The 56,438-nt window shown below is 71.5% G+C and carries 53 protein-coding genes (2 of these 53 cut by a window edge); 24 read left to right on the forward strand and 29 right to left on the reverse strand.

Features of this window, described 5'->3' with window-relative positions; translation table 11 throughout:
• Positions 1-780: the 5' portion of a substrate-binding domain-containing protein gene (locus ACK99Q_RS01340; RefSeq protein WP_410184456.1), read on the reverse strand. The gene continues 267 nt to the left of window position 1, outside the view; the window shows 780 of its 1,047 coding nt (coding positions 1-780); its start codon is at positions 778-780; the stop codon falls past the left edge of the window.
• A gap of 164 nt (positions 781-944) precedes the next feature.
• Between ACK99Q_RS01340 and ACK99Q_RS01345 the strand changes: the two genes are divergently transcribed.
• The 7 genes from ACK99Q_RS01345 (at position 945) to ACK99Q_RS01375 (ending at position 9,427) form a co-directional block, all read left to right on the forward strand.
• The gene (locus ACK99Q_RS01345) at positions 945-2,135 is read left to right on the forward strand and encodes an ROK family protein (protein ID WP_410184457.1); all 1,191 of its coding nucleotides are present in this window, start codon (positions 945-947) and stop codon (positions 2,133-2,135) included.
• A gap of 50 nt (positions 2,136-2,185) precedes the next feature.
• Positions 2,186-3,337, forward strand: coding sequence for an ROK family protein (locus ACK99Q_RS01350; RefSeq protein WP_410184458.1), 1,152 nt, complete (start codon positions 2,186-2,188; stop codon positions 3,335-3,337).
• Positions 3,338-3,405: 68 nt separating this feature from the next.
• Positions 3,406-5,514 (forward strand): transketolase, encoded by a 2,109-nt coding sequence (gene tkt / locus ACK99Q_RS01355; RefSeq protein WP_410184459.1) that lies wholly within the window; start codon positions 3,406-3,408, stop codon positions 5,512-5,514.
• Complete coding sequence (deoC, locus tag ACK99Q_RS01360; protein ID WP_179426252.1) at positions 5,511-6,416, forward strand: deoxyribose-phosphate aldolase; 906 nt, start codon at positions 5,511-5,513, stop codon at positions 6,414-6,416. The genes tkt and deoC overlap by 4 nt, the downstream gene beginning before the upstream one ends.
• 6 nt (positions 6,417-6,422) lie before the next feature.
• Positions 6,423-7,862 carry an aldehyde dehydrogenase family protein gene (locus ACK99Q_RS01365; protein ID WP_410184460.1) on the forward strand — a complete coding sequence of 480 codons (1,440 nt, stop codon included), beginning with the start codon at positions 6,423-6,425 and terminating at the stop codon, positions 7,860-7,862.
• Positions 7,859-8,713, forward strand: coding sequence for an aldehyde dehydrogenase family protein (locus tag ACK99Q_RS01370; protein WP_410184461.1), 855 nt, complete (start codon positions 7,859-7,861; stop codon positions 8,711-8,713). Before ACK99Q_RS01365 ends, ACK99Q_RS01370 begins: the two co-directional genes overlap by 4 nt.
• Before the next feature lie 138 nt (positions 8,714-8,851).
• A complete protein-coding gene (locus ACK99Q_RS01375; protein ID WP_410184462.1) occupies positions 8,852-9,427 on the forward strand; it encodes a uridine kinase in 576 nt (191 codons plus the stop codon).
• Between the two features lie 73 nt (positions 9,428-9,500).
• Here the strand turns inward: ACK99Q_RS01375 and ACK99Q_RS01380 are convergent, their stop codons facing one another.
• The 9 genes from ACK99Q_RS01380 to ACK99Q_RS01420 form a co-directional block, all read right to left on the reverse strand.
• On the reverse strand, positions 9,501-10,586 hold the full coding sequence (locus tag ACK99Q_RS01380; RefSeq protein WP_410184463.1) for an adenosine deaminase: 1,086 nt from the start codon (positions 10,584-10,586) through the stop codon (positions 9,501-9,503).
• 1 nt (position 10,587) lies between these two features.
• Complete coding sequence (locus tag ACK99Q_RS01385; RefSeq protein ID WP_410184464.1) at positions 10,588-11,043, reverse strand: MaoC family dehydratase; 456 nt, start codon at positions 11,041-11,043, stop codon at positions 10,588-10,590.
• A gap of 65 nt (positions 11,044-11,108) precedes the next feature.
• Positions 11,109-12,395: a thymidine phosphorylase gene (locus tag ACK99Q_RS01390; protein ID WP_410184465.1), complete on the reverse strand. Its 1,287-nt coding sequence runs from the start codon at positions 12,393-12,395 to the stop codon at positions 11,109-11,111.
• On the reverse strand, positions 12,392-13,570 hold the full coding sequence (locus ACK99Q_RS01395) for a cytochrome P450 (protein ID WP_410184466.1): 1,179 nt from the start codon (positions 13,568-13,570) through the stop codon (positions 12,392-12,394). Before ACK99Q_RS01395 ends, ACK99Q_RS01390 begins: the two co-directional genes overlap by 4 nt.
• Complete coding sequence (locus tag ACK99Q_RS01400) at positions 13,567-13,989, reverse strand: cytidine deaminase (protein ID WP_410184467.1); 423 nt, start codon at positions 13,987-13,989, stop codon at positions 13,567-13,569. The genes ACK99Q_RS01395 and ACK99Q_RS01400 overlap by 4 nt, the downstream gene beginning before the upstream one ends.
• Positions 13,986-15,248: an ABC transporter permease gene (locus tag ACK99Q_RS01405; protein ID WP_410184468.1), complete on the reverse strand. Its 1,263-nt coding sequence runs from the start codon at positions 15,246-15,248 to the stop codon at positions 13,986-13,988. The genes ACK99Q_RS01400 and ACK99Q_RS01405 overlap by 4 nt, the downstream gene beginning before the upstream one ends.
• The gene (locus ACK99Q_RS01410; RefSeq protein WP_410184469.1) at positions 15,245-16,345 is read right to left on the reverse strand and encodes an ABC transporter permease; all 1,101 of its coding nucleotides are present in this window, start codon (positions 16,343-16,345) and stop codon (positions 15,245-15,247) included. Before ACK99Q_RS01410 ends, ACK99Q_RS01405 begins: the two co-directional genes overlap by 4 nt.
• A complete protein-coding gene (locus tag ACK99Q_RS01415; protein WP_410184470.1) occupies positions 16,342-17,904 on the reverse strand; it encodes an ABC transporter ATP-binding protein in 1,563 nt (520 codons plus the stop codon). Before ACK99Q_RS01415 ends, ACK99Q_RS01410 begins: the two co-directional genes overlap by 4 nt.
• Positions 17,905-18,002: 98 nt before the next feature.
• Positions 18,003-19,049, reverse strand: a complete 1,047-nt coding sequence (locus tag ACK99Q_RS01420) for a BMP family protein (protein WP_410184471.1) — start codon at positions 19,047-19,049, stop codon at positions 18,003-18,005.
• Between the two features lie 161 nt (positions 19,050-19,210).
• Here ACK99Q_RS01420 and ACK99Q_RS01425 point away from each other — a divergent pair, with 161 nt between their 5' ends.
• Positions 19,211-19,684: a universal stress protein gene (locus ACK99Q_RS01425; RefSeq protein ID WP_410184472.1), complete on the forward strand. Its 474-nt coding sequence runs from the start codon at positions 19,211-19,213 to the stop codon at positions 19,682-19,684.
• A 19-nt stretch (positions 19,685-19,703) separates the two neighbouring features.
• Here the strand turns inward: ACK99Q_RS01425 and ACK99Q_RS01430 are convergent, their stop codons facing one another.
• A complete protein-coding gene (locus ACK99Q_RS01430; protein WP_410184473.1) occupies positions 19,704-20,870 on the reverse strand; it encodes an amidohydrolase in 1,167 nt (388 codons plus the stop codon).
• 145 nt (positions 20,871-21,015) lie between these two features.
• Entirely contained in the window at positions 21,016-21,546 is a 531-nt protein-coding gene (locus ACK99Q_RS01435; protein WP_410184474.1) for a CGNR zinc finger domain-containing protein, read from the reverse strand.
• A 38-nt stretch (positions 21,547-21,584) separates the two neighbouring features.
• On the opposite strand from ACK99Q_RS01435, the gene ACK99Q_RS01440 reads away from it, so the two are divergent.
• Positions 21,585-22,589 carry an EamA family transporter gene (locus ACK99Q_RS01440; protein ID WP_410184475.1) on the forward strand — a complete coding sequence of 335 codons (1,005 nt, stop codon included), beginning with the start codon at positions 21,585-21,587 and terminating at the stop codon, positions 22,587-22,589.
• On the opposite strand, the gene ACK99Q_RS01445 is transcribed toward ACK99Q_RS01440, so the two are convergent.
• The 10 genes from ACK99Q_RS01445 to ACK99Q_RS01490 all read right to left on the reverse strand — a co-directional run bounded on the left by ACK99Q_RS01445 (position 22,521) and on the right by ACK99Q_RS01490 (position 33,909).
• Positions 22,521-23,819, reverse strand: a complete 1,299-nt coding sequence (locus ACK99Q_RS01445; RefSeq protein ID WP_410184476.1) for an MFS transporter — start codon at positions 23,817-23,819, stop codon at positions 22,521-22,523. The genes ACK99Q_RS01440 and ACK99Q_RS01445 overlap by 69 nt on opposite strands.
• Complete coding sequence (locus tag ACK99Q_RS01450) at positions 23,816-24,232, reverse strand: MarR family transcriptional regulator (RefSeq protein ID WP_179426284.1); 417 nt, start codon at positions 24,230-24,232, stop codon at positions 23,816-23,818. Before ACK99Q_RS01450 ends, ACK99Q_RS01445 begins: the two co-directional genes overlap by 4 nt.
• A gap of 101 nt (positions 24,233-24,333) precedes the next feature.
• Complete coding sequence (locus ACK99Q_RS01455; RefSeq protein ID WP_410184477.1) at positions 24,334-25,677, reverse strand: hypothetical protein; 1,344 nt, start codon at positions 25,675-25,677, stop codon at positions 24,334-24,336.
• Positions 25,678-25,695: 18 nt separating this feature from the next.
• On the reverse strand, positions 25,696-26,757 hold the full coding sequence (locus tag ACK99Q_RS01460) for a hypothetical protein (RefSeq protein WP_410184478.1): 1,062 nt from the start codon (positions 26,755-26,757) through the stop codon (positions 25,696-25,698).
• A 15-nt stretch (positions 26,758-26,772) separates the two neighbouring features.
• Complete coding sequence (locus ACK99Q_RS01465) at positions 26,773-27,837, reverse strand: hypothetical protein (RefSeq protein ID WP_410184479.1); 1,065 nt, start codon at positions 27,835-27,837, stop codon at positions 26,773-26,775.
• 73 nt (positions 27,838-27,910) lie between these two features.
• A complete protein-coding gene (locus ACK99Q_RS01470) occupies positions 27,911-29,254 on the reverse strand; it encodes a hypothetical protein (protein ID WP_410184480.1) in 1,344 nt (447 codons plus the stop codon).
• Positions 29,255-29,270: 16 nt separating this feature from the next.
• Complete coding sequence (locus ACK99Q_RS01475; RefSeq protein ID WP_410184481.1) at positions 29,271-30,362, reverse strand: hypothetical protein; 1,092 nt, start codon at positions 30,360-30,362, stop codon at positions 29,271-29,273.
• 127 nt (positions 30,363-30,489) lie between these two features.
• On the reverse strand, positions 30,490-31,230 hold the full coding sequence (locus ACK99Q_RS01480) for a succinate dehydrogenase/fumarate reductase iron-sulfur subunit (RefSeq protein ID WP_410184482.1): 741 nt from the start codon (positions 31,228-31,230) through the stop codon (positions 30,490-30,492).
• Positions 31,227-33,185, reverse strand: a complete 1,959-nt coding sequence (locus ACK99Q_RS01485; RefSeq protein WP_410184483.1) for a fumarate reductase/succinate dehydrogenase flavoprotein subunit — start codon at positions 33,183-33,185, stop codon at positions 31,227-31,229. The genes ACK99Q_RS01480 and ACK99Q_RS01485 overlap by 4 nt, the downstream gene beginning before the upstream one ends.
• 7 nt (positions 33,186-33,192) lie before the next feature.
• Positions 33,193-33,909, reverse strand: a complete 717-nt coding sequence (locus tag ACK99Q_RS01490; protein ID WP_410184484.1) for a succinate dehydrogenase cytochrome b subunit — start codon at positions 33,907-33,909, stop codon at positions 33,193-33,195.
• 81 nt (positions 33,910-33,990) lie between these two features.
• On the opposite strand from ACK99Q_RS01490, the gene ACK99Q_RS01495 reads away from it, so the two are divergent.
• The gene (locus ACK99Q_RS01495; protein WP_410184485.1) at positions 33,991-34,869 is read left to right on the forward strand and encodes a LysR family transcriptional regulator; all 879 of its coding nucleotides are present in this window, start codon (positions 33,991-33,993) and stop codon (positions 34,867-34,869) included.
• 1 nt (position 34,870) lies between these two features.
• On the opposite strand, the gene ACK99Q_RS01500 is transcribed toward ACK99Q_RS01495, so the two are convergent.
• Together ACK99Q_RS01500 and trpS are read right to left on the reverse strand one after the other, a co-directional pair.
• Entirely contained in the window at positions 34,871-35,383 is a 513-nt protein-coding gene (locus tag ACK99Q_RS01500) for a 2'-5' RNA ligase family protein (RefSeq protein WP_410184486.1), read from the reverse strand.
• Positions 35,380-36,399 (reverse strand): tryptophan--tRNA ligase, encoded by a 1,020-nt coding sequence (gene trpS, locus ACK99Q_RS01505; RefSeq protein WP_410184487.1) that lies wholly within the window; start codon positions 36,397-36,399, stop codon positions 35,380-35,382. Before trpS ends, ACK99Q_RS01500 begins: the two co-directional genes overlap by 4 nt.
• A 42-nt stretch (positions 36,400-36,441) precedes the next feature.
• On the opposite strand from trpS, the gene galK reads away from it, so the two are divergent.
• From galK to ACK99Q_RS01530, 5 genes are all read left to right on the forward strand, one after another.
• Positions 36,442-37,536 carry a galactokinase gene (gene galK / locus ACK99Q_RS01510; protein ID WP_410184488.1) on the forward strand — a complete coding sequence of 365 codons (1,095 nt, stop codon included), beginning with the start codon at positions 36,442-36,444 and terminating at the stop codon, positions 37,534-37,536.
• A 132-nt stretch (positions 37,537-37,668) separates the two neighbouring features.
• A complete protein-coding gene (locus tag ACK99Q_RS01515) occupies positions 37,669-38,523 on the forward strand; it encodes a DUF559 domain-containing protein (RefSeq protein ID WP_410184489.1) in 855 nt (284 codons plus the stop codon).
• 125 nt (positions 38,524-38,648) lie between these two features.
• Complete coding sequence (locus ACK99Q_RS01520) at positions 38,649-39,479, forward strand: prephenate dehydratase (RefSeq protein WP_410186049.1); 831 nt, start codon at positions 38,649-38,651, stop codon at positions 39,477-39,479.
• A complete protein-coding gene (locus ACK99Q_RS01525) occupies positions 39,476-40,585 on the forward strand; it encodes a GNAT family N-acetyltransferase (protein ID WP_410184490.1) in 1,110 nt (369 codons plus the stop codon). Before ACK99Q_RS01520 ends, ACK99Q_RS01525 begins: the two co-directional genes overlap by 4 nt.
• A gap of 26 nt (positions 40,586-40,611) precedes the next feature.
• On the forward strand, positions 40,612-42,084 hold the full coding sequence (locus ACK99Q_RS01530; protein WP_410184491.1) for a DHA2 family efflux MFS transporter permease subunit: 1,473 nt from the start codon (positions 40,612-40,614) through the stop codon (positions 42,082-42,084).
• A gap of 54 nt (positions 42,085-42,138) precedes the next feature.
• Here the strand turns inward: ACK99Q_RS01530 and ACK99Q_RS01535 are convergent, their stop codons facing one another.
• The gene (locus ACK99Q_RS01535) at positions 42,139-44,355 is read right to left on the reverse strand and encodes an NADP-dependent isocitrate dehydrogenase (protein WP_410184492.1); all 2,217 of its coding nucleotides are present in this window, start codon (positions 44,353-44,355) and stop codon (positions 42,139-42,141) included.
• A 176-nt stretch (positions 44,356-44,531) separates the two neighbouring features.
• Here ACK99Q_RS01535 and ACK99Q_RS01540 point away from each other — a divergent pair, with 176 nt between their 5' ends.
• From ACK99Q_RS01540 to ACK99Q_RS01555, 4 genes are read left to right on the forward strand one after another with little or no spacing between them, the layout of a single operon-like run.
• The gene (locus ACK99Q_RS01540; protein WP_410184493.1) at positions 44,532-45,608 is read left to right on the forward strand and encodes a sulfate ABC transporter substrate-binding protein; all 1,077 of its coding nucleotides are present in this window, start codon (positions 44,532-44,534) and stop codon (positions 45,606-45,608) included.
• A complete protein-coding gene (gene cysT, locus ACK99Q_RS01545; protein WP_410184494.1) occupies positions 45,605-46,450 on the forward strand; it encodes a sulfate ABC transporter permease subunit CysT in 846 nt (281 codons plus the stop codon). The genes ACK99Q_RS01540 and cysT overlap by 4 nt, the downstream gene beginning before the upstream one ends.
• Positions 46,443-47,273 carry a sulfate ABC transporter permease gene (locus ACK99Q_RS01550; RefSeq protein WP_410184495.1) on the forward strand — a complete coding sequence of 277 codons (831 nt, stop codon included), beginning with the start codon at positions 46,443-46,445 and terminating at the stop codon, positions 47,271-47,273. The genes cysT and ACK99Q_RS01550 overlap by 8 nt, the downstream gene beginning before the upstream one ends.
• Positions 47,274-47,287: 14 nt before the next feature.
• Entirely contained in the window at positions 47,288-48,322 is a 1,035-nt protein-coding gene (locus ACK99Q_RS01555; RefSeq protein WP_410184496.1) for a sulfate/molybdate ABC transporter ATP-binding protein, read from the forward strand.
• A 74-nt stretch (positions 48,323-48,396) separates the two neighbouring features.
• On the opposite strand, the gene ACK99Q_RS01560 is transcribed toward ACK99Q_RS01555, so the two are convergent.
• A complete protein-coding gene (locus tag ACK99Q_RS01560) occupies positions 48,397-49,596 on the reverse strand; it encodes an MFS transporter (protein WP_410184497.1) in 1,200 nt (399 codons plus the stop codon).
• A 98-nt stretch (positions 49,597-49,694) separates the two neighbouring features.
• On the opposite strand from ACK99Q_RS01560, the gene ACK99Q_RS01565 reads away from it, so the two are divergent.
• The 3 genes from ACK99Q_RS01565 to ACK99Q_RS01575 all read left to right on the forward strand — a co-directional run bounded on the left by ACK99Q_RS01565 (position 49,695) and on the right by ACK99Q_RS01575 (position 52,936).
• Complete coding sequence (locus tag ACK99Q_RS01565) at positions 49,695-50,270, forward strand: dihydrofolate reductase family protein (RefSeq protein ID WP_410184498.1); 576 nt, start codon at positions 49,695-49,697, stop codon at positions 50,268-50,270.
• Positions 50,271-50,375: 105 nt separating this feature from the next.
• Positions 50,376-51,842, forward strand: coding sequence for a gamma-glutamyltransferase (locus ACK99Q_RS01570; RefSeq protein ID WP_410184499.1), 1,467 nt, complete (start codon positions 50,376-50,378; stop codon positions 51,840-51,842).
• 26 nt (positions 51,843-51,868) lie between these two features.
• Positions 51,869-52,936, forward strand: coding sequence for a glycerophosphodiester phosphodiesterase (locus ACK99Q_RS01575; protein WP_410184500.1), 1,068 nt, complete (start codon positions 51,869-51,871; stop codon positions 52,934-52,936).
• Here ACK99Q_RS01575 and ACK99Q_RS01580 read toward each other — a convergent pair.
• From ACK99Q_RS01580 to ACK99Q_RS01590, 3 genes are read right to left on the reverse strand one after another with little or no spacing between them, the layout of a single operon-like run.
• Complete coding sequence (locus ACK99Q_RS01580) at positions 52,854-53,120, reverse strand: PspC domain-containing protein (protein ID WP_179426328.1); 267 nt, start codon at positions 53,118-53,120, stop codon at positions 52,854-52,856. The genes ACK99Q_RS01575 and ACK99Q_RS01580 overlap by 83 nt on opposite strands.
• Positions 53,117-53,302: a hypothetical protein gene (locus tag ACK99Q_RS01585; RefSeq protein WP_410184501.1), complete on the reverse strand. Its 186-nt coding sequence runs from the start codon at positions 53,300-53,302 to the stop codon at positions 53,117-53,119. Before ACK99Q_RS01585 ends, ACK99Q_RS01580 begins: the two co-directional genes overlap by 4 nt.
• The gene (locus ACK99Q_RS01590; RefSeq protein WP_410184502.1) at positions 53,299-54,558 is read right to left on the reverse strand and encodes a PspC domain-containing protein; all 1,260 of its coding nucleotides are present in this window, start codon (positions 54,556-54,558) and stop codon (positions 53,299-53,301) included. The genes ACK99Q_RS01585 and ACK99Q_RS01590 overlap by 4 nt, the downstream gene beginning before the upstream one ends.
• A 132-nt stretch (positions 54,559-54,690) precedes the next feature.
• Here ACK99Q_RS01590 and ACK99Q_RS01595 point away from each other — a divergent pair, with 132 nt between their 5' ends.
• Both ACK99Q_RS01595 and ACK99Q_RS01600 read left to right on the forward strand, forming a co-directional pair.
• On the forward strand, positions 54,691-55,971 hold the full coding sequence (locus tag ACK99Q_RS01595) for a PspC domain-containing protein (RefSeq protein ID WP_410184503.1): 1,281 nt from the start codon (positions 54,691-54,693) through the stop codon (positions 55,969-55,971).
• Positions 55,968-56,438, forward strand: partial view of a LuxR C-terminal-related transcriptional regulator gene (locus ACK99Q_RS01600; RefSeq protein WP_179426336.1) — the 5' portion only. Its footprint extends 174 nt past the window's final position; the window shows 471 of its 645 coding nt (coding positions 1-471); the start codon lies at positions 55,968-55,970; its stop codon lies beyond the right edge, outside the window. Before ACK99Q_RS01595 ends, ACK99Q_RS01600 begins: the two co-directional genes overlap by 4 nt.

Below are 56,438 nucleotides of genomic sequence, written 5' to 3' on the forward strand. Positions count from 1 at the left end.
CTTGTCCGCGGCGGCCACGGCCCGGGCGACGCCCATCGCCATGTCGTCGTTGGCGACGAAGAAGGCGGCGAGGTCGGGGTTGGCCTGCAGGATCGTCTCGGCCTGCGTCTGGGCCTCCTGGCGGTCCCAGTTCGCGGCGACCTCCTGGACGACCTCGAAGTTGTCCGCGAGGCCCTCCTTGAAGCCGTCGATGCGCTGGGCGCTGGTGACGTCGCCCGCGATGCCGCCCACGGTGGCGACGTCGCCGCCGTCGGAGTCGAGCTTCGCGAGCTGGTCGGCGACCATCTTTCCGGCGGCGACGTTGTCGGTGCCGATGTACGTGGCGATCTCGGCGCCCGCGGCGTCAGCGGCCTTGGCCTCGACCGGGTTGTCGATGTTGACGATCGGCGTGCCCTTGGACGCGATCTGCGCGATGCCCTGGATCAGGTTCGTGCCGCTGATCGGGTTGACCAGGTAGCAGTCGAACTCCTGGTTCGCGAGGTTCGTCAGCTTGTCGGCCTGGCCGGAGGTGTCGGTGATCGAGGCGGCAGCCTGGATCTCGATGTCCGCGCCGGACTCCTTCTGCTCGGCGTTGATGCCGTCCTCCATGTGCTGGAAGAACGGGTTGTCGAGGCCCTTGATGACGATGCCGATGTTCGTGTCGGCGGCGTCCTTGCCGCCGTCCGAGCCGCCACCGTCGCCGTCGTCGGACGACCCGCACGCGGCCAGCAACAGACCCGCGCTCACGGCGACGACGCCGAGCGAGAGCCGCATCCTCTTCCTGGTCTGGAAGGTGCTCATGTTGGTTCCTCTCACCATCGCGCGCCGGGCGACGCGGCTTTTGATCTTGAGTGTTGTTAATACGACACTTTCTGTCGTGTAATGTACGACACACCGTAGAACACGCGCAAGCAGCATCCGAAATCAGCCTCGGACCGCTGCCGAGAACGCCAGAATGGGGGGCCATGGCCACCTTCGACGAGGGGATCAGCGAGACGCTGTCCCTGCTCCGACGCAAGGGCGGCATGACCCGCGCGGAGATCGTGGCCGAGACCGGCCTGTCCCGCAGCGGGGTCAACCTGCGGATCGACGCGCTCCTGGAGGGGCGCCTCGTGACCGGATCGGCGCGTGAGGTCGCCACGAAGGGCCGGCCCGCCGAGGTCTTCTCCTTCAACAGCGAGCGCGGCAAGCTGCTCGCGGCCGACGTCGGCGCCACGAAGTTCCGCGCCGGCCTGTGCAACCTCGGCGGCGACGTCGAGTCCGAGATCGAGCGGCCGTCCGACGTCACCGCCGGACCCGAGGTGCTGCTCGCCTCGATCCTCGAGTGCTTCGAGACCTTCCTGCGCGACACCGGCACCGACGCCGACGAGATCCTCGGCATCGGCCTGAGCCTGCCCGCGCCGGTCAAGCGCGGCTCCGGCATGTCGGTGAACCCGCCGATCATGCCGCTGTGGAACCGCTTCGACGTCCCCGCCTGGTTCCACGAGCGCTTCGCCTCCCCCGTCTTCCTTGAGAAGGACGCGAACGCAATGGCGTACGGCGAGGCGCGCTTCTCCCACCCCGAGGCCGACGACCTGCTGCTGGTGAAGATCGGCACCGGCATCGGCAGCGGTCTCATCCGCGAGGGCAGCCTCTACCGCGGCGCCGACGGGGCCGCCGGCGACCTCGGGCACATCCCGATGACCCTGCCCGGCGACGACGAGGGTCCGCTGTGCAAGTGCGGCAACCACGGCTGCCTCGAGGCGCGCGCGGGCGGCTGGGCTATCCTGCGCGACCTGCAGGAGACCGGGTCCACCGCGAAGTCCCAGGACGACCTCATCGCGGCGCTCGCCGCCGGCGACCCCACGGCGGTCCAGCTCGCACGCCGGGCCGGCCAGGCGATCGGCACCGCCGTCGCCACCGCCGTCAACCTGCTCAACCCGCGCGTGGTCGTGCTGGCCGGCCACCTCGTCGCGGCCGGCGGCGACCACCTGCTGCCGGCGATTCGCGAGCGCGTGTACAGCCGGTCCCTTCCGCTGGCGACCTCCGAGCTCTCGATCGTCGCCAGCAGCCTGCACCCGCGGGAGGGGCTGGTGGGGCTGGCGCACCTGGTGAGCGACGGAATCCTCGAGCCCGCCCAGATCGGACGGCTGGTCGACCGCGGCGGCTCCGCCTGACGTACTACGGTGTCGGCCAGAGATCACGAGGAACGACGAGAGGCGACGGGGTGTCCGGTCACGGTGGGGTCCTGGCGCTGTTCCGCGATCACGGGCCATTGACCCGCGCGCAGGTCGTCGAGCTGTCGGGACTCTCGCGCGCCACGGCCACCCACCGGCTGGAGGGCCTCGTGCGCTCCGGGCTCATCCACGCCCGTGAGGACGACCGCACCACGGGCGGCCGTCCGGCCGGCGTCTTCGACCTCGCCGAGAGCCGCGGCGCCCTGCTCGTCGCGGACATCGGCAGCAGTCACGCGCGCTACGGCATCGCCGACCTGACCGGCCGCGTCCTCACGGCCCTCGACGAGGACATCGCGATCGACGACGGCCCCGACGTGGTCCTGGCCGGCGTCGCCCGCGCGTTCGAGCAGCTCGCCGCCGAGGCCACCTCCCCCGTGCTGGGCGTGGCCATCGGCGTGCCCGGCCCCGTCGACCAGCGCACGGGCCGGCTCGTGAGTCCGCCGACGATGCGCGGCTGGGACGGCGCCGACGTGGCCGAGCGCCTCGCGCCGCTGGTGAACGCGCCGATCGTGGTCGACAAGGACGCCAACCTCGTGGCGCTCGGCGTCCACCGCGCCCTGCGGGCCGACGCCGTGCCCGGCGCGGACGACCTCCTCGTCGTGAAGGTGGGCATGGGCATCGGCGCCGGCATCATCTCGCGCGGCCTCGTGCTGCACGGCGCTCGCGGCGGCGCCGGCGACCTCGGGCACATCCCGCACGACGACGGACCTCGCTGCCGCTGCGGCCAGCGCGGCTGCGCCGAGGCCTCCGCCGGCGCGTGGGCCATCGCAGCCCGCCTGCGAGAGCTCGGGCACCCGGTCCGCACGTCGGCCGACGTGGTGGCCCTGGCCACGAACGGCGACCGCGACGCCACCTCCGCGCTCCGTGCCGCGGGCCGTCGCATCGGCGACGTCGTCGTCGAGGCCGTCGGCGTGCTGAACCCGGCGATGGTCGTGGTCGGCGGGGACCTCGCCGAGTCCGGCGACCTGCTGGTCGACGGCGTCCGCGAGCGGGTCTTCGAGCGCTCGCACCCGCTCGCGACGACGGACCTCACCGTGATCGCCTCGCCCCTCGGCGCGGACGCGGGCCTGCTCGGCGCCGCCCAGATGGCGGCCGACGCGGCCCTCGCGCCCGAGCGCGTGGACGCACTCGTCGACGCGTGACGCGCGCCGTCCGCGGGACTTTTGCGCAACGTTAGACAAAAGCCACCCGGACCTCTACGGTTGACCCCGTGGCCCCTACCGAGAACACCTCCCCGACCGGCTGGCGCGACCCCCTCGACCTCGAAGCGGTGCGGCACTCGCGTGTCCTGCCCCTCGACGTGGTCCAGGCGAAGGGCAACGGGCACGCCGGCACCGCCGTCAGCCTGACCCCCGCCCTGTACGTCCTGTTCCAGGAGTACCTGCGTCACGACCCCGCCCACCCCGACTGGGAGGGCCGCGACCGGTTCGTCCTGTCGGCCGGGCACACCAGCCTCTCGCTGTACCTCCAGCACTACCTCAGCGGCTACGGCCTCGAGCTCGACGACCTGAAGAAGGCGCGCGCGCTCGGCAGCCTGACCCCCGGACACCCCGAGTGGGGTCACACCCCCGGCGTCGAGACCACCACCGGCCCGCTGGGCCAGGGCGTCGGCAACGCGGTCGGCCTGGCGATGTCGGCCCGCCGCGTGCACGCGCTGCTCGAGCCCGAGACCACCCCCGACGAGGGCCTGTTCCGCTACCGCACGTGGTGCGTCGCGGGCGACGGCTGCCTGGCCGAGGGCGTCTCGCAGGAGGCCTCCTCGCTCGCCGGCACGCTCGGCCTCGACGGCCTCGTCCTGATCTGGGACGACAACCGCATCTCCATCGAGGGCGACACCGCGATCGCGTTCACCGAGGACGTCGTGGCCCGCTACCGCGCCTACGGCTGGGCGATCGTGGAGATCGAGGACGCCGAGGACCCCGACGCGATCCGCACCGGCTTCGACGCAGCGCTCGCCGTCACCGGCCAGCCCGTCTTCGTGCGCCTGCGCACCCGCATCGGCCACCCGATGCCCACCGTCGGCGGCACGGCCGGCGCCCACTCCGGTGCCCCCGGCGACGCCGAGGTGGCCGCCACCAAGGAGGCGCTGGGCCTCGACCCCGAGCAGTTCTTCGCGATGCCCGCCGAGGCCCTCGCCCACGCCCGCCGCGTGCGCGAGCGCGGCGCCGCGGCCCGCGAGGACTGGCAGTCGCGCTACGACGCGTGGCGCAGCGCCGACCCCGAGCGTGCGGCCCTGCACGACCGCATGCGCGAGCGCGACGTCACCCCCGCCGCCCGCGAGAAGCTCTCGGCCCTGCGCGCCGAGCCGCAGAAGGTGGCCACCCGCATCGCCAGCGGCGCGGTCCTCAACACCGTGGCCGCCGAGCTGCCGTGGCTGTGGGGCGGCTCCGCCGACCTCGCCGAGACCAACAACGTGGTGATATCCGGCGCCCGCAGCTTCACCCCCACCGACTACGCAGGCGACGAGTGGCCCGGCGGCCCCGACGGCAGCCTCGTCCACTTCGGCATCCGCGAGCACGCGATGGGCGCGATCCTCAACGGCATCGCACTCGCCGGGTACTCGCACCCGTTCGGCGCGACGTTCTTCGTCTTCTCCGACTACATGCGCCCCTCGGTGCGCCTGGCCGCGCTCATGGGCCTGCCCGTCACCTACGTCTGGACGCACGACTCCGTCGGCGTGGGCGAGGACGGCCCGACGCACCAGCCGGTCGAGCACCTCTGGTCGCACCGCGCCATCCCCGGCCTCGACGTCGTCCGCCCGGCCGACTGGACCGAGACCGTGGACGCGTGGACGCGCATCCTCACCGCCGAGCGCCCGACCGCGCTCGTGCTGAGCCGCCAGGGCGTGCCCGTGGTCGGTGCGGACGTGCCGGCCGGCGAGGGCGCGCACCGCGGCGCCTACGTGCTGGCCGACGCCGACGCCACGCCCGACCTGATCATCGTCGCCACCGGCTCCGAGGTGGGCCTGGCGATGCAGGCCCGCGACCTCCTCACCGAGGAGGGCATCGGCGTCCGCGTCGTGTCCGCCCCCTGCCTCGAGTGGTTCGAGGAGCAGGACCTCGCCTACCGCGAGTCGGTGCTCCCCCGCGCCATCGCCGCGCGCGTCAGCGTGGAGGCCGGAACCGGCACCGGTTGGCATCGCTACGTGGGCACGCACGGTGAGATAGTGAGTGTCGAGGAGTTCGGTGCCAGTGGAGCGGGCGATCTCGTGCTCGCCGAGCGCGGCATCACCGTCGACGCCGTCGTCGCAGCGGCCCGCCGCAGCCTCGACGCCACGCGACCCGAACAGAACCCGCTCTCCGAAGGGATCAACCGATGAGCACCAGCCTGAAGGCGGGACTCGACCGCCTCCCGGGCGTCGACCAGGTCGGCCTCGAGGCACGGGCCGCCCAGCTGGGCACGCGCTCGATCAAGACGACGTCCAAGCAGTGGGCGATCGACCTCGCGATCTCGATGGTCGACCTCACCACGCTCGAGGGCGCGGACACCCCCGGCAAGGTGCGGGCGCTGGCCACCAAGGCCCTGCGCCCCGACCCCACCGATCCCTCGTGCCCAGCCGCCGCGGCCGTGTGCGTCTACCCCGACATGGTCCCGTTCGTGCGCGAGGTCGTCGGCGACCGCCTGCACGTCGCGGCCGTCGCCACCGCGTTCCCCTCGGGACGCGCGCCGATCGAGGTCAAGCTGGCCGACACCGCGGCCGCCGTGGCCGCTGGCGCCGACGAGATCGACATGGTCATCGACCGTGGCGCCTTCCTCTCGGGCGACCTCGAGAAGGTCCACGAGCAGATCGTGGCCGTCAAGGAGGCCTCCGGCAGCGCGCACCTCAAGGTGATCCTCGAGACCGGTGAGCTGCAGACGTACGACAACATCCGCCGCGCCTCCTGGCTGGCGATGGACGCCGGCGCGGACTTCATCAAGACCAGCACCGGCAAGGTGCAGCCCGCCGCGACGCTGCCCACCACCCTGCTCATGCTCGAGGCCGTGCGCGACTACCGCATCGCCACCGGCCGCCAGGTGGGCGTGAAGCCCGCGGGCGGCATCCGCACCTCGAAGGACGCGATCAAGTACCTGGTCGTCGTCAACGAGGTCGCCGGCGAGGACTGGCTGGACCCGGACTGGTTCCGTTTCGGCGCCTCGTCGCTGCTCAACGACCTGCTCATGCAGCGCCAGAAGATGCTCACCGGCCGCTACTCCGGCCCCGACTACGTGACCCTGGACTGATCAGACATGCCCAAGTTCGAATACGCCCCGGCGCCGGAGTCGCGCGCCATCGTCGACCTCCAGGCCAGCTACGGCCTCTTCATCGACGGTGAGCTCACCGACGGCGGCGGCACCGCGTTCAAGACCGTCAACCCCGCGACCGAGGAGGTCCTGGCCGAGGTCGCGGAGGCCAACGAGGCCGACGTCGACCGCGCCGTCCGCGCCGCCCGCCGCGCCTACGACCGCGTGTGGGGCCCGATGCCCGGCCGCGAGCGCGCCAAGTACCTGTTCCGCATTGCCCGCATCCTGGCCGAGCGCAGCCGCGAGTTCGCCGTCCTGGAGACGCTCGACAACGGCAAGCCGATCAAGGAGTCGCGCGACGTCGACGTGCCCCTGGTCTCGCAGTGGTTCTTCTACCACGCGGGCTGGGCCGACAAGCTCGACCACGCGGGCCTCGGCCCGAACCCGCAGCCGCTCGGCGTCGCCGCGCAGGTCATCCCGTGGAACTTCCCGCTGCTGATGCTGGCGTGGAAGGTCGCGCCCGCCCTCGCGGCCGGCAACACGGTCGTCCTCAAGCCGGCCGAGACCACGCCGCTGACGGCGCTGCTGTTCGCCGACGTGTGCCGCCAGGCCGAGCTGCCCGCCGGCGTCGTCAACATCGTCACGGGCGCGGGCGAGACCGGACGCCACCTCGTGTCGCACCCCGACGTGAACAAGGTCGCGTTCACCGGCTCCACCCCGGTGGGTCGCGAGATCGCCCGCGCCGTCGCCGGCACGGACAAGCGCCTGACCCTCGAGCTCGGCGGCAAGGCCGCGAACATCGTGTTCGAGGACGCGCCGATGGACCAGGCCGTCGAGGGCATCGTCCGCGGCATCTTCTTCAACCAGGGCCACGTGTGCTGCGCCGGTTCGCGCCTGCTCGTGCAGGAGAGCGTCGCCGAGGAGGTCCTCGACCGCCTCAAGACCCGCATGGCCACGCTGCGCCTGGGCGATCCGCTCGACAAGAACACCGACGTCGGCGCGATCAACTCGGCCGAGCAGCTGGGCCGCATCCGCGACCTGGCCGCCACGGGCGACGACGAGGGCGCCGACCGCTGGAGCGCTCCGTGCGAGCTGCCCGAGCGCGGCTACTGGTACGCCCCGACGATCTTCACCGGCGTCACGCAGGCGCATCGGATCGCGCGCGAGGAGATCTTCGGCCCGGTCCTGTCGGTGCTGACCTTCCGCACGCCCGCCGAGGCGATCGAGAAGGCCAACAACACGCCCTACGGCCTCTCGGCCGGCGTGTGGACCGAGAAGGGCTCGCGCATCCTCGCGATGGCCGACCAGCTGCGCGCCGGCGTGGTCTGGGCCAACACGTTCAACCAGTTCGATCCCGCCTCCCCGTTCGGCGGGTACAAGGAGTCCGGCTACGGCCGCGAGGGCGGCCGCCACGGACTCTCCAGCTACCTGGAGGCTTCCCGATGAGCGATCGCGTCGACGTCCGCAAGACCTACAAGCTGTTCATCGGCGGGGCGTTCCCCCGCTCGGAGTCCGGCCGCACGTACGAGGTCGCGTCCTCGCGCGGGAAGTTCCTCGCCAACGCCGCGAAGGCGTCGCGCAAGGACGCCCGTGACGCGGTCGGCGCGGCCCGCAAGGCCTTCGGCGGCTGGTCGAAGCGCACGCCCTACAACCGGGGCCAGATCCTCTACCGCGTGGCCGAGGTGCTCGAGGGCCGCCGCGACCAGCTGGTCGCCGAGGTCCGCGCCGCCGAGGGCGTCAACGAGCGTCGCGCCAACGCGATCGTCGACGCCGCCGTCGACACGTGGGTCTGGTACGCCGGCTGGGCCGACAAGCTCTCGCAGGTCACCGGCAACGCCAACCAGGTGAACGGCCCGTTCTTCAACCTCACCGCGCCCGAGCCCACGGGCGTCGTGGCGATCGCCGCGCCGCAGCAGTCGTCGCTGCTCGGCCTGGTCGAGGTGCTCGCCCCGGTGCTGCTGTCGGGCAACACGGCGGTCGCCGTGTCGTCCTACGAGCGTCCACTGCCCGCCATCACGCTCTCGGAGATCCTCTCGACCTCCGACGTGCCCGGCGGCGTGGTGAACGTGCTGACCGGCGACATCGCCGAGATCGGCCCGTGGCTGGCCACGCACCTCGACGTCAACGCGCTCGACCTCACGGGCGTCGACGACGCCGACGTCGCGCGCGACCTCGAGGCCGAGGCCGCGGTGAACCTCAAGCGCGTCGTGCGCCCCGGCACCTCCACGGCCCAGGCGCTCACCCGCATCACGCCGTTCCTCGAGCACAAGACCGTCTGGCACCCGATCGGCGTCTGACGTCCGCAGGATCTCGATACGCCGACTCGCAAGCTCGCCGCCACTCGATCACCGGTGGTTGAGTAGCACGCGAGCTTGCGAGCGGCATATCGAAACCACCGTTCCCGCCGCGGCAGCCACCTCGATACGCTCGCACCCATGCCGCACGTCGTGATCCTGGCCGGCCCGTCCGGGTCGGGGAAGTCGCATCTGGCCGAGCGGCTCGGCTGGACCGTGCTGCGGCTCGACGACTTCTACCATGACCACGACCACCCCGGGCTCCCGCTGAGCACGCTCGGGATCGTCGACTGGGACGACGTCCGCTCGTGGAACCTCGAGGCGGCCATGAGGGCCATCGAGGAGCTCTGCCGCGACGGCCGCACCCAGGTGCCGGTCTACGACATCTCGGTCAGCCAGGCCGTCGGCACCCACGAGGTCGTGCTGAACGGCGACCGCTTCATCGCCGAGGGCCTCTTCGCCACCGACATGGTCGCGCCGTGTCGCGAGGCCGGTGTGCTCGACGCGGCGATCTGCCTCACCCGTCCGCGGCCCGTCGTGTTCTGGCTGCGGCTCGTGCGAGACCTGCGCGAGTCCCGCAAGCCCCCGATGACCCTCGTGCGCCGCGGCTGGCGCCTCATGAAGGACCAGCCGCGCGTCATCGCCGAGGCCGTCGCCGCGGGCTGCGTCACGATGCACCCGCGCCGCGCCTACCGCTTCCTGACCTCCCGCCGCTAGCGAGATTTGCTCCGATTTCTACCTCTCAGAGGACCTGAAAGGTAGAAATTGGAGCACATCTCGGGACGGGCGGTCAGTGGCCGAGGGCCGCGTAGCCGGGCTTGATGACCTCGTTGATGAGCGTGAGCCGCTCGTCGAACGGGGCGAAGGCGCTCTTCATCGCGTTGACGGTGAACCAGCGCAGGTCGCCCAGGCTGTAGCCGAAGGCGTCGGTCAGCAGGTTCATCTCGCGGCCGATCGAGGTGCCGCTCATGAGCCGGTTGTCGCTGTTGATCGTGACGCGGAAGCCCAGCTCGGCCAGCGGGCCGATCGGGTGGTCGGCGATCGACTCCATGCCGGCGACGGCACCGGTCTGGAGGTTCGACGAGGGGCACATCTCCAGCGGGATGCGGCGGTCGCGGATGTACGCCGCGAGACGTCCGAGGTGCGCGGTCGGCGAGGCCGCGAAGTCGATGTCGTCGACGATCCGCACGCCGTGACCGAGGCGGTCGGCGCCGCAGCGCTGCACGGCCTGCCAGATCGAGGGCAGGCCGAACGCCTCGCCGGCGTGGATCGTGAAGTGCGCGTTCTCGCGGCGCAGGTACTCGAACGCCTCGAGGTGCAGGATCGGCGGGAAGCCGTCCTCGGCGCCCGCGATGTCGAAGCCGAGCACGCCGCGGTCGCGGTACTCCACGGCGACCTTCGCGATCTCGAGCCCACGCGACGCGTGACGCATGGCCGTGAGCAGCTGGCCGACGACCATCGCGCGGCCCTGCTCGCGCACCAGCGCGACGCCCTCGTCGATGCCGGCCTGGACGGCCTCGACGGCCTCCTCGATCGACAGTCCGGCGTTCTGGTGCTGCTCGGGGGCCCAGCGCAGCTCCGCGTAGACGACGCCGTCGGCCGCGAGGTCGAGCACGGCCTCGCGCGCGACGCGGGCCAGGTCCTCGGGGCGCTGCATGACGCCCACGGTGTGCTGGAAGGTCTCGAGGTAGCGCACGAGGGAGCCCGACGAGGACGCCTCCTCGAACCAGGCGCCGAGGTCCTCCGGTGCGGCCGGCAGGTCGTGACCGATCTCGAGGGCGATCTCGGCGACCGTCTCGGGGCGCACTCCCCCGTCGAGGTGCTCGTGCAGGGCGACCTTGGGGGCGGCGGCGATCTGCTCCGGCGTGGCCCTCACGTCAGGCGTCCATCAGCAGGGTGACGGTCTCGGCGATGCACGCCGGCTTCTCGCTGCCCTCGATCTCGACGGTGTGCTGCAGGGTCACCTGCTGTCCCTTCTCGATGTCGCGGACCTCGAGGACCTCCACACGGTTGCGGACCTTCGAGCCCACCTTCACGGGCGCCATGAAGCGCACGCGGTTGAGTCCGTAGTTGACGCGGGCGCGGTCGCCGGCGAACGCGTAGACCTGGGCGCCCAGGAACGGCAGCAGCGAGAGCGTGAGGTACCCGTGGGCGATCGTGGCGCCGAACGGGCCGTCGGCCGCGCGCTCGGGATCGACGTGGATCCACTGCCGGTCGCCGGTCGCATCGGCGAACATGTCGATGCGGTCCTGGTGGATCTCGATCCACGAGCTGACGCCCAGCTCCGTCCCGGTGGACGCGGCGATCTCGGCACGGTCGTTCAGGATGCGCATGGGTCCGAACCTACCGTGTCCGGCGCCACACCATCCGTCCCGTACGCCCCTCGGGACCTCCGCCGTCAGCCGCCGATGCGGTCGAGGACGATCGGGGTCGCCTCGGGCGCGGACGCACCGATCGACCAGCCGCCCTCCAGCGCCTCGCGGGCCCGCTCGAACCGCTCGGGGGTGTCGGTGTGCAGCGTCAGCAGCGGCTGCCCGGCGCGGACGGCGTCGCCCGGCTTGGCGTGCAGCTCGACGCCGGCACCGGCCTGGACGGCCTCGCCCGGACGCGAGCGACCCGCGCCGAGACGCCATGCGGCGACGCCCACGGCGTAGGCGTCGAGCGACGTGAGGACGCCGTCGGCGTCGGCCGTGACGACCTCGGTCTCGCGCGCGACGGGCAGCTCCGCGTCGGGGTCGCCGTCCTGCGCGCGGATCATGGCCTTCCAGGCGTCCATCGCGCGGCCGTCGGCCAGCGCGTCGGCCGGGTCGACGTCGGTGACGCCGGCGGCCTGGAGCATCTCGCGGGCCAGCGCGACGGTGAGCTCGACGACGTCGGAGGGGCCGCCACCGCCCAGCACCTCCACCGACTCGCGCACCTCGAGGGCGTTGCCCGCGGTGAGGCCGAGCGGGATCGACATGTCGGTCAGCAGCGCCACGGTGCGCACGCCGGCGTCGGTGCCGAGCGCGACCATCGTCTCGGCGAGCTCGCGCGCGTCGGCCTCGTGCTTCATGAACGCGCCCGAGCCGACCTTCACGTCCAGCACGAGCGCGCCGGTGCCCTCGGCGATCTTCTTGCTCATGATCGAGCTGGCGATCAGCGGGAGCGACTCGACCGTGCCCGTGATGTCGCGCAGGGCGTAGAGCTTCTTGTCGGCGGGCGCCAGGCCCGAGCCCGCCGCGCAGATGACCGCGCCGAGGTCCTCGAGCTGCGTCATCATCTCGTCGTTCGACAGCGCCGCGCGCCAGCCGGGGATCGACTCGAGCTTGTCGAGCGTGCCGCCGGTGTGGCCGAGGCCGCGGCCCGACAGTTGCGGCACGGCCACGCCGCACGCGGCCACGAGGGGCGCGAGCGGCAGCGTGATCTTGTCGCCCACGCCGCCGGTGCTGTGCTTGTCGGCCGTGGGGCGCGACAGCGAGGAGAAGTCCATCCGCTCGCCCGTGGCGATCATCGCCGCGGTCCAGCGGGCGATCTCGCGGCGGTTCATGCCGTTGAGCAGGATCGCCATCGCGAGGGCCGACATCTGCTCGTCGGCCACGACGCCGCGCGTGTACGCGTCGACGACCCAGTCGATCTGGTCGTCGGTCAGCTCGTGGCCGTCGCGCTTGGCGACGATCACGTCGGTGGGGGCGAACTTCTCAGTCATGCAGACACCTGGATGCTCTCGTAGCCGCGCAGGACCCACGTGGGCCGGCGCGGGGACTCGCCCGCGAGGACGAGGTCGGGGAAGCGGTCGAGCAGGGCACGCAGGGTGATCCCCAACTCGAGGCGCGCCAGCGGCGCGCCGAGGCAGAAGTGGATGCCCAGCCCGAAGCCGACGTGGGGGTTCGGGTCGCGGCCCACGTCGAACGTGTCGGCGTCCTCGAACACCGCGGCGTCGCGGTTGGCCGACCCCATCAGGCATGCCACCTTCTGACCGGCGGTGACGAGCTGGCCCGCCACCTCGACGTCCTTGGTGGCGGTGCGCTCGAAGAGCTGCAGCGGCGCGTCGAAGCGGATCAGCTCCTCCAGCGCGATGTCGATCGGCACCTCGCCGCTCGTGACGCGGGCCAGCTGGTCGCGGTGGGTCAGCAGGGCGTGGAAGCCGTTGCCGAACGTGTTGACGCTGGCCTCGTGACCCGCGTTGAGCAGCAGCACCACCGTGGCGACGAGCTCGTCGTCGGTGAAGCCCTTGCCCGCGTCGGTCTCGGCGATGAGGTCGCTGACGAGATCCTCACCGGGTTCGGAGCGACGCATCGCGATGACCTCGCGCACGTAGTCGGCGAACGCCGTGCTGGCCTCGATGGCCTCGGCCTTCGTGGCCTCGTCGATGTCCTTCTCGTACATGTGCACGATCGCCTGGCTCCAGCGGCGCAGGTCCTCGTGGTCCTCGCGCGGGACGCCCAGCAGGTCGCAGATGACGTAGACGGGCATCGGCTCGGCGTAGTCGGCCAGCACGTCGAACTGCTCGGGCAGCGCGGCCACCATGTCGGCGGCGAGCGCCTCGATGCGCGGGCGCATCCGCTCGACGTGGCCGCGACCGAACGCACCGGCCAGCAGGCGGCGCATGCGCGTGTGCGCGGGCGGCTCGTTCTCCATGAGCTGGTTGCGGTGGAGCGTGTTGAACGGCTCCATCTCCTCGACCGGCTCCCAGTCGTGCCACAGCCGCCCGAAGGCACGGTTCTTCAGCACCGCGCCGACGGTGGCGTGGTCGGTGGCCAACCACATCGACCACGGCTCGTGCCAAACCAGGGATCCCTGCCTGCGCAGGTCGGCCAGGGCCGGATACGGATCGCGCAGGAAGTCGGCGTCGGTGGGGTCGAAGGTGGTCAGCGTGCTCATGAGTCGTCCAGGTCCGTCACGTCGAAGGCGTCGGGGAGCACCTCGGCCATCGTCTTGACGCCCGAGGCGGTCAACAGCTGGCACTCGGGGCCGCCGTTCTCCCACAGCAATTGTCGGCAACGGCCGCACGGCATGACCGGGCGCCCCTGTCCCTCGACGCACACGACCGCGCGCAGCCTGCCGCCGCCGGTGGAGTGCAGGGCCGAGACCATGCCGCACTCGGCGCACAGGGCCACGCCGTAGGCCGCGTTCTCGACGTTGCAGCCCAGCACGACGCGGCCGTCCTCGACGAGGCCGGCGGCGCCGACCTTGTACTTCGAGTAGGGCGCGTAGGCGCGCTGCATGACCTCGACGGCGTACTTCGTGAGGGCGTCCCAGTCCACGGGCGCCTCGGCCGGGGTGAAGCCGAATCCGGTCATCCGACGCTGCCCTTTCGATAGACCTTGCCGTCTGCTGCGGGCATCCTCAGGTTCTGGCTGAACACCGCCAGCACCAGCAGCGTGGTGACGTACGGCGTCATGGTGGCCAGCTCGTTGGGGATCTGGTCGGTGCCGAGGTAGATGCCCGCGACGATGACGCCCAGCACCGCGGCGATCAGCGCCGAGCGCTGGCCGTGCTGACGCCACTGCCAGACGGCGAGCATCACCAGGAAGACGGCCACGAGCAGCAGCAGCGCGTGCACGGTCTCGCCGCCGCCGCGCAGGCGCAGCGTGTCGGTGTAGCCGAACAGCGTGGCGCCGGCGAACAGGCCGCCGGGACGCCAGTTGCCGAAGATCATGGCGGCGAGGCCGATGTAGCCGCGGCCTCCGGTCTGGCCGTCGCGGAAGGCGTTCGCGGCCACCAGGGCCAGGAAGCCGCCGGCGAGGCCCGCGAGACCGCCCGAAGCGATCACGGCGATGAACTTGTAGCGGTAGACGTTGACGCCGAGCGACTCCGCCGCCGCCGGCGACTCGCCGACCGAGCGCAGGCGCAGGCCGAAGCCGGTGCGCCAGAGCACCCACCACGTCAGCACGAACAGGGCGATCGCGATGAGGGTCAGCGACGACACGTTGGTGACGAACGCGCGCAGCACCGCGGCGACCTCGGAGACGAAGAACCAGTTCTCCTGCTCGATCTCGCCCAACGGCTCGGACAGGCCCGAGATCGTGATGCTGGGCAGTCGCTCGATCGGCGGCGACTGGGTCTGGCCGCCACCGGGCACGCCCGTGAACGCCATGCCCGCGAGGTACTGGACGGCGCCCGCGGCGATGATATTGATCGCGACGCCCGAGACGATGTGGTCGACGCCGAAGTAGACCGTGGCGACCGCGTGCAGCAGGCCACCGGCGGCACCCAGCAGGATCGCGCCGACGACGCCCTGCCACGGGCCGTAGAAGTAGCCGAAGTAGCCGGCGCCGAACGTGCCGAGGATCATCATGCCCTCGAGGCCGATGTTGACCACGCCCGCACGCTCGGACCACAGACCGCCGAGGCCGGCGAGGCCGATCGGGACCGCGGCGATCAGGGTGGCGCGGATCGTGCCGGACGAGCTGAGGTCGTCGACACCGGTGACGATGCGCAGCAGCGACATGATCACCAGGACGCCGGCGATGCCGATCAGCAGCCAGGGCCAGCTCAGGCGGAACCGTCCCTGCGGGGTGCCGTGGACGTTGGTCACGGGGTCGGTGGCGACGCTCATCGGGCCACCTCCTTCTGCTGGGTCTGCGAGTCCAGGGCGGCCGCCACCTGACGCTGCTCGAGCCGGACGCCGTAGCGGCGGACGACCTCGTAGGCGATGACGACGGCGAGCACGATGACGCCCTGGGTGACCTTGACGATGTCGGGCGAGACGTCGAGCAGGATCTGCAGCGGGTTGGACTGCTGGTCGAGGAACGCGAACAGCAGCGCGCCGATCGCGATGCCGATCGGGTGGTTGCGGCCCAGCAGCGCGATGGCGATGCCCGCGAAGCCCAGGCCGGACTGGAACGTGGAGCCGTAGGCGTAGTCCTGGCCGAACAGCAGCGGCATGCCGACGAGTCCGGCGACCGCGCCCGAGAGCAGCATCGTCACCAGGATCATCTTCTTGACGTTGATGCCCGACGCGACAGCGGCGCTCTCGGACTGGCCCGCGGCACGCAGGTCGAAGCCGAAGCGCGTGCGGTTGATGAGCAGCCAGTAGGCGATGCCCACGATGACCGCCACGACGATGAAGCCGTAGACCTCGCCGCCGAGGAATGGGATGCCGGGGATCCGGCTCCCCTCGGGCACCGGCTTGGTCGAGATGATGTTGCTGCCCTCCTCGCGGACCGCCACCTTGCGCAGCAGGTAGGCCACCACGGCGGTCGCGATCGCGTTGAGCATGATCGTCGAGATGACCTCGGAGACGCCGCGGGTGACGCGCAGCAGGCCCGCGATGCCGGCCCACATGGCGCCGACGAGCATGCCGGCCACGAGGGCGAGGGCGATGTTGAGGATGCCCGGCAGCCAGGCCTCGCCGGCCACCCACGCGGCCGCGAAGGACGCGATCCGGTACTGACCGTCGACGCCGATGTTGAACAGGTTCATCCGGAAGCCGATGGCCACCGCCACCGCCGACAGGTAGTAGACCGTGGCGGCGTTGAGGATGTTGACCATCGTGCGGTTGCTGGGCCAGCTCAGGATCTGGCTCCACACGCCCAGCCAGTCGTCGCCGGCCAGGATCAGCACGAGGCTGGTGACCACGAACGCCACGACGAGGGCGAGCGCCGGAGCGGCCAGCGCCAGCCCGATCCGGGTCAGTCGCGACTCTGTCCTCATGCCTGCTCCTCCTCGTCGGTGGCGCCGGTCATGGCCGAGCCGAGTTGCTGGGGCGTGACCTCGCCCGGGTCGAAGGTGCCGACCAGCCGGCCGCGCAGCAGTACGGCGATCGTGTCGGACAGACCGATGAGCTCGTCGAGGTCGGCCGAGATCAGCAGCACCGCCAGGCCGTTGCGGCGGGCGCGCTTGATGTGGTCCCAGATGGCGGCCTGGGCGCCGACGTCGACGCCGCGCGTGGGGTGCGCGGCGATCAGCAGGCTCGGCTCGCTGCTCATCTCGCGGCCGACGATCAGCTTTTGCTGGTTGCCGCCGGAGAGGGCGCGGGCGAGCGTGTCGATGCTGGGGGTGCGGACGTCGTACTCCGCGACGATGCGGTCGGTGTCCTTGCGGGCCCCGTTGCGGTCGATGAAGGGCCCGGCGATGTTGGGCTCGCGGGTCTGGTGGCCCAGGACGCGGTTCTCCCACAGCGGGGCGTCGAGCAGCAGGCCCTGGCGGTGGCGGTCCTCGGGGATGTAGCCGATGCCCGCCTCGCGGCGACGGCGCGTGGACCAGTCGGCGATGTCGGCGTCGTCGAGCTCGACCCGGCCCGTGGCCTCGGGCCGCATGCCCATGATGGCCTCGACGAGCTCGGCCTGGCCGTTGCCCTCGACGCCGGCGATGCCCAGGATCTCGCCGCGGTGGATCGTGAAGGAGACGCCGTCCAGCAGGGGGCGTCCGCCGCGCGGGTCGGGCAGGCCGAGGTCGACGACCTCGAGCACCTCGACGTCGGTGACGGTGGACAGCTCGGTGCTGGGGCTGGGCAGCTCGGAGCCGACCATCAGCTCGGCCAGCTGGCGCGAGGTGACGCTGTCCGCGGCCACGGTGTCGACCGTGGTGCCGCGGCGGACGACGGTGACGCTGTCGGCGACCGACAGCACCTCGTCGAGCTTGTGGGAGATGAAGATGACGGCGAGGCCCTCGGACTTGAGCTCGCGCAGGTTGTCGAACAGCTCGTCGACCTCCTGGGGCACCAGGACCGCGGTGGGCTCGTCGAGGATGATGATGCGCGCGCCGCGGTAGAGGACCTTGAGGATCTCGATGCGCTGGCGGGCGCCGACGCCGAGGTCGGCGACGAGGTCGTCGGGGTGGATGTCGAGACCGTAGGTCTCCGACAGGCTGCGGATCTGCCGGCGCGCGCCGTCGCCGATGCCGTGCAGCTTCTCGGCGCCGAGCACCACGTTCTCCAGGACCGTGAGGTTGTCGGCGAGCATGAAGTGCTGGAACACCATGCCGACGCCGTGACCGATCGCGTCGGACGGCGAGGAGAACGAGACGGCGCTGCCGTCGATCTCGATCGTGCCCGAGTCGGGCTTCTGCACGCCGTACAGAATCTTCATCAGCGTGGACTTGCCGGCGCCGTTCTCGCCCACGATCGCGTGGATGGTGCCGCGGCGGACGTCGATGTCGATGTCGTGGTTGGCGATGACGCCGGGGAACGTCTTGCCGATGCCCCGGAGCCGGACGACGACGTCCGAGCCACTGCTGGCGGTGGTGCCGGTTTCGGCCGATGTGCTGCTCACGATGTCACCTTCTGGTGGTCGGCGGACCCAAAGGGGCGGCCCGGCCCCACGCTATCGCGCAGGGCCGGGCCGCGGGCCTCAGTGCTTCGAGGACACGCTCACTTCGAGGGCACCGTGATGGTGCCGTCGATGATCTGCTGCTTGTACTCGTCCAGCTTGTCCTTGATGTCGTCGACGTGACCACCGGTGGTGGAGTAGCCGACGCCGTCGACCTTGAGGTCGTAGACCTGCGGGCCGGTCTTGATGTCGCCCGCCTCGACGCCCTTGAGGAAGTCGAAGACCGCGACGTCGATGTTCTTCGTCATCGAGGTCAGGATGCTGTCGCGCACCGACTCGTCGGCGGTCTTGGCCTGGTCGGAGTCGACGCCGATGGCCCACTTGCCCGCGTCGGTGGCGGCCTGGAAGACGCCGCCGCCCGAGCCGCCGGCGGCGTGGTAGACCACGTCGGCCTCCTTCTCGAACATGCCGGTGGCGGCCGTGTTGCCCTTGGCCGGGTCACCGAAGCCGCTGAAGTCCGGCGGCGTGGTCAGGTAGACCGACTGGACCTTGATGTCCGGGTTGACGGCCTTGGCGCCGGCCTTGTAGCCCGCCTCGAACTTGTGGATCAGCTCGGTGTCGACACCGCCGACGAAGCCGACCGTGCCGGTCTCGGACTTGAGCGCGGCAGCCGCGCCGACCAGGAACGAGCCCTGCTCCTCGGCGAACAGCAGGTTGGTGACGTTGTCCGCGGCGACGGCGTCGTCGACGATCGCGAAGTTCACGTCGGGGTTGGCCTTGGAGATCTTGCCCACGGCGGCGGAGTAGGCGAAGCCCACCGCGACGACCGGGTTGTAGCCGGCGTCCACGAGCTGCTGGAGACGCTCCTCGCGAGCGGACTCGGGCTCGCCGTCCTGCGCCTCGGCGTCCTTGACCTCGAAGCCCAGCTCGCACGCGGCCTTGTCGAGGCCCTTGGCGGCGGAGTCGTTGAAGGACTGGTCACCACGACCGCCGACGTCGAAGGCCATGCCGACCTTGATGTCGCCCTTCTCGACGCAGTCCTCGCCAGCGGCGCTCTCGTCGTCGGTGCTCTTCTTCGAGCAGCCGGCTCCGGCGAAGACCAGAGCGGTCACGGCGGCCGCTGCGGTCAGCTTGTTCAATCGACGCACTTTTCCTCCTCAAGGGCTGCGCCCGACACGAGGGGCGCACGCGATGTCAGGACGACCCTAAGTGCTGGGAGGGCGACCTCGGACCGAGTCGGGTCAGACGGGGGCAACTGTCACCGAACCGTAATCAAAAGCCCGGCCCCCGAGGGTCCTAGGATCGAGACATGCCCTTCTCCGGACCCATCGTCGTCGGCCACGACGGCTCCTCCTTCGCCGACCAGGCCCTGCGCTGGGCGCTCGTGCTGGCCGAGCGCGCCCACATGCCCGTCACGATCGTGCGCGCGTGGACGATGCGCACCGCGCCCAAGCCCAAGACGCACGAGTTCGGCTACGTGCCGCCGGCGTCGGACTATGCCGACGCGGTGCGCGAGCGCCTCGAGGAGCAGACGCGCGAGCTGCTGGCGGCGCACCCGGACGTCGAGGTAACGCTGAAGGTCGAGCGCGGCCAGCCCGCCACCGTGGTGGTCGAGGCCAGCGAGGGCGCGTCGCTGCTCGTCGTGGGACCGCGCGGTCTCGGCGGCTTCAAGGGCCTCATGCTCGGCTCGGTCAGCGAGCACGCCGTGGGCTCGGCCCCGTGCCCCGTCGTGGTCGTGCGCGGCGCCGACGAGGACCCGGCGCAGTCCGAGCCCGAGGCCTGACCGCTCCCCCGCGTCCGGGTCAGGCGACCGCGGCGTTGGCGAGCACGAGCGCGCCCACCGCGATCGCCCGCTCGTCGACGCGCAGGTTGCCCTGGTGCAGGTCGTACGTGGGACCGCCCGGCGTGCGGGTGCCGAGGCGGGCCATCGTGCCGGGCAGCGTCTCGACGTACCAGGCGAAGTCCTCGCCGCCGAGGCTCTGCGCGGTGGTGGCCACGCCCTCGGGACCGAGCGCGTTCGTCACGGCGTGGCGCAGCCGCTCGGTGACGGCGAAGTCGTTGACCACCGGCGGCACGCCGCGCGTGTAGGTGAGGTCGACGCCTACGCCGAACGGCTCGACGATGTCGGCGATGATGCCGCGCACGAGGTGCTCGGCGTCGTGCCAGGCGGCGGCGTCGAGCATCCGCAGGGTGCCCTTGAGCTCGCCGACGGCCGGGATGACGTTGGCCGCGTTGCCGGCGCTGACCTGGCCCCATACGAGGCTCGCGCCCGCGCGCGGGTCGAAGCGGCGCGAGAGCACGGCGGGCAGCTGGGTGATGAGGCTGCCGAGCGCGAACGTGAGGTCCTCGGTGAGGTGCGGGCGCGACGTGTGCCCGCCGCGGCCGTTGAGGACGACGTGGATCTGATCTGAGGCGCCCGTGATGGCGCCCTCGCGGATGCCGACGCGGCCGACGTCGAGCGACGGGTCGCAGTGCAGGGCGAAGATGCGGCTCACGCCGGCCAGGACGCCGTCGGAGAGCAGCCGCAGCGCACCGCCGGGCATGACCTCCTCGGCGGGCTGGAAGATCAGGCGGACGCGGTAGGGCAGGCCGATCGCGCGGTCCGCGGCAGCGAGGGCGGTGGCCGCGCCGATGAGCGCCGAGACGTGGACGTCGTGGCCGCAGGCGTGCGCGACGCCCGGGTTCTTGGACCGCCAGGGGTCCTGCGTGGTGTCGAGGATCGGCAGCGCGTCGAGGTCGGCGCGCAGGGCCACGATGGGACCGCCGCTCGGGCCGATGTCGACCGACAGGCCGGTGCCGTCGAAGCGCTGGGGGCTCAGGCCGAGCTTGTCCATCCACGCGTACACGAGGTCGGTGGTGCGCTCCTCCTGCCAGGACAGCTCGGGGAACGCGTGTAGATCGCGCCTCAGCTCGATGAGGTCGGGGGTCGCCGTCTCCACGGCGCGTGCGATGTGTTCCTGGAACGTCATGACCTGTCCACTCTACGCCGCTCGACCCACCGGGGCCGGGCATCTCAGATCGAGGACACCGCGCGACTTCACGAGGTTTCCTGTCACTTCGCGAGGGTTGCGAACCTCGCGAAGTGACAGTTTCCCCGGTTAACCGGGGAAACTGTCACGCCTGCCGAGCCCGGTAGGCGGCCTGCGCCTCGCGGTTGCCGCAGGTGGTGCTGCAGAACTTGCGGGAGCGGTTGCGCGAGAAGTCGACGACGACGCCGTCACAGTCCGAGGCGGCGCAGACGCCGAGGCGCTCCATCTCGTCGGCACGGATGACGTCGATCATCGCCAGCGCCGTCTCGACGAGCACCCGCTCGTGCAGCGGGCGGTCGTCGGCGATCGCGTGCACGTGCCAGTCGAGCCGGTCGTGACGGACCAGCCGGGGCACGGCCTGCTGCTCGGCGAGGATCGCGTTGACGAGGTCGACGGCGGCGTCGCGGTCGGCGCGCAGCAGCTCGCGCAGCCGGGACCGGACGTCACGCACTGCGTCGAGGTCGGCCCGCGTACGGGGCCGGGCGCCGGTGTAGCCCCAGCGGTCGAAGAACTCGGTGAGGTCGGACAGGGTCTCGAGCGTGTCGGGCTCCAGGGCCGAGTTGGCCAGCTCGGAGGCGGCCCCGAGGGCGTCGCTCACGTCAGGAGTGAAGACCATGTTGACACCTTACGCCACGAGGTCTAGCGTCATGACCCATGAGCGTGGACACTCCTGACGCGGCCGTGGCCCGCCACACCCCCACCGGACTGCTCCTCGCCGTCACCTCGGCCCTGTCGTTCGGCACCTCGGGCACGATGGCCCGCGGCCTGATGGACGCCGGCTGGTCGCCAGGCGCCGCGTTCGCGGTGCGCGTCAGCCTCGCCGCCCTGGTCCTCGCGATCCCCGGCCTGCTGGCGATCCGCGGCCGCTACGGCCTGCTGCTCACCCACGCCCGCACGATCGTGCTCTACGGCCTCACCGCGGTGGTCTGCGCGCAGCTCTTCTACTTCATGGCCGTCCAGCGGCTCGACGTCGGCATCGCCCTGCTGATCGAGTACACCGCCCCCGTGGCCGTGGTGCTGTGGATGTGGCTCGCGCACGGTCAGCGCCCGGGCCGCTTCACCCTGATCGGCGCCGTCGTGGCCGCCGTCGGCCTGGCCCTGCTGCTCGACGTCTTCGGTGGCGCCGAGCTCGACCTCATCGGCGTGCTGCTCGCGCTCGTCGCCATGACCGGCGCCGCCGCGTACTTCGTGATGTCGGCGGACGACTCGAGCGGCCTGCCGCCGCTGACGCTCGCCGCGGGCGGACTGATGGTGGCCTCGGTGACGTTCTGGATCGTCGCGGCCACGGGGCTGCTGCCCTTCACGATGACCAAGGAGCAGGTCACGTTCGCCACCGGCTCGGTCCCGTGGTGGGTGCCGGTGCTCGTGCTCGGCTTCGTCGCCGCCGCGCTCGCCTACGGCACGGGCATCGCCGCGGCCCGCCACCTCGGCGGCCGGCTGGCGTCCTTCGTGGCGCTCACCGAGGTCGCCGCCGGCCTGGGCTTCGCCTGGGTCCTGCTCGACCAGGTGCCCAAGCCCCTCCAGCTGGTCGGCGCCCTGCTGATCCTCGGCGGCATCGTGGTCGTCAAGCTCGGCGAGCGCGAGGTGGTCTCAGTCGGCGGCGACCAGGACCTCCTCGTCGAGCCGCTGCCGGCGCAGGAGCCTCCGCATCGCGGGTGAGACCCTGCCGCGCGCGGACAGGTGGTGCGTGCGGGCGTAGAGCGCCGCGGCCACGCCCACGCCGAGCGCGGACAGCGCACCGCCGACGATCATCGTCCAGCGCGCTCCGAACGCCTCGCCGATCCAGCCGATCAGCGGTGCCCCGAGCGGCGTGCCGCCCATGAAGACCATGAGGTAGAGCGCCGCCACGCGGCCGCGCATCTGCGGGGTGGACGTCAGCTGGATGAGGCCGTTGGCCGACGTGACCATCGTCAGCGACGACAGTCCCAGCAGCGGCAGGACCAGCGCGAACGTGAGGTAGCTCGGCATGAGGCCGGCGAGGATCTCGCCGATGCCGAACGTCATGCCGGCGACCACGACGAACAGCAGTCGCGGACGCGTGCGGCGCGCCGCCAGCAGCGCGCCCGCCAGCGAGCCGATCGCCAGGACCGAGCCGAGGATGCCGTACTCGCTCGCGCCCTTGCCGTAGACCTCGGTGGCCATGAGCGCGGACGTCATCTGGAAGTTCATGCCGAACGTGCCGACGAAGAACACGCAGGTCAGCAGCAGCACGAGATCGGGCCGGGAGCGGACGTACCGCACGCCCTCGCACACGGCGCCCTTGCGACTGCCGGACACGGGCGAGGGACGCAGCCGGCGCGTGTCGAGCGAGGTCAGCGACGCGATCACCGCGAGGTAACTGGCGGCGTTCACGAGGATGACCCAGCCGGTCGCCTCGGCGCCGCTGCCGAGCCAGGCGATCAGCAGGCCGGCCAGCGCGGGACCGATCATGCGGGCGGTGTTGAAGGACGCCGAGTTCAGCCCGACGGCGTTGGGCAGGTCCTCCTGCCCGACCATCTCGGCCACGAACGACTGACGCGCGGGCGCGTCGAAGGCCGTGCCGACGCCGAAGACGAAGGCGATGACGTAGACGTGCCAGGCCTCCACCGTTCCGGTGACGGCGAGCACGCCGAGCACCGCCGCGGGGATCGCCATCGCGAGCTGGGTGCACTTGAGCACCTGCTGCTTGGGGAACCGGTCGGCGACGACGCCGGCGACGGGACTGAACAGCAGGGCGGGCAGCAGCTGCAGGCCCGTGGTGATGCCCAGGGCGGTGCCGCTGCCGGTGAGGACGAGGATGAGCCAGTCCTGCGCGACGCGCTGCATCCAGGTGCCGACGTTCGACACCAGGGCGCCCATCGCATAGACGCGGTAGTTGCGGATCGAGAGGCTGCGGAAGGTGGGGCTCACGCGTCGTCCTCCGCGAGCCTGACCAGAAGGTCGGTGGCATCCCGGAGACGTGCGCGCTCGTCGGAGGTGAGGGAGGTCAGGCGGCTGTCGAGCCACAGGTCGCGGCGCTGGCGCTCCTCGGCGAGGACCTTCTCGCCGAGGTCGGACATCGAGATCAGGACCTGGCGGCCGTCGTCGGGGTGGGGGTTCTTCAGGACGTAGGCGTCCTCGAGCAGGCACTTCAGGGTCCGGGCGACCGAGGGCTGGGACACGCGCTCGCGCGCGGCGATCTGGCTGGGCGTCGCGGATCCGAGGACGCGCACGGACCCCAGCACGGAGAGCTGGGTGGCGGTCAGGTCGGACTGGCGCTCCTGGCGCAGCCTCCGGTTGAGTCGGGCCACCGCCTGGGCGAGTCGCTGGGAATCGGTGGGCATGTCCTTAGCATAGTTCATTAACCATGCTAAGGAAAGAGATCGCGGTCACCCCCGGGCACGACGAAGGGGCCGCCGCAGTGGCGGGCCCCTTCGTCTCGAGCTCAGCGGATGGCGATCCTGATCGACCGCTGCGACGGGGTCGTGATCCAGCTGCCGGAGTAGCGGACGGTGTAGGTGCGCTTGCCCTTCTTCTGCTTGCCGATCGTGATCGTGGCCTGGCCGCGGCGGACCGTGACCGTCTTGATCCGCTTGCCCTTGGCGTAGATCGAGGCCTTGCCGTTGAGACTGGTCGATCGGTGCTCGGGCGACGTGACCGAGACGGAGACGGTGGCCTTCCCCTTGCCGGCCTTCGCCTTCAGACCGACCCGGCTCGGGCTCTTGATCCGTGTCTGTGTCGACAGCCTCGGCACCTCGTAGCCCGGGCGGCTCGGCAGGACGGTGACGCGCACCGCGTGGTTCGCGAAGCTCGCCGGGACCCGGAAGGTGCGACCCGTCCCCACGACCCGGTACTCGGAGCTGCTCCCGATGTCGACGGCCGACCACGTGTAGGTGAAGGCCGTCGCCGCCGGCGAGTACGTGCCGGGCTGCGCCGTGAGCACCTGGCCCGGCACCGGACTCCCCGTGATCGTGGGCTCGGCCGTGAAGCGCATCTGCTGCGAGCGCCGCATCGAGACGTCGCGACCCTCGACGGATCCGGCCGACACGTCGATGTCCGCTGCGGCGTCCACGGTCGACGCACCGCGCGTGGTGCCGTCCCAGAACGTCGTCACGACCTCGGGAGCGACACCGAGGTCGCACGCCAGGCGCTCGAGCACGTCTCCGCAGTACGGCTGCACGAACTTGAGCCGCACGACCGGGTGCGGCCCCTCGACCGCGAGGGCGAAGGTGCCGTCGCGGTGGATGCGCAGCGCGGGATCGCCATAGGTGAGCCGGTCGACCCAGCCGACCGGCTTCCACTCCCCCGCGACCCTCGCCAGGGCCACGACGTACAGGGGTCGGCCCTCCTGGAGCGTGTCGAGGTCGAAGTCCTCCATCGTGATCCGTCCCGACACCCGGGGCTGGGGGTCCAGCACGACGTCGGCGCCGGTCACGGCCGCTCCCTGACCGACCGTCACGGTGACGGGGGCGCGCATCGCGACGCCCCACTCGTCGAGGTGGACCTCGACGCGGTACGTGCCTGCCGACTGCGCAGGCACCGTGTAGGGCTGTCCGACGACCCGCGTGTAGACGTTCTCGAGCAGGAACGTGCCCTTCGCGTCCCTCCGGTACACGAACACCGACGCCTCGAGCACGTCCGGCGGGAGGTCGGCGGTCGAGGTGATGGTGCCGGAGATGGAACCCGCCGGAGCAGCTGCCGCGACGGGCGCGGCACCCGCAGGAGCCATCAGCAGGCTCGCGACGAGGGCGAGCACCGCGACGAGCGCGGCCCGGGACATCTTCTTCATGGTGGCGTCCTTTCCGCGTCAGCGGATGGCGATCTTCAGGGACGTGGTCGAGGAGCTGATGATCCGGTTCCCGGAGTAGCGCACCGTGTAGGTCCGCTTGCCCCTCTTCTGCTTGCTGATCTTGAACGTGGCCTTCCCGTTCTTCACGGTGACCGTCGTGATGCGCTTGCCCTTGGCGTAGATCGAGGCCTTGCCGTGGACGCGCGACGTCGCCACGCCGGGCGCCTTGATGGTGATCGTGACGGTCGCCCTGCGCTTGGCGGGCTTCGCCTTCGCCGCGATCGAGCTGCGACTCGTGACCCTGACGTAGTCGGAGATGACGGTCGGGGCCTCGTGACCGAGCCGCGCGGGCAGGACCTCCAGCCTGAGGGAGCCGCCGAGCATCCCCGCGGTCGGACGGAACGTGGGACCGGTGCCGACCTGCCGGTCGTACTCGCCGTCCCCGCTCCCGTCGTGGTTCCCGTACCACCACACGTACGTGGCCGAGGTGGCGCCGGGCGCGTAGGTACCGGGTCGGGCGGTCAGGACCCGTCCGGGCGAGGCGACGCCCGCGACGGACGGGCTCGTCTCAGGTCGGAGCTTCGGCGCGCGACGCAGCGTGATGTCCGCGTCGGTGACCGGCCCCGAGTCCAGGGCGATGTCGCGGGCGTCGGCCAGCGTGAGCGCTCCGGACGCCGTGCCGTTCCAGTAGGACGTGAGCACGTCCGGGGCGTCGTGGTGACAATCGTCGTACTGGTCCTCACAGCGCCGCTGCGCGAACTTCAGCCGGACGACCGGGTGCCCGGCTGCCACACGCAGCACGAAGGAGCCGTCGAGCTCGACCCCGTCGGCGGGGCCGTAGGCCGATCGCGTGGCGGCGTAGCCGACCGTCTCCCACGCGCCGCCGACCTTCGCCAGGGCGCGCACCTCGATCGGCGACCGCATCGCGAACGACTCGAGGTCGAAGGCCTGGGGGGTGATCCGGCCCGAGATGGTCACGGGGTCTGCCGCCACGCGCGCCGCCGCCCCGGCCGGCGCCATCAGCAGGCTCGCGACAAGTGCGATGACCGCGACGAGCGCGGCTCGGGTCATGCTCTTCATGGGGTCCTTCCCGCGTCAGCGGATGGCGATCTTGAGGGACTTCGTCGACGGCAGGATCCGCCAGGTGCCCGAGTAGCGCACCGTATACGTGCGCTTGCCCTTCTTCTGCTTGGCGATCTTGATCGTGGCCTTGCCGTTCCTGACGTTGACGGTCTTGATCCGCTTGCCCTTGGCATAGATCGACGCCTTACCCTGCATCTGCGCCTTCGAGGCGCCCGGAGCCTTCACCGCGAGCGTCACCGTGGCCGTGCGCCTGCCCGCCTTGGCCTTCACCGCGAGCGCGCTACGGGCCCGCACGATCACGTACGGGGTCTGCAGGATCGGCGACTCGTGGTCGAAGACGCTCGGCCTGGCCTGCAGGGCGATCGAGGCGCCCACATGATCCGTCGTGAGCCGGAAGGTGCGCCCCGTCCCCGCGGGCATGTCGTACTCGCCCAGCGTGGACCCCGACCCGACGAGCCACGTCAGTCCGACGGACGAGGCGGCCGGCTCCCACGTGCCCGGGTGCGCCGTCAGCACCTGGCCGGGCACGGCACTGCCGGTGATGGTCGGACGCACGGTCGCCCTGACCTTCTTCGACCGCTCGAGCGTGATGTCCCGAACATCGACATCCCCGGCGGTCACGTCGATGTCGGAGGCGTCCTCGAGTCGAGGCACCCCGTGCGCACTGCCGGCGGACCAGTAGGTCGTCCGGACCTCGGGAGCCGGGATGTCGTAGGCACCGGTCTCACACGCGTGGCCGAAGTCGTCCAGGCAGTGGCCCTGGAAGAGCTTGAGCCGGACCGAGCCGAGCTCGGGGTCGACGGTGAGGGTGAACCGGCCGTCTCCCACGGCGGCTCCCGGGAACCGGACGAAGCCGCTGCCCACGTCCTCCCAGACCCCGCTCACGAACGCGAACGCCTTCACGCGGATCGTCTCCCGCGCCGCGAAGGACTCGAGGTCGAAGTCCTCCGCGCTGACGTTCCCGGAGATGATCACCGGGGCGGCGGCCGCACGTGGCGCGGCGTTCGCGGGCGCGAGCAGCAGGCTCGCGGTGAGCGCGAGCAGCGCGACGACGATGCGCCGAGTGGTGGTGTTCATGGTTCTCCCCGAAAACTCGCAGACTTGTACCGCCTTGCACACCATAGGCCACCGCGGGGACACCGCGAGGCCCTCAGCGAATGGCCATCCGCAGCGAGGTGGTCGGCGACGTCACGAGGCGGTTGCCGGAGTAACGGATCGTGTACCTGCGCTTGCCCCGCGCCTGACTCGTGATCGTGATCGTGGCCTTGCCGTCCCGCACGTTCACCGTCTTGATCCGCTTGCCCTTGGCGTAAATCGACGCCTTGCCGTGCAGCTGGGCCTTCGACACGACCGGCGCCGTGATCCGGATCCTGACGGTCGCTCGCCCCTTGCCGGGCTGGGCCGTGATCGCGAGCCGGGCCGCGCTCTTCACGAGGTAGTGCCGGCTTCGCTGCACGGGCGCCTCGAATCCGGGGCGCGAGGGCGTTTCCTGGAGGGCGAGCGCGTGACCCAGCAGGCTCGCCGGGACCCGGAAGGTGCGTCCGCGACCGAGCAGCCGGTCGGATCCGCGGATCTGGCCGATCCACCGGTGGTCGCGGGCCGTGGGCCCCGGGACGTAGCTGCCCACGCGGGCCGTCACCACCTCGCCGACCCCCACCGTGCCGGCGATGCGAGGCTCCGCGACCGCGCGAAGCTCCACGGCGGCCTTCAGCGTGATGTCCTTGTCGACCACCGGCCCGGAGCGGAGGTCGAGGTCGGCCGCGCCGGCGAAGCTCGTCCCACCGTCCGGAGTGCCGTCCCAGTACGCGCGCGCGACCTGGGGCGCCCGACCGAAGCGACGGCACCGATCCCAGTCGTCGCAGACCGATTGGTGGAACTGGACTCGGACGACCTCGTAGAAGCCCGGCACCGAGAACCTGTACCTGCCGTCCGCGGCCACGTACACCGGGGCGCCCTCGAGCCTTCCGAGTCGCGTGCGCTCGGCGACGCGCTCCCAATGACCGTCGATGCGCCCCCACACGTGAGCGCTCAGGCCGCGATCGTCGTCGTCCCCGCCGGGCCTCAGCAGCGCGAGGTCGAAGCCGTCGGCCGTGATCGTGCCCGACACGGTGGGATCGGGGCGGATCGCGAGGTCCACCCCGGTCACCCGAGTGCCCTTCGAGACGGTGATCCGGCGGCTCGGCGTCGCGGAGTCGGAGAACGTCATCTCGGCACGGACCTGGTAGGTGCCTGCCGTCGGTGCGCTCAGCGTGTACGTCGAGCCGGCCCCGACGAGCGTGCTGGTGACCTCGACCCACGCTCCCTCGGCGCTCAGCCGACGCAGCGACACGTCGATGACCTTCCCGCCCGCGTAGCCCGCGGGAGCCGTGATCCGTCCGGAGATCGTGCCCACGGCGGCCGGGCCCGACGGCTGAGCGGCACCGGCAGGAGCCAGCAGCAGGCTTGCGACGACGGCGAGCACCGCGACGAACGCGGCTCGGGTGGCGTTCTTCATCTCGGCACTCCTGGTCTCAGCGGATGGCGATCCTGAGCGACTTCGTCGACGACGTGATGATCCGGTTGCCCGAGTAGCGCACCGTGTACGTGCGCTTGCCCTTCTTCTGCTTCGCGATCGTGAAGGTCGCCTTCCCGTTCCGGACGTTCACCGTCTTGATGCGCTTGCCCTTGGCGTAGATCGACGCCTTGCCGTGGATCCGGGACGTCGCCACACCCGGCGCCTTGATCGCGATCGTCACCGTGGCCTTGCGCTTGCCGGGCTTGGCCTTCACCGCGAATCGGCTGCGGCTCTTCACGAGCAGATCCGCCGTCTGCACGAGCGGAGCTTCGAACCCGATCCGCGCCGGCTCCACCTCAAGGGCGAGTCGTCTACCGAGGTGCGCGGACGTGACCCGGAACGTCCGTCCCGTCGCGACGGTCGGGTAGGAGTACGTGTACTCCCCGTTGTCGTACTCGCGGAGGGCCCATCGGTACGTCACGGAGGACGCTGCAGGAGTGTAGGTGCCGGGCTGCGCGGTGAGCACCTGCCCGGGCGAGGCCACGCCCGTGATCCGGGGACGGCTCGTGACGCGGATCTTCTCGGAGAGCCGCATCGTGATGTTTCGGTCGACCGCGGACCCGGTCCTCAGGTCGATGGGCTGGGCCTCGTCGATCGTGAGGGCGCCGCCCGGGGTGCCGTCCCAGAAGACCGTCTGGAGCTCCGCGGCGCGCGTGTCGGGGGCGTCCGGGGGGTACGGGATCCCGTAGTCCTCCAGGTAGCGGAGCTGCCGGAACCTCAGCCGGACGTCGTCGTACGCGACCTTGAGGGCGAGCGTGTAGGAGCCGTCCGAGCGGATCCCCAGCCCGTCGGCGCCTCCACCCCCGGTGCTGACCTCGCTCACCTTCGTCCACCGGCCTTCCACCTGGGAGAACGCCTGCACGACCAGGGGCCGCTCCACGCTGACGCCCGGGAACGAGTCCGGGCCCGCGTAGCCCGCCATGCTCACCGTGCCCGAGATCGTGGGCCCCGCCGCAGGAGCCGCGGGGGCCGCGCTCGCGGGCGCCATCATCAGGCCGGCGAGCAGCCCGAGGACGGCGAGCAGGACGGGTCGTGCGTGGTGCCTCATCGGTTCCCCCCGGAAGTCGGCGGCAGCGGGCCGCCCTCGCACCCTACGTCACAGCGGTCCCGGCGAAGAGGGGAATGACGAAGGGGCCCACCTCGCGGTGGACCCCTTCATGCGACTCAGCCGCTGCTCACGCCTTGGTGAGGGCGCTCCGCAGGTCGCGGTTCAGACGGCTGATGACGTCCAGCGGGATGCCCTTGGGGCAGGCCGCCGTGCACTCGCCGATGTTGGTGCAGCCGCCGAAGCCCTCGTAGTCCATCTGCTCGACCATGCCGAGGACGCGCGAGTCGCGCTCGGGCTGGCCCTGCGGCAGCAGTCCCAGGTGCGTGATCTTCGCGGCCGTGAACAGCATCGCCGAGCCGTTCGGGCACGCCGCGACGCAGGCGCCGCAGCCGATGCACGTGGCGGCCTCGAACGCGTGGTCCGCGTCCTCCTTCGGCACTGCGATGTTGTTGGCCTCGGGCGCCGAGCCGGTGGGCGCGGTGATGTAGCCGCCCGCCTGGATGATGCGGTCGAACGCGCCACGGTCGACGACGAGGTCCTTGACGACCGGGAAGGCCCCGGAGCGCCACGGCTCGATGTCGATGACGTCGCCGTCGTGGAACGTGCGCATGTGCAGCTGGCAGGTCGTGGTGACCTCGGGGCCGTGCGGGATGCCGTTGATCACGACGCCGCACGAGCCACAGATGCCCTCGCGACAGTCGGAGTCGAACGCCACCGGCTCCTGGCCCTCGAGCGTGAGCTGCTCGTTGAGCACGTCGAGCATCTCGAGGAACGACATGTCCTCGCTGACGTCGTCCAGGCCGTAGGTGACCATCTCCCCCTTGGACTCGGCGTTCTTCTGACGCCAGATACGAACGGTGATCTTCACTTGTAGCTCCTGGCCTTCATCTCGACGTACTCGTACTCCAGCGGCTCCTTGTGCAGGACCGGCTGGTTGTCGGCGAACTCCCAGGCCGCGACGTAGGCGAACTGGTCGTCGTGGCGCAGGGCCTCGCCGTCCTCGGTCTGGCTCTCGGCGCGGAAGTGGCCGCCACAGGACTCGTTGCGGTTCAGCGCGTCGATGCACATCAGCTCGCCGAGCTCGAAGAAGTCGGCGACGCGGTTGGCGCGCTCGAGCGTCTGGTTGAGCTCCTCGGCCTCGCCGGTGACCTTGACGTTGCTCCAGAACTCCGCCTTGAGGTCGCGGATCATCTGGATGGCCTTGATCAGGCCCTCCTCGGTGCGCTCCATGCCGCAGTAGTCCCACATGATCTGGCCGAGCTCCTTGTGGAAGGAGTCCACCGTGCGGGTGCCGTTGATGGAGAGCAGCTTCTCGACGCGCTCCTCGACCGCCTGACGCGCCTCGACGACGCGCGGGTGGTCCTCGGGGACCGTCTCGTACGGCGCCTTCGACAGGTAGTTCGCCAGCGTGTACGGCAGCACGAAGTAGCCGTCGGCCAGGCCCTGCATCAGCGCCGAGGCGCCGAGGCGGTTGGCCCCGTGGTCGGAGAAGTTCGCCTCGCCCGCCACGAACAGACCCGTGAGGTTGCTCTGGAGGTCGTAGTCGACCCAGAGGCCGCCCATCGTGTAGTGCACGGCCGGGTAGATGCGCATCGGACGCGTGTACGGGTCCTCGCCGGTGATCCGGGCGTACATGTCGAAGAGGTTGCCGTACTTGGCCTCGACGGCCGGGCGGCCGAGCCGCTCGATCGCCTCGGCGAAGTCCAGGTAGACGCCCAGGCCGCCGGGGCCGACGCCCTTGCCGGCGTCGCACTGGTACTTCGCGGCGCGCGACGCGATGTCACGCGGCACGAGGTTGCCGAACGAGGGGTAGATCCGCTCGAGGTAGTAGTCGCGCTCGTCCTCGGGGATCTCCGCCGGGTGACGGTCGTCGCCGGCCTTCTTCGGCACCCAGATGCGGCCGTCGTTGCGCAGGGACTCGCTCATCAGCGTGAGCTTGCTCTGGTAGTCGCCCGAGACGGGGATGCAGGTGGGGTGGATCTGCGTGTAGCAGGGGTTCGCGAAGTAGGCGCCCTTGCGGTGCGCGCGCCACGTGGCCGTGACGTTCGAGCCCATGGCGTTCGTCGACAGGAAGAAGACGTTGCCGTAGCCGCCGGTGGCCAGCACGACCGCGTCGGCCAGGTGCGTCTCGACCTCGCCGGTGAGCATGTCGCGGACGATGATGCCGCGGGCGCGCTCGGTGCCGTCGGCGTCGGGGACCATGATCAGCTCGAGCATCTCGTGGCGGGTGAACATCTCCACCGTGCCGAGGCCGATCTGGCGCTCCAGCGCCTGGTAGGCGCCGATCAGCAGCTGCTGGCCCGTCTGGCCGCGCGCGTAGAACGTGCGCGAGACCTGGACGCCGCCGAACGAGCGGTTGTCCAGCAGGCCGCCGTACTCACGGGCGAACGGGACGCCCTGCGCGACGCACTGGTCGATGATGTTCACCGACACCTGCGCGAGGCGGTAGACGTTCGACTCGCGGGCGCGGAAGTCGCCGCCCTTGACCGTGTCGTAGAAGAGTCGGTAGATCGAGTCGCCGTCGTTGCGGTAGTTCTTCGCCGCGTTGATGCCGCCCTGCGCCGCGATGGAGTGCGCGCGACGGGGGCTGTCCTGGTAGCAGAACGACTTGACGTTGTAGCCGGCCTCGCCGAGCGTGGCCGCCGCGGAGGCGCCGGCCAGGCCGGTGCCCACGATGATCACGTTGAGCTTGCGGCGGTTGGCCGGGTTGACCAGGTTCATGTGCGCCCGGTGCTCGTCCCAGCGCTTCTCGATGGGGCCCGCCGGAGCGGCGGTGTCGCGGATCTCGTCGCCGACGACGTGAAAGTCCAAAGCCATGTTCATGTCTCTCTCAGTCGACGAGCCCGAGCAGGATCGCCCAGGGCGGGATCAGGAAGCCGATGGTGATGACGCCCGCGACGATCCACGACAGCGGGGTCAGGCGCGATCCGGTGCGGGTGCCGCTGTGGTTGGCGCCGAGGGTGGTCAGGGCGCTCCACACGCCGTGCCACAGGTGCAGGCCGACGGCCAGCAGGGCGATCGTGTAGGACAGCACGACCCACCAGATCTCGAAGCCGTTGACGACGCGGTCGTACGGGCTGTCGCTGGCGCCGCCGGGGTGGATCTGGTTCCCGGTCAGGTGCAGGAGGTGGTAGACCACGAACAGCAGGATCACGACGCCGCCCCACCGCAGGGTGAAGGAGGCGTAGCTGCGCTGGATGCCTCGGCTGCCGCGCGGCGAGTGGTAGCGCTTGCCACCGACGAAGCCGGCGGCCTTGCGGTTGCGACGCCACAGGGTGACGGCCGCGTACGCGTGTCCGATGATCGAGCCGAGCAGCACGACGCGGATGATCCACAGCGCGCCGCTGTAGGGCAGGTAGGGCTCGCCCAGGGTGCGCAGGTGGTGCGAGTAGTCGTCGAACGCCTCCTGGCCCGCGAAGACCTTGAGGTTGCCGTACATGTGCAGGAGCAGGTAGCCGACCATGATCAGGCCGGTCACCGCCATCAGGAATTTCAGCGCCACCGTTGACCGCTGAGCGGGCAGGCGCGTCATCTGGGAAGTGGCCACGGCCACAGGTTAGGCGCGTTCCTCGATTCACGCGAAGTCGAAGTAAGGCGAACTTTCATAGACATCGGCTATGGTTGCCCCGTGCAATTGCGCCACCTCGCCTACTTCGTGGCCGTCGCCGACGAGCGCAGCTTCACCCGCGCCGCCGACACCCTCGGCATCTCGCAGCCCACCCTGTCGAAGCAGATCCAGGCCCTGGAGAACTCGCTCGGCACCCGGCTGCTGGTTCGCGACCGCGCCGGCATCGAGCTCACCAGCGCCGGTGAGGCCCTCCTCCCCCACGCCCAGCGCATCCTCATCGAGGCCGACAACGCCACGCGCTCGGTGCACGAGGTCGCCTCGCTCCAGCGCGGGCGGGTGCGGATGGGCGCGACGCCGTCGATGGTCGAGGGCCTGCTGGCGCCGGTGCTGGGACGGTTCCGCGCCGAGCACCCCGCGATCGACCTCGAGGTGCACGAGGCCGGCTCGCGCGACCTCACCGCCGAGCTGTCCTCGGGACGCATCGACCTGGCGCTGCTCATCGTGCCGCTCGCCTCGCAGATCCCCGACCTCGAGACCTCGATCGTCTACACCGAGCGCCTCGTGCTGGCGAGCCCCGCCGACTCCGACATGCCCGAGCAGATGGACGTGGCCGACCTCGCCGGGCTGCCGCTCGTGATGTTCCGCGAGGGCTACGACCTGCGCGACGTCACGCTGCGCGCGTGCCAGGCCGCCGGGTTCGAGCCGCGGCTGTCGGTGGAGGGCGGCGAGATGGGCTCGGTGCTGCGGTTCGTGGAGTCCGGGCTCGGCCACGCCGTCGTGCCCGACATCGTCATGGGCACCCGCACGGGCCTGCGCCGCACGACGCTGGAGAACCCGCCGCTCTCGCGCAGCATCGCGGTGGCGCACCGGCCGCTGGAGACGCTGCCGCTCGCGGCCCGGGCGTTCCGCGCCACCTTGGTGGAGGCGCTGGAGGGCTGACTCAGCCCAGCGGGAAGGTGGAAGTCGGCAGCCAGCCCTGCTCGGCGTCGTCGACGTAGAGGTGGAACGCGTCGACCTCGAACGAGCAGCGGAAGTCGATGAGGTCGTGCAGCGCCTCGTCGAGGGCGGCGTCGGGGACGTTGTGCGCGATCGTCACGTGCGGGTGGAACGGGAACTCGGGATCCGGCGCGCCGATCGCCTTGCGGACGCCCTCGGCGAGGGTCTCGATCTGGGCGATGCCCTCGCTCACCGCGATGAACACCACGGGCGAGATCGGCCGGAACGTGCCGGTGCCGAGCAGGCTCACGGTGAACGGCTGGAAGACGTCGGCCAGCTCGGCCAGGTCGTGCGCCAGCGACTCGACGCCGCCCTCGTCCACCACGAGCGGCGGGGCCAGCGTGATGTGGCTCGGGATCCGGTCGGCCATCTCGTCGCCGAAGGAGCGGCGCTTGTCGCGCAGCAGCTCCCCGTGGGGCTCCGGGATGGCGATCGAGACGCCGACGGTGATGGTCACGCCCGGCCGCCCAGGGGCTTCGTGAAGCCGGAGCGCTCGTAGACCAGGTCGAGCGTGGGCGCTGCGACCTCGCGGGCCCGGGCGGCACCCGCCGCGAGGATGCGGTCGAGCTCGCCGCGGTCGTCGAGCAGCTCGCGGGTGCGGGCGCCGAACGTGCCGACGAGCTCGCCCACGATCTCGGCGAGGTCGACCTTGAGGTGGCCGTACTGCTTGCCCTCGTACGCCTTGACGATGTCGTCGATCGTGCGACCGGTGAGCACCGAGTAGATGGTGAGCAGGTTCGAGACGCCGGGCTTGGCCTGCACGTCGTAGCGGATCTCGGTCTCGCTGTCGGTGACGGCGGACTTGATCTTCTTCGCGGCCTGCTTCGGGGTGTCGGTGAGGTCGACGACGCCCGTGTGGACGGGGTTCGACCCGCTCATCTTGCTGGTCGGCTCCTGCAGGTCGTAGATCTTCGCGGTCTCCTTGACGATGTACGCCTCGGGGACGGTGAAGGTCTCGCCGAAGCGGTGGTTGAACCGCTGCGCGAGATTGCGGGTGAGCTCGACGTGCTGGCGCTGGTCCTCGCCCACCGGGACCTTGTCGGCCTGGTAGATCAGGATGTCGGCGGCCATGAGGATCGGGTAGGTGAACAGGCCCACGCTGGCGAAGTCGGTGCCGGACTTGGCGCTCTTGTCCTTGAACTGGGTCATCCGGCTGGCCTCGCCGAAGCCCGTGACGCCGTTGAGGATCCACGCCAGCTGGGCGTGCTCGGGCACGTGGCTCTGCACGAACAGGGCGCTGCGCTCGGGGTCGACGCCCGCGGCGAGCATCTGCGCCGCGGCCACGTACGTGCGCTCGGCGAGCAGCTGCGGGTCGTAGTCGACCGTGATCGCGTGCATGTCGGGGATGAAGTAGAACGCCTCGAAGTCGTCCTGCAGCGCGACCCAGTTCATGAACGCGCCGATGTAGTTGCCGAGGTGGTACGAATCAGCCGTCGGCTGGGCGCCGGACAACGCACGGGGGAGGCGTGACATGGGGTCGATTCTGCCAGCCGTCCGATGAGTAGGGTGAACGGCGTGGACGACGTGCGCCGTTGGCAGGTTCCCGGACGGGTGAACCTGATCGGTGAGCACCTCGACCACAACGGCGGCGCCGCGCTGCCCATCGCGATCGACCGCTCGCTGCTGGTGAAGGCCCGCCGGCGCGACGACGGCGTCGTGAACGTGTGGAGCCGCGGCGAGCGCGCCTCCCTCCCCGTCGACGCCTCCCCCGGCGACGTCACGGGCTGGTCCGCCTACGTCGCGGGCGTCGTCTGGGCGCTGCGCTCCGCGGGCGTTCCCGTGTCCGGCGCCGACCTCGTGCTCGAGTCCACGCTGCCGGTCGGCGCGGGGCTGTCCTCGTCCGCGGCGCTGACGTGCGGGGTGGCGCTCGCGCTCGAGGACCTCGCCGGGGCCGGGCGCCCGCGCGAGGAGCTGGCGCTCGTCGCGCAGCGGGCCGAGAACGACTTCGTCGGCGCGCCCACCGGGCTGATGGACCAGTACGCGGTGCTGTTCGCGCGGGACGGGCACGCGGTGCACCTCGACTTCTCCGCCGCGCCTCCCGCCACCGAGGCCGTGCCCGCCGACTGGTCCGACGACGGCCTCGTCCTGGCCGTCATCGACACCGGCGCGCACCACGAACTGGCCGGTGGCGAGTACGCCGAGCGCCGGAGGGAGTGCGCCGAGGCGGCGTCCTCGGCGGGTGTGGATCACCTGGCCGCGATCAAGCTCGACGGGCTGCTGTCGCTGACGGACGAGACGCTCAAGGCGCGCGCCCGGCACGTGCTCACCGAGACCACCCGCGTCCGCGGCGCCGTCACGGCGCTGCGCCGGCGCGACTGGGCCCAGTTCGGCGCGATGCTGACCTCGTCCCACGAGTCCCTGCGCGACGACTTCGCCGTCTCGTGCGAGGAGCTGGACGTCGCGGTCGAAAGCGCCCTCACCTCCGGCGCCCTCGGCGCCCGCATGACCGGCGGCGGCTTCGGCGGCAGCGCGATCGCCCTCCTGCGCCCCGACCAGGTCGACCCCCTCCGCGCCCGCACCGAGGCCGCCTTCGCCGCCCGCTCCTGGGCTCCCCCGCACGTCTTCACCGTCCGCCCCTCCCCCGCCGCCGCCCGGGTGGACGAACGATGAGGCATTCGGGTACCTGAGCGGGGCGCAATGCCTCATCGTTCGTCCTCCACAGGCGCGGGGCCCGTCGCTCCGGCGTCCACAGCCGTCCGCTGAGCTCTGGTCGCGAGGACCCGCGGGCGGGACGGTCGGCCCATGCTCGACGTTCTCAGCACCGCCAGGGCCATCGCCTTCCACGGCCGATCCGTCGTCCGACAGCGCATCCGCTCAGGCGCGTGGCAGCAGCCGATGCGCGGCGTGGTGGTCACGCACAACGGCCCGCTGACCCTCGACCAGACGGAGCGCGCGTGGCTCGCCGCCAGTCCCGCGGGCAGTGCGCTCGCCGGGCTCACGGCGGCACGCCGCTGGGGCCTGCGCGGCTTCGACCCCGAGCGCGTCTCGATCGTCCTGCCGGAGGGAGGTCGGCGACCGCCGGGAGACCTCGAGCTGCACTGGAGCACCCAGCTCGGCCCCGACGACGTCCCGCCGAACGAGCCGCGGCGCACCAGCCTGGAGCGCAGCATCGTCGACGCGGCGAGCTGGGCGGCCACGCCGCGACGGGCGCGAGCGCTCGTGATCGCCGCGTTCCAGCAGCGGCTGACGAGTGTCCGCCGGATGCGCGAGGTGCTCGAGCGACGCGGCAACTGCAAGCGCAAGGCGCTGATCATCCAGTCGGTGCTCGACGCGCGCGGCGGGATCCAGTCCCTGCCCGAGCGCGACTTCGACGGGCTCCGGACCGCCGCGCGGCTGCCGAGGCCCACTCGACAGGAGCGCGCGAAGGGCAAGGACGGCCGGTACTACCTCGACGTCTGGTGGGCGCAGTTCAACCTCGCCGTGGAGATCCACGGGATCCCCCACCTCGCTGTCGAGCAGTGGAGCGACGACCTGCATCGCTCGAACGAGCTCGTCATCGATGGCCGTCGCGTGCTCGCCTTCTCCTCGTTCTCGATTCGCCACGAGCCCGACCGCGTGATCGACCAGCTGCTCCGCGCCACCAGCGCCGCCGCCTGAGGACGAACGATGAGGCATTGCGCCCCGCTCCGGTACCCCAATGCCTCATCGTTCGTCCCCACCGTGGGCCGAATGCCTCATCCTTCGTCCCCCGGGGCCCCCGATACGCTGAGCCGGTGACGCGGATTGCCTACCAGGGAGAGCCGGGCTCGAACTCGCACCTGGTCATCGACCTCCACCATCCCGACGCCGAGCCGGTGCCGTGCGCCTCGTTCGAGGACGCGTTCGCCGCGGTCAGCTCGGGCAGCTGCGACCTGGCGATGATTCCGATCGACAACTCCCTCGCGGGGCGCGTCGCGGACATCCACCACTTCCTGCCCACGAGCGACCTGCACATCGTCGGCGAGCACTTCCTGCCGATCCGGTTCTCGCTCATGGGCACGCCGGGCACGACGCTCGACACGATCAAGACGGTCCACTCGCACGTGCACGCCCTCGGCCAGTGCCGAAGGATCATCCGCGAGCACGGCTGGACCCCCCTGATCTCCGGCGACACCGCCGGCGCCGCGCGCGAGATCGCCGAGGCGAACGACGTCACGGCCGCCGCCATCGCGCCGCCGCTCGCCGCCGGGATCTACGGGCTCGACGTGCTCGCCTCCGACATCGAGGACGAGCAGCACAACACCACGCGCTTCGTGCTGCTGTCGCGCGAGGACCGTCGCGCCCCCTCCGGCAACGGCCCCGTCGTCACGAGCTTCATCTTCAACGTCCGCAACCTGCCCGCGGCGCTCTACAAGGCGCTCGGCGGCTTCGCGACCAACGGCATCAACATGACCAAGCTGGAGAGCTACATGGTCGGCGGAGAGTTCACCGCCACGATGTTCCTCGCCGAGGTCGACGGCCACCCCGACGACCCGGGCCTGGCCCGCGCCCTGGAGGAGCTGCGCTTCTTCACCACCGAGATCAAGGTGCTGGGCGTCTACCCCGCCGACCCCTTCCGCGCCGAGCACCGATGACCGGGCCGGGCTGGCCGCTCAACGTCCCCGTCCTCACCGACGGCATGGTCACGCTGCGCGCCCACACCCCGGCCGACATCGACCGCGCGCTCGAGATGGCGCACGACCCCGACATGGTCCGCTGGACCGCGATCCCCACCCCGCACTCACGCGCGATGAGCGAGCAGTTCGCGCTCGAGGTCATCCCGAGGGGCTGGAACGAGGGCACGGCCATGGGCTGGGCGATCGAGTTCGAGGGGCGCTACGCCGGCAACGTCGACGTGCGCGGCAAGGAGGCGCTCGCCGACATCGGCTACGCGCTGCACCCCGACTGCCGCGGGCAGGGCGTCATGACCGCCGCGGTCCGCCTCGCCGTCGACCACGCGTTCGTCGAGGCCGGCAAGGAGGTCGTCCAGTGGTCGGCCCACGTCGGCAACGTCGGCAGCCTGCGGGTCGCGCACGCCTGCGGGTTCCGCCTGTACGGCACCGAGCCCGACCGGCTGATCGAGCGCGGCCGCATCCTCGACGCCTGGACTGGATCCCTCCGCTTCGGCGACGCGCCGATGCCGCGCACGCGCTGGCTCGAGTCCACGCTCGACACCGAGGGGCTGCGACTGCGGCCCCTCCGCGCGACCGACGTCCCGCGCATCGTCGAGGCGTGCAGCGATCCCTCCACGCGGCACTTCCTGTCGAACCTCCCCGATCCGTACGGCCCGGCCGAGGGACGCTCCTACGTCCACGACTCGTGGTGGCACGCCGCCACGGGCGACCGCGAGACCTGGGCGATCGCCGCGCGCGACGACGACCGGCTGCTCGGCACCGTCTCGGTCATGGGGCTCACCGGCCCGACCCACGGCACCGGCGAGATCGGCTACTGGATGCACCCCGACGCCCGCGGCGACGGCCTCATGACCGAGGCCGTGCGGGCCGTCGTCGACCACGCCCTCGACGCGGACGGACTCGACCTCGATCGGCTGGCGATCGTCGCCGCCGAGGGCAACACGGCCAGCCTGCGGATCGCGGAGTCACTCGGCTTCGCCCGCTACGGCACCGAGCACAAGACGGCGCGTCTCGTCGACGGCACGGTCACCGACCACCACCTCTTCGAGCGGCTGCGCGCGCAGTAGTCGGTGCCCGGGCGTACATTCCCCGGGTGAGCGAAACGACCGCCGAGCGCGTCCTGCCGGCCAACCCGTGGCCGGCCCTGTGGGCCATGGTCATCGGCTTCTTCATGATCCTGGTCGACTCCACGATCGTGTCGGTGGCGACACCGGCCATCCGCGACGACCTGGCCACCGACTACAACTCGGTCATCTGGGTCACCAGCGCCTACCTGCTGGCCTACGCCGTGCCGCTGCTGATCACGGGCCGCCTGGGCGACCGGTTCGGCCCGAAGAACGTCTACCTGACCGGACTGGCGGTGTTCACCCTGTCCTCGCTGTGGTGCGGCCTGACCGACTCGGTCGAATGGCTGATCATCGCGCGCGTCGTGCAGGGCCTCGGCGCCTCGATGATGACGCCGCAGACGATGGCGGTCATCACCCGCACCTTCCCTCCGGCCAACCGCGGCCGAGCGATGGCGCTGTGGGGTGCCACGGCCGGCGTCGCCACGCTGGTCGGACCCGTCCTCGGCGGCGTGCTGGTCGACAACGCCGGCTGGGAGTGGATCTTCATCATCAACGTGCCCGTGGGCATCGTCGGCTTCGCGCTCGCGTGGCGCCTCGTACCGGCGCTGGAGACCCACAGCCACCAGTTCGACTGGGTCGGCGTCGTGCTCAGCGCCATCGCGATGTTCCTCATCGTCTTCGGCATCCAGGAGGGCGAGAAGTACGACTGGGGCCAGATCGAGGGCCTGCTCTCGGTGCCGCTGCTCATCGCCGCCGGACTGGTGGTCCTCGCGGTGTTCGTCGCCTGGCAGGCCCGCAACCGGCGCGAGCCGCTCGTCCCGCTGAGCCTCTTCCGCGACCGCAACTTCTCGGTGTCCACCCTGGGCATCTCGGCCGTCTCGTTCTCGGTCACCGCGATGGCGTTCCCGTTCATGCTCTGGACCCAGACCGTGCTGGGCTTCGACGCCACGCAGGCCGGCCTGCTGTTCGTGCCGATGGCCGTGGTCACCGCCGCGATGGCGCCGGTCGTCGGCCGGATGAGCGACCGGATGCACCCGCGCTGGCTGGCCTCGGTGGGCTTCGCCTCGTCCGCGGTCGCGATCGTCGGCACGACGCTCGTGATGGCACCGGACACCCCGGTCTGGCAGCTGCTCGTGCTCAACGCGCTGCTCGGCTTCGGCAACGCGTTCCTGTGGGCGCCGCTGGCCTCCACCGCCACCCGCAACCTGCCGATGTCCTCGGCCGGCGCCGGCGCGGGCGTCTACAACACCACGCGCCAGGTCGGGGCCGTGCTCGGCTCGGCCGCGATCGCCGCGGCAATCTCGGCGCGACTCGCGCACCACCTGCCGCAGGCCACGGGCTCGGCGGCCGAGGGCGCCGGCGCGACGCGCCTGCCCGACGCGCTCGGCGGTCCGTTCACCGACGCGATGGCCGAGGCGCTGCTCGTGCCCGCCCTGGCGTTCCTCGTGGGACTCGTCGTGGCCCAGTTCCTCGTCAAGCCCACGCACGACCGGGGCTGACACGCACGACGGCCGCGCCCCCGAGCGGGGAGCGCGGCCGTCGTGGCGTGGGCGTCAGAACGACGCGAGCGCCTCGTTGAAGGTCGTGCTGGGTCGCATGATCTTCGCGGCCTTCTCCGGGTCGGGCTGGTAGTAGCCGCCCAGGTCGGCCGGCTGGCCCTGCACGGCGGCGAGCTCGTCGACGATCGTCTGCTCCGCGTCGGCCAGCTGCTGCGCCAGCGGCCCGAAGACCTCGGCGAGCTCGGCATCCTCGGACTGCTGCGCCAGCTCCTGCGCCCAGTAGAGGGCCAGGTAGAAGTGGCTGCCGCGGTTGTCGATCGTGCCGAGCCGGCGGCCCGGCGAGCGGTCGTGCTCCAGGAAGCTGGCCGTCGCCCGGTCGAGGGCGTCGGCGAGGACCTGGGCCTTCGCGTTGCCGGTGGCCGTGGCGTACTGCTCGAGGCTGGGCACCAGGGCGAAGAACTCGCCGAGCGAGTCCCAGCGCAGGTAGTTCTCCTTGACGAGCTGCTGCACGTGCTTGGGGGCCGAGCCGCCGGCGCCCGTCTCGAACAGGCCGCCGCCGTTGATCAGCGGGACGACCGACAGCATCTTGGCGCTGGTGCCGAGCTCGAGGATCGGGAACAGGTCGGTGTTGTAGTCGCGCAGCACGTTGCCGGTGACGCTGATGGTGTCCAGGCCCTGGCGGATGCGCTCGACCGACAGCTTCGTCGCCTCGACCGGCGACATGATGCGGATGTCGAGGCCGTCGGTGTCGTGCTCGCCGAGGTACTCGTTCACCTTGGCGATCAGCTGCGCGTCGTGGGCGCGGGTCTCGTCGAGCCAGAACACGGCCGGGTCGCCGGTGGCGCGGGCGCGGTTGACGGCCAGCTTGACCCAGTCGCGGACCGGGACGTCCTTGGTCTGGCAGGCGCGCCAGATGTCACCCTGCGCGACGGTGTGCTCGATGAGCACGTCGCCGGCGGCGTTGACGACGCGGACGGTGCCGGTCGTGGGGATCTCGAACGTCTTGTCGTGCGAGCCGTACTCCTCGGCCTTCTGGGCCATGAGGCCGACGTTCGGCACCGAGCCCATCGTGGACGGGTCGTACGCGCCGTGGGCCTTGCAGTCGTCGATGACGACCTGGTAGACGCCGGCGTACGAGCTGTCGGGGATCACCGCGAGGGTGTCGGCCTCCTGGCCGTCCGGGCCCCACATGTGGCCCGAGGTGCGGATCATGGCCGGCATCGAGGCGTCGACGATGACGTCGCTGGGCACGTGCAGGTTGGTGATGCCCTTGTCGGAGTCGACCATGGCCAGGCGCGGGCCGTCGGCCAGCTCGGCCTCGAACGAGGCCTTGATGTCGGCGCCGTTGGCGACCTGGTCGAGGCCGGCGAGGATGCCGCCGAGTCCGTCGTTGGGGCTCAGGCCCGCCTCGGCGAGCGCGGCCCCGTGCTCGGCGAAGGTCTTCGGGAAGAAGGCGCGCACGACGTGACCGAAGATGATCGGGTCGGAGACCTTCATCATCGTGGCCTTGAGGTGCACCGAGAACAGGACGTCGTCGGCCTTGGCCTGCGCGACCTGCGCGGAGAGGAACTCGCGCAGCGCGGCGACGTTCATGCTGGTGGCGTCGACGATCTCGCCGGCCAGCACCGGGATCGACTCCTTCAGCACGGTGGTGGAGCCGTCGTCGCCGACGAGCTCGATGCGCAGCGTGTCGTCGGACGCGAGCGTCACCGACTTCTCGTTGGAGCGGAAGTCGTCGACGCCCATCGTGGCGACGTCGGTCTTGGAGTCGCTGCTCCAGGCGCCCATCGAGTGCGGGTGGCCCTTGGCGTAGTTCTTGACCGAGGCCGGCGCGCGGCGGTCGGAGTTGCCCTCGCGCAGGACCGGGTTCACGGCCGAGCCCTTGACCTTGTCGTAGCGGGCGCGGACGTCGCGCTCCTCGTCGGTCTGCGGGTCCTCGGGGTAGTCGGGCAGGTCGTAGCCCTGCTCGCGCAGCTCGGCGATGGCCGCCTTGAGCTGCGGGACCGACGCCGAGACGTTCGGCAGCTTGATGATGTTGGCCTCCGGGCGCTTCGCGAGCTCGCCGAGCTCGGCCAGCGCGTCGGCCGCCCGCTGGTCCTCGGGGAGCAGGTCGCTGACCGCCGCGATGATGCGGCCGGCCAGGGAGATGTCCCGGGTCTCGACCTCCACGCCGGCCTTCGAGGCGTACGCCTCGATGATCGGGAGGAGGGAGTAGGTCGCGAGGGCGGGAGCCTCGTCGGTGTGCGTGTAGATGATCGTCGAGTCCGTCACGCCCCCAAACTACCGGGTGTGCAGGTCGCCGCTGCTCGCCGCACCCCGGATCGGACCGCCCATTGTGCAGTTGGTCAGTCCAGAATGTGAACAACGTCCACGACGCCGTTCCACTCGCCTACGTTGGCTGCTCGAGCCCGCCGCACCGTGCGGCCGACCGACCGAGAGGACCTCCCATGGCACATCGCTTGCGCCCCATCGCGGCCGCGGCCCTGCTGCTGACCGCTGCCGCCGCCCTCACCGCCTGTGGGTCGGAGGCCGCCGAGGGCGAGCAGATCTCGATCGTCGGCTTCGCCGTTCCGGAGGCCGCCAACAAGAACATCCAGGAGGAGTTCGTCAAGACCGACGCCGGCGAGGGCACGACGTTCAAGACCTCCTACGGCGCCTCGGGTGACCAGAGCCGCGCCGTCGTCGACGGTCTCAAGGCCGACTACGTGCACCTGTCGGTGGGCACCGACGTCGACCGCCTGGTCGACGCGGGTCTCGTCGACGAGACCTGGGACGACGGCGACAACAAGGGCATCGTGTCCAACTCGATCGTCGTGCTGGGCGTCCGCGACGGGAACCCCAAGAACATCAAGGGCTGGGACGACCTCGTGAAGCCCGGCGTCGAGATCGTCACGGCCAACCCCGCGTCGTCCGGCGCGGCCCGCTGGAACGCGCTCGCCGCGTGGGGCCACGTCACCGAGAACGGCGGCACCGAGGCCGAGGCCACCGAGTTCGTCAACGACCTGTTCGCCAACGTCGTGTCGCTGACCAACAGCGGCCGCGACGCCACGCAGAGCTTCCTCGGCGGCGCCGGCGACGTCCTGCTGGCCTACGAGAACGAGGCCATCCTGGCCGCGCAGAACGGCAACGGCTTCGAGTACGTCATCCCCGACACCACCCTGCTGATCGAGAACCCCGGCGCCATCCTCAAGGAGTCCAGCAGCGTCTCGCAGGACTGGCTCGACTTCGTCCTCGGCGAGGAGGGCCAGCGCCAGTTCGCGCTGACCGGCTTCCGTCCGCTCAACCTCGAGAGCCCCGGCACCGCCGACCTCGACGCGATCGGCCTGGAGCCCGGCGACATCAAGGGCGCACCCGACGCGTCGGACCCCTACCCCGCCGTGAACAACCTGCTGACGCTGGAGAAGAACTTCGGCGGACCCGGCTGGGGCGAGGTCAAGGACAAGCTGTTCGGCGACGGCAAGGACGGCAAGCCCGTCGGCATCGTCACCGAGGCGATCGCGAAGTCCGGCAAGGCGGCCTCGTGACCTCTGCCGATCTGGTGACGCGAGCGGGCCGGCCGGGGGACCCCCGGCCGGCCGGCTCGCTGAACCGCGCCTCGGCCGTCGGCCTGGGCGTGACCATGACCTGGTTCAGCCTGCTGGTGCTGATCCCGCTCGCCGCCGTCGTCGCCACCGCGACCGAGGGCGGCGTCGGCGCGTTCTGGGACGCGGTCACGAACGCCCAGACCGCGCACGCCATCCGCCTGACGATCCAGTCGGCGCTGCTCGTCACCCTGACGAACATCGTCGTGGGCACGGCGATCGCGTGGGTGCTCGTGCGCGACAGCTTCCCCGGCAAGTGGATCCTCGAGATCCTCATCGACATCCCGTTCGCGCTGCCCACGATCGTGGCCGGCCTCGTGCTCCTGTCGCTCTACGGCAACGACGAGAGCCCGCTGGGCATCAACATCGCCAACACCGAGACCTCGGTGTTCCTCGCGTTCCTCTTCGTCACGCTGCCGTTCGTCGTCCGCACGGTGCAACCGGTGCTGGAGGAGATCGACGTCGAGATCGAGGAGGCCGCGGCCTCGCTCGGCGCCAGCCGCCTCACCACGTTCACGCGCATCATCCTGCCGACGCTGACCCCCGCCATCGCCGCCGGCGCGACCCTGTCGTTCGCCCGCGGCGTCGGCGAGTACGGCTCGCTCGTGCTGCTGTCGGGCAACCTGCCGTTCGAGTCCGAGGTCGCCTCGGTGCGCATCCTCAGCGCGATCGAGAACGACAACCCGGCGGCCGCCGCCTCCGTGGCGACGCTGCTGCTCATCGTCTCGCTCGGGGTGATCCTGCTGCTCGACTACATCCAGCGGAGGGTGGCTCGCCGTGGCTGACATCCAGCGCATCAGCCGCCGCAAGGGCCCGGTCACCTACGCGCTGCGCCTCTTCGTCATCGCCTACCTGTTCCTGCTGGTCGCCTGGCCGGTCTCGCTCGTCGTGACCAACACGTTCGAGAACGGCTTCGACGCGCTCAACGCCGTCTTCGCCGACGCCGACACCGTGGCCGCGCTGCGCCTCACCGCCTTCGCGGCGGTCATCGCCACGGCCATCAACACCGTCTTCGGCATCACGATCTCGCTGCTGCTCGTGCGCACCACGTTCCCGGGTCAGCGCCTGCTCGGCTCCCTGATCGACCTGCCGCTGGCGATCTCGCCGATCGTCGTGGGCCTGTCGCTCGTGCTGGTCTACGGCGGGCGCGGCGGCTGGTTCGGCCCGGCGCTGGAGAGCGCCGGATTCCAGATCATCTTCGCGACGCCGGGCATCGTCATGGCCACGGCGTTCGTGGCGCTGCCGCTCGTCGTGCGCGAGGTCGTGCCGGTGCTCGAGGAGATCGGCACCGAGCAGGAGCAGGCCGCCCGCTCCCTGGGCGCCAGCGGCTGGCAGACCTTCTGGCGCATCACGCTGCCCGGCATCAAGTGGGCCGTGGTCTACGGCGTCGTGCTCACCCTGGCCCGCTCGCTCGGCGAGTTCGGCGCCGTGAAGGTCGTCTCGGGCAACATCCTCGGCGAGACCCGCACCGCCACGCTCGCCGTCGAGGAGAAGTACCTCAACTGGGAGCAGGAGTCCGCGTACGCGATCGCGTTCCTGCTGGCCAGCGTCTCCGTCCTGTGCATCATCGTCGTGTCCCTCCTGCGCTCGCGCACCGAGCGGCACTGAAGCGAAAGGCCACCATGAGCATCGAGATCTCTGGGGTGAACAAGAACTTCGGCGACTTCGTCGCGCTGGAGGGCATCGACCTGTCGATCCCGACGGGCCAGCTGACGGCCCTGCTGGGGCCCAGCGGCGGCGGCAAGTCCACCCTGCTGCGCATCATCGCCGGCCTCGAGGACGCCGACTCCGGTCGCGTGGAGATCGAGGGCGTCGACGCCACCCGCCTGCCGGCGCAGAAGCGCAACGTGGGCTTCGTCTTCCAGCACTACGCCGCGTTCAAGCACATGACCGTGGCCCGGAACATCGCGTTCGGCCTGGAGATCCGCAAGCGCCCCAAGGCCGAGATCGCCGCGAAGGTCGACGAGATGCTCGAGCTGGTGCACCTCAGCCAGTTCCGCGACCGACTGCCCTCGCAGCTCTCGGGCGGCCAGCGCCAGCGCATGGCCCTGGCCCGCGCCCTCGCGATCGAGCCCACCGTGCTGCTGCTCGACGAGCCCTTCGGCGCGCTCGACGCGAAGGTGCGCAAGGAGCTGCGCGACTGGCTGCGCCGCCTGCACGACGAGGTCCACGTGACCACCGTCTTCGTGACCCACGACCAGGAGGAGGCCCTCGAGGTCGCCGACTCCATCGTCGTCATCAACGACGGGCGGATCGAGCAGGTCGGCTCCCCCGACGAGCTCTACGACTCCCCCGCCACCGACTTCGTGCTGAGCTTCCTCGGCCCGGTGACGCAGCTCGGCGGACTGCAGCTCCGGCCGCACGACATCGAGGTCGCCCTCGAGCCGCGCCCGGACGCGGTCCACGGCCGGATCTCCCGCTCGACGCGGATCGGCTTCGAGGTGCGCCTGGAGGTCACCCCCACCGAGGGTCAGCAGCCGCCCGTGCAGGTCACGGTCACCCGCGCCGAGGCGCGCGGGCTGGGCCTCCAGCACGGCGACGAGGTGTGGCTGACGCCCACCGAGGGCGCGCAGGCGATCCGCCCGGCGAACGACCCGGAACTGGCCCTCGACGGCGCCGCAACTCATGGTTACAGTGTGACCCACGTCTCAGGCTGAGACGTCATGGTCTCCACGGGACGGTGGAGTACGAGGGCGGCCGGGCTTCGTGCCCGGTCGCCCTTCATGCGTCCTCAGGCGTGGACGTCGACGCGCTCGCGCACCGGGGCGACCCGCAGGCCGACGAGGAACACCACGAGACCCGCGGCGGCCAGCGCGACGCCCACCAGCGCCGGGGCCACGTAGCCCGCGCCCGCGGCGATGACGAGACCGCCGAGCCAGGCACCCAGGCCGTTCGCGATGTTGAGGCTCGCGTGGTTGAGCGCGGCACCGAGCATCTCGGCGTCGCCCGCCGCCGTCATGAGGCGGATCTGCAGGCCGATGGCGACGACGCTGCCGAGCGCGCCCATCAGGAAGACGCTCACGAGCGCCGCCGGGGCGAACGTGGCGAGCTCGTAGAACGCGAGCAGCACCACGACGGTGAAGAGCAGGCCGCCCACCACCTGGCGCACGTTGTCCCAGTCGGCGAGGTGCCCGCCGACCCACGTGCCCGACACCGAGCCGAGGCCGAAGACCAGCAGGAAGACGGGGATGACCGCCGAGGGCAGGTCGACGACGTCGGTGACGATCGGAGCGATGTAGCTGTACATCGCGAACACGCCGCCGAACCCGACGACGCCGGTCAGGAACGCCGCGATCACCGCGGGCTCGCGCAGCGCGCCGAGCTCGCCGCGGATCGTGGCGGTCGGGTCGCCCGGCAGGTGCGGCACGAAGGCGATCACGAGCGCGGCCGCGACCACGGCGATGACCACGACGAGGGCGTACGCCGCACGCCACGAGAGCGCCTGGCCCAGCCACGCGCTCACGGGCACGCCGGCGACGGTCGCGGCCGAGAGGCCCATCATCACCATGCTCACGGCGCGACCGCGGCGGCCCGGCGGCACGAGGGAGGCGGCCACGAGCGACGCGACGCCGAAGTAGGCGCCGTGCGGCAGGCCGGCGACGAAGCGCGCGAGCATGACCGGGACGTAGCCCTCGGCGACGGCGGTCAGCGCGTTGCCGAGCGCGAGTCCACCGAGCAGCCACAGCAGCAGGCTGCGCTTGGGCATCCGTGCGGCCAGCGAGACGATGAGCGGCGCGCCGACGACGACGCCGAGCGCGTACGCCGAGATGATGTGGCCGGTCGTCGGGATGTCGCGGTCGATGCTCTCGGCCACGTCGGGGAGCAGGCCCATCGTGACGAACTCGGTGGTGCCGATCGCGAAGCCGCCCAGCGACAGGGCCAGCAGGGCGAGGCCGACGTGGCGGGCGGTCGGTTCGGTACGCGAGGTCACCTCAGGTACAAGGCCCGCGCGGCGCGAACGATTCCGGGACGCCCGTGCGACGCGAGTCACTGCTTGCCGTCGACGCGCCGCGCGGGTCACCATCGGGTGTGACCCGCTTCGTCTTCAACACCGCCGCCACCCTCGACGGGTACCTCGCCGATCCCGACCACAGCCTGGCCTGGCTCTTCGCCGTCGACGGCGGGACGCCCGACGCCCCCGAGCACGCCGACGCGTTCACCGCGTTCCTCGGCTCGATCGGCGTCACGGTGCTGGGCTCCTCGACGTACGAGTGGCTGCTGCGCGAGACGCAGGCGCTCGAGAAGCCCGAGGCCTGGCCGGAGGCGATGTCCGGCAAGCCGGCGTTCCTGTTCACCTCGCGCGACCTGCCCGTGCCCGCGGGCGCCGACCTGACGGTCGTGTCGGGCGACGTCCGTGACCACCTCGATGCGATCCGCGAGCGCGCGGGCGACCTCGACGTCTGGGTCATGGGCGGCGGCGACCTCGTGGGCCAGTTCGACGACGCGGGCGCCCTCGACGAGCTGCAGGTCAGCGTCGCCCCGGCCACCCTCGGCGCCGGCTACCCCCTCCTCCCCCGCCGCCTCGGCCCCGACCGCCTCCGCCTCACCGACGTCGAGCGCCGCGGCCAGTTCGCGCACCTCACCTACGCCGTCTCGCGCGGGTGACGGTTTCCCCGGTTACGTGGGTTCCCTGTCACTTCCCGGGGGTTGCGAACCCCGGTCAGTGAGGGCAAACCCACGTAACCGGGGAAACCTCCGTAGCCTGAGCCCGTGACCAGCGTTGCGATCGCCGCCCCGAACACCGCCGCGGCGGACGCGGCGGAGCGGATCGTCCGGGCCGGCGGCAACGCGATCGACGCGGCCCTGGCCGCCGCGTTCGTGACGATGGTCAACGAGGTCGGACTCGTGTCGCCGAGCGCGGGTGGATTCCTGACGATCCAGCCGCCCGACGGCTCGGCGCCGGTGACCATCGACGGCTGGATGGACATGCCCGGACGCGACGTCCCCGACCGGCTCGGACAGGGCACGTGGGACGTGCACACCGAGTACGGCGGCGGCGTCACCGTGACGGTCGGCGCCGGCTCGGTCGCCACGCACGGCGCGATCGCGGCGTTCGGCGAGGCGCACCGCCGCTGGGGCCGGCTCCCGTGGGCCGAGCTGCTCGCCCCAGCGATCGACGTCGCCCGCGGCGGCTTCCGGCTCAGCGCCGCCTCGCGGTACTACCTCGAGTACGTGCACGAGACGATCTTCGGCTGGGACGAGGCGAGCCACGCGGCCGTCCACGACCAGCACGGCGGCGTCGCCGGCCACGACATCGTCGTGCCGCACCTCGCGGACTCCCTCCAGCGAATCGCGCGGCACGGCCCCCAGGAGCTCTACACCGGCGAGCTCGGCCACGCCGTCGCCGACGACGTCCTCGCGCGCGGCGGCATCCTCGGCCCCACCGACCTCGCCGCATACGAGCCGGTGGTCCGGCCCGCGCTCACCGCCCGCATGGAGGGCTGGACGCTCGGCACGAACCCGCCGCCGGCGATCGGTGGCGTGAGCGTCGCCGCGATGCTGCGGCTCATGGCCGGCCACGGTCTGGACGACACCGAGCACCTGATCCGCGTGCAGAGGCGGGTGCTCGGCGAGCGGCTGCGGGTCTTCGACCACACCGACGACCTCGAGCGCGACGCCGCCGCGTTCCTCGAACTCGTGGACCGCGACGGCCTGGCCGCCCTCGAGTCCGGCTCGACGGCGCACGTCTCCACCGCCGACGCGCAGGGCACGGCGTGCGCGGTGACGATCTCGTCCGGCTACAGCTCGGGCATGATCGCCCGCGAGACCGGCATCTGGCTCAACAACTGCCTCGGCGAGCAGGAGCTCAACCCGCGTGGCCTCCACGGCCTGCCGTTCGGCTCGCGCCTGCTGTCGAACATGGCGCCCACGGTGGGCCGTCACGCGGACGGCGGCGTGCTGGCGATCGGCTCGCCCGGCGCCGACCGCATCACCACGGCGATCGTGCAGGCGCTCACCGGGCTCGTCGAGGACGGCCTCGGCCTGCAGGAGGCGATCGACCACCCGCGGATCCACGTGCACCGCGCGGCGACTCCGGACGAGGAGGTCAAGGTCGAGGACCCCGACGACCTCACGATGTACTTCGGCGGCGTCTCGGGCACCCTCGTCACCGCCGAGGGCGCGCTCGTCGCGGCGGCCGATCCCCGGCGCGACGGCGCCGTCCGCATCGTGTCCTGACGGACGCCCGCCACTACGCTGACCGGATGACCGCCTCGCTCGTCGACGAGCCCGTCGTCATCGCCCACCGCGGCGTCCCCGGATCGCGCCTGGAGCACACCCGACCCTCGTACCTGCTGGGGATCGAGGAGGGCGCCGACTACATCGAGCCCGACGTCGTGGCCACGAAGGACGGCGCGCTCGTCGTGCGGCACGAGAACGAGATCGGCGGCACCACCGACGTCGCCTCGCGCCCCGAGTTCGCCCACCTGCGCACCACGAAGTTCATCGACGGGGTGCCGCTCACGGGCTGGTTCACCGAGGACTTCACGCTCGAGGAGATCAGGACGCTGCGCACCCGCGAGCGCCTGCCGCAGCTGCGCCCGCAGAACCTCGTCCTCGAGGGGACCGAGCCGATCCTCACCCTCGACGAGGTCATCGACATCGCCGAGGCCGAGAACGCCCGGCGCGGCGCGGACGCCGACCCGATCGGCGTCTACGTCGAGACGAAGCACCCCACCTACTTCCGCGGGCTGGGGCTCGACCTCAACGACCGGCTGCTCGAGGTCCTCGACCGGCGCGGCCTCAACCGCGAGGGCGCGAAGGTTGTCATCCAGTCGATGGAGACCGCGAACCTCAAGGCGCTGCGCGACCGCACCCCCCTGCCTCTCGTGCAGCTGATGGAGCGCAAGGGCGGCCCCTACGACCTCGTCGCCACGTACGACCCGCGCGACTACGCGGCGCTCACCGCGCCCGCCGAGCTGGCGAGGATGGCCGAGTACGCCCAGGGCATCGGCCCGAACAAGAGCCTCGTCATCGCCCGCGACCGCCACCAGAACCTGCTCGACGAGACCGGCCTCGTGCACGACGCCCACGAGGCCGGTCTGTTCGTCCACGTCTGGACGATGCGCAACGAGAACAACTTCCTCCCGGTGCAGTGGCGCACGAGCCGGAACGAGGCCGACCCCGGCGACGCGACGGCCGAGCTGCTGGCCTTCTACGCCGCCGGGGTCGACGGGGTGTTCTCGGACTTCACACGGACGGCGGTGGCGGCGCGCTCGGCCCATCTGTCGTCGGCGGACCCCACACGTCGGGCGCCTGCGCCTGGGGCATGAGCAGCCACGCGGCGAGGTAGACCAGCAGCGTCGTGCCCACGCCCACCACGACCAGCACGATCGTGATGATGCGGATCAGCGTGGCGTCCACACCGGTGTACTCGGCCAGTCCGCCGCACACGCCGCCGAGCCACTTGTCCGTGGTGCTGCGGGCGAGCTTCTTGGGGCCCTGGTTCGGGTTCATGAGGTCCTCCTGAGGGTGAGGGCGATGCCGGCGATTCCGGCGACGATGAGGGTGACGAGTCCGGCGACGGCCAGGCCGTCGACGCTCGCGAGGTCGTAGGTCAGCAGGGCCCAGCCCACGAGGACGAGGGCGAACAGGACGCCGAAGACCAGCGCGTCCCAGCGCAGCGGATGGGTGTTCATCGTCGAGTCACCTCGATCTCGCCCGCCGTGCCGTTGATGACGATGCGATAGGCCCCGGGGGCAGCGGAGGGCCAGTCGATCGAGGGGCGCTGGCCGTCGGACACGCGGCCGAAGACCTCGATCCGACCGCCGGCGGACAGGGACGTCTCGACGTCCACGTCGAGGCCCTCGGGCACGATCACGGTGGTCTCTCCCATGCCGTTGTCGATCTCCAGCGTACGGCCGGAGAGGCTCTCGAGGTCCTGGATCGCGGTGAGGTCGACGCGCACCCGGCCGAAGCCCTGCTCGATGGGCTCGGCGACCGCGGCGGCCGTGACGGGCCGCAGGTCGATGTCGCCGGCCGACAGGTTCGGGGTCACCGAGGCGACCGCGAGGACGGGCAGGATCAGGACGCCGAGCGGCACCAGGGCGCCGGGGTGTCCGACCTTCGAGCCGACGAACAGGCCCACCGTGACGATGCCGAGCGCGACGGCCGGATAGATCGCGGCGTCGACCGGCTCCTGCGTGACTGACCAGAGGCCCAGCCCACCCAGGGCGACGAGGATCGCCGAGAGGGTCAGCAGCAGCAGCGCGGGCGACCAGCGCTCACGCGGCGGCCGCGGGGGCAGGACGGAGGCCGGCGGCGCACCGGGCGGAGGGGCGGGCGGACCGGGCTCGTCGAGCACGGTGGTCGGCTCGTCCTCGAGGACCGGGTCGCCCGTGGACACGGGGGTGGTCATGACGTCGTCTCCTGTCGAGAAGGCGGGGGTGGGATCGGTGGGGGCCGGGGCGGTGAACGCGTCGGGCCGGTAGGGCGGTGGCGGCGCGTAGGCCGGCGGCTTCGGCTGGCCGGGACTCACCTTGAGGCGCCACCAGATCACGACGGCGGCGACCGGCAGCGCGAACCAGATGAGGATCCACAGGGGCCACCAGAACCAGCCGCCGACGCCCCAGGCGGTGTCGCCGAGGACGGCGGCCAGCGCGATGACGCCGGCCACGATCAGCCCGACGGTGCGCAGCTGCGAGTCCGACTTGAGGTCGAGGGCCTGGCCGAGGACGCTGCGCTCGGACCCCTCGGCGGGGATCAGCAGCCAGCCGGCGAGGTAGAGGATCGGCCCGGCGAACCCGGCGACCGTGAGGACGACGAAGCCGATCCGCACGATGACGGGGTCGATGTCGAGCGCGCGGGCGATGCCGCCGGAAACGCCGCCGAGCAGCTTGTCTCCCGTGGTGCGCCGCATCGCGTCGAGCTGCGAGCCGGAGGTCGGTGTGGTCATGGCTCCAGCCTGCCCGGGGGTCGGGGTCCGCCACCATCGGGTGAACCCCTGGTCCTCCCCCGAGGCGCCTCCGGAGCGGACCGGGGTCGCACCTGATGGCGCCTGCGCGCGCCCGCGTGTGAGGGTGGTCCCATGACGACCGCTGCGCCCGACGCCGCCGGCGGCACCCGCCGCTCGGCCGACGGGTTCCGCCGGGCCTACCGCCCGGTGGACGCGCGCGTCGTCGCGGGCGTGAGCGCCGGACTGGCCGAGCACCTGCGGCTGCCGGTGGTGTGGGTGCGGGTGGGCTTCGTCCTGGCCACGTTCCTGCACGGCACGGGCCTGCTGGCCTACCTGCTGCTGTGGTGGTTCCTGCCCCTCCAGGCCCCGGTCGACGGCTCCCCCGGCCTGGAGTCCGCGCGCCGTCGCGGACTGCGCACGGGCTCGCGTGGGCCCTCGCGGCGCGACGTCGTGCAGAGCGCCGCGATCGGCGCCGTGGGCCTGGGCGTCCTGGGGCTCATCGCGCTGGGCGGCGGCTGGCTCGAGGGCTGGATGCTGCCGCTGCTGCTGGTGGTCACGGGCATCGCGGTGGTGTGGCGGATGTTCGACGACGCCGCGTGGAACTCGTGGCTGCGCCAGACCGAGGGGCCCGCGTTCGCGATGCGACTGCTCGTGGGCCTGGCGTTCATCGGCCTCGGCGCGATCTACATCCTCACCGTCAACCGCGGCTGGTCCGCGGCCGTGGACTTCTTCGCCGCGCTGGCTATCGCCGTCGTCGGCCTGAGCCTGATCCTCGGGCCGTGGATCCTCGGCCTCTGGACCGACCTCGGCGCCGAGCGGCGCGAGCGCATCCGCTCGCAGGAGCGCGCCGACGTGGCCGCCCACCTGCACGACTCCGTGCTCCAGACCCTGGCCCTGCTGCAGAAGAACGCCGACGACCCCGCCACCGTGGCCACGCTGGCCCGCCGCCAGGAGCGCGAGCTGCGCGACTGGCTCTACGGCCGTCAGGACGACACCGCCACCTTCGCCACCGCCCTGCGCGACCTCGCCGCCGAGGTCGAGGCCAACCACCGCGTCCCGGTGGAGGTCGTCACGGTCGGCGACGCCGCGCCCGACGACGGCCTCCGCGCGCTGCTCGCCGCCACCGGCGAGGCCGTGGTGAACGCCGCGAAGCACTCCGGCGCGAGCCGGGTGGACGTGTACGCCGAGCGGGTCTCGAACGGCTCGGGCGACCGCATGGAGGTCTTCGTCCGCGACCGCGGCACGGGCTTCGACCCCGACGCGGTCCCCGGCGACCGGCTCGGCGTCAAGAACTCGATCATCGGCCGCGCCGAGCGCCACGGCGGCACCGCGCGCGTCCGCAGCACCCCCGAGGACGGCACGGAGGTCGCCCTCACGATGCCGGTCTCGCCCGGCGACAAGGAGAGCGCATGACCGTCCTGTCCGTGCTGGTCGTCGACGACCACGCGATGTTCCGCACCGGCGTCCGGGCCGAGCTCGAGCGGCTCGGCAGCGGGCGCGTCGAGGTCGTCGGCGAGGCCGAGGACGTCGACACCGCCGTCGCCGCGATCTCCGACCTGCGTCCCGACGTCGTGCTGCTCGACGTGCACCTGCCCGGCGGGGGTGGCCCCGAGGTCATCCGGCGGGCGGGCGCGTCCACCACGTTCCTGGCGCTGTCGGTCAGCGACGCCGCCGAGGACGTCATCGGCGTGATCCGCGCCGGCGCGCGCGGCTACGTCACCAAGAACATCTCGGCGCCCGAGCTGCTCGACGCGATCGACCGGGTCGCCGGCGGCGACGCCGTGTTCAGCCCGCGGCTGGCCGGGTTCGTTCTCGACGCCTTCGCCGGCACGATCGCCGTCGCCCAGGTCGACGAGGACCTCGACCGCCTCACCGAGCGC

The organism is Aeromicrobium sp. MLTX1, from assembly GCF_046452335.1.
Taxonomy (GTDB): domain Bacteria; phylum Actinomycetota; class Actinomycetes; order Propionibacteriales; family Nocardioidaceae; genus Aeromicrobium.

What these genes read in the sequence shown, in the direction of transcription:
- ACK99Q_RS01345 (WP_410184457.1), top strand. Translation starts at nt 945, where the DNA reads ATGGCCACCTTCGACGAGGGGATCAGCGAGACGCTGTCCCTGCTCCGA.
- deoC (WP_179426252.1), top strand. Translation starts at nt 5,511, where the DNA reads ATGAGCACCAGCCTGAAGGCGGGACTCGACCGCCTCCCGGGCGTCGAC.
- ACK99Q_RS01365 (WP_410184460.1), top strand. Translation starts at nt 6,423, where the DNA reads ATGCCCAAGTTCGAATACGCCCCGGCGCCGGAGTCGCGCGCCATCGTC.
- ACK99Q_RS01370 (WP_410184461.1), top strand. Translation starts at nt 7,859, where the DNA reads ATGAGCGATCGCGTCGACGTCCGCAAGACCTACAAGCTGTTCATCGGC.
- ACK99Q_RS01375 (WP_410184462.1), top strand. Translation starts at nt 8,852, where the DNA reads ATGCCGCACGTCGTGATCCTGGCCGGCCCGTCCGGGTCGGGGAAGTCG.
- ACK99Q_RS01385 (WP_410184464.1), bottom strand. Translation starts at nt 11,043, where the DNA reads ATGCGCATCCTGAACGACCGTGCCGAGATCGCCGCGTCCACCGGGACG.
- ACK99Q_RS01390 (WP_410184465.1), bottom strand. Translation starts at nt 12,395, where the DNA reads ATGACTGAGAAGTTCGCCCCCACCGACGTGATCGTCGCCAAGCGCGAC.
- ACK99Q_RS01395 (WP_410184466.1), bottom strand. Translation starts at nt 13,570, where the DNA reads ATGAGCACGCTGACCACCTTCGACCCCACCGACGCCGACTTCCTGCGC.
- ACK99Q_RS01400 (WP_410184467.1), bottom strand. Translation starts at nt 13,989, where the DNA reads ATGACCGGATTCGGCTTCACCCCGGCCGAGGCGCCCGTGGACTGGGAC.
- ACK99Q_RS01405 (WP_410184468.1), bottom strand. Translation starts at nt 15,248, where the DNA reads ATGAGCGTCGCCACCGACCCCGTGACCAACGTCCACGGCACCCCGCAG.
- ACK99Q_RS01410 (WP_410184469.1), bottom strand. Translation starts at nt 16,345, where the DNA reads ATGAGGACAGAGTCGCGACTGACCCGGATCGGGCTGGCGCTGGCCGCT.
- ACK99Q_RS01425 (WP_410184472.1), top strand. Translation starts at nt 19,211, where the DNA reads ATGCCCTTCTCCGGACCCATCGTCGTCGGCCACGACGGCTCCTCCTTC.
- ACK99Q_RS01430 (WP_410184473.1), bottom strand. Translation starts at nt 20,870, where the DNA reads ATGACGTTCCAGGAACACATCGCACGCGCCGTGGAGACGGCGACCCCC.
- ACK99Q_RS01435 (WP_410184474.1), bottom strand. Translation starts at nt 21,546, where the DNA reads ATGGTCTTCACTCCTGACGTGAGCGACGCCCTCGGGGCCGCCTCCGAG.
- ACK99Q_RS01440 (WP_410184475.1), top strand. Translation starts at nt 21,585, where the DNA reads ATGAGCGTGGACACTCCTGACGCGGCCGTGGCCCGCCACACCCCCACC.
- ACK99Q_RS01450 (WP_179426284.1), bottom strand. Translation starts at nt 24,232, where the DNA reads ATGCCCACCGATTCCCAGCGACTCGCCCAGGCGGTGGCCCGACTCAAC.
- ACK99Q_RS01455 (WP_410184477.1), bottom strand. Translation starts at nt 25,677, where the DNA reads ATGAAGAAGATGTCCCGGGCCGCGCTCGTCGCGGTGCTCGCCCTCGTC.
- ACK99Q_RS01460 (WP_410184478.1), bottom strand. Translation starts at nt 26,757, where the DNA reads ATGAAGAGCATGACCCGAGCCGCGCTCGTCGCGGTCATCGCACTTGTC.
- ACK99Q_RS01465 (WP_410184479.1), bottom strand. Translation starts at nt 27,837, where the DNA reads ATGAACACCACCACTCGGCGCATCGTCGTCGCGCTGCTCGCGCTCACC.
- ACK99Q_RS01470 (WP_410184480.1), bottom strand. Translation starts at nt 29,254, where the DNA reads ATGAAGAACGCCACCCGAGCCGCGTTCGTCGCGGTGCTCGCCGTCGTC.
- ACK99Q_RS01475 (WP_410184481.1), bottom strand. Translation starts at nt 30,362, where the DNA reads ATGAGGCACCACGCACGACCCGTCCTGCTCGCCGTCCTCGGGCTGCTC.
- ACK99Q_RS01485 (WP_410184483.1), bottom strand. Translation starts at nt 33,185, where the DNA reads ATGAACATGGCTTTGGACTTTCACGTCGTCGGCGACGAGATCCGCGAC.
- trpS (WP_410184487.1), bottom strand. Translation starts at nt 36,399, where the DNA reads ATGTCACGCCTCCCCCGTGCGTTGTCCGGCGCCCAGCCGACGGCTGAT.
- ACK99Q_RS01515 (WP_410184489.1), top strand. Translation starts at nt 37,669, where the DNA reads ATGCTCGACGTTCTCAGCACCGCCAGGGCCATCGCCTTCCACGGCCGA.
- ACK99Q_RS01525 (WP_410184490.1), top strand. Translation starts at nt 39,476, where the DNA reads ATGACCGGGCCGGGCTGGCCGCTCAACGTCCCCGTCCTCACCGACGGC.
- ACK99Q_RS01540 (WP_410184493.1), top strand. Translation starts at nt 44,532, where the DNA reads ATGGCACATCGCTTGCGCCCCATCGCGGCCGCGGCCCTGCTGCTGACC.
- ACK99Q_RS01555 (WP_410184496.1), top strand. Translation starts at nt 47,288, where the DNA reads ATGAGCATCGAGATCTCTGGGGTGAACAAGAACTTCGGCGACTTCGTC.
- ACK99Q_RS01575 (WP_410184500.1), top strand. Translation starts at nt 51,869, where the DNA reads ATGACCGCCTCGCTCGTCGACGAGCCCGTCGTCATCGCCCACCGCGGC.
- ACK99Q_RS01580 (WP_179426328.1), bottom strand. Translation starts at nt 53,120, where the DNA reads ATGAACCCGAACCAGGGCCCCAAGAAGCTCGCCCGCAGCACCACGGAC.
- ACK99Q_RS01585 (WP_410184501.1), bottom strand. Translation starts at nt 53,302, where the DNA reads ATGAACACCCATCCGCTGCGCTGGGACGCGCTGGTCTTCGGCGTCCTG.
- ACK99Q_RS01590 (WP_410184502.1), bottom strand. Translation starts at nt 54,558, where the DNA reads ATGACCACACCGACCTCCGGCTCGCAGCTCGACGCGATGCGGCGCACC.
- ACK99Q_RS01595 (WP_410184503.1), top strand. Translation starts at nt 54,691, where the DNA reads ATGACGACCGCTGCGCCCGACGCCGCCGGCGGCACCCGCCGCTCGGCC.